Origin of the sequence: Candidatus Chloroploca mongolica (assembly GCF_004762035.2) — a bacterium.
Taxonomy (GTDB): Bacteria; Chloroflexota; Chloroflexia; order Chloroflexales; family Chloroflexaceae; genus Chloroploca; species Chloroploca mongolica.
Genome location: NZ_SIJK02000024.1, coordinates 1 through 57671 on the forward strand (window position 1 = coordinate 1; position 57671 = coordinate 57671).

Genomic DNA, 57671 nt, shown 5'->3' on the forward strand with positions numbered 1-57671 from the left:
ACCCGCAAGGGGTGCCCCTACACCGGGCCCGGTGTAGGGGCACCCCTTGCGGGTGCCCTGGCGGGGTGGATGCTTCGCATGCCGTCGCCGAGGCGTTGACGCCGACAGGGTGGGCGTATGCATCATAATATGTCAAAGGTAATTGGTATAAATCCCGATCAGGAGGATCACCATGAGCGATGAACTCTCGCCACCTCTTCCGTCTCTCGCGACGATCATGACGGCTGCAGATGATCTGATGGTTCCCAGTGAGCAGGACGCGCCTTTGCTTCCGTTTCACTGGCCTGGTGACGAACCCCTGACACCGGCATCGCTCGCTGCGTTGTTGGGGCTTGCCCCTGAGACCCCGGTGGAGCAGCGTGAGCTTGAGGCGTTCTTTGGCCCGTTAACCCGTACGCGCTCCTGGCATAGCCTGGCTGACCATGCACTGGTCGAGCGTTTCGCCCACCTCCACGCGACGTTGCTGGCGACCTTGACCGACCCAGTCGTCTATCGACTTGGCACGATCGAGATTCAGGTGGTGATTGTTGGGCGTGATGCGTCCGGCGCGCTCGTTGGGTTGCATACGACGGTGGTTGAAACGTAGGAGTCTCGTCCCTATGAACGTCTTTGTGCTTGCTCTGCCTCGTCTCACCATTTTCCTGTTGCTGCTCACCCTGCTCGCTGGCTGTGTTTCAGGATCAGCGCAGGTCACCGATGCGAGTCGCCACCTTGCCCTGGGCAATCCGAGTGGGGCGGTGGTTGATGTCAGGCAGCCTACCAATTATCTGTTGCTGCGCAATCAGTATGTGGTTGGCTACCATCGGGATCGTGGTATCCCCAACTGGGTCAGTTGGCACCTGCAAATGAGCGATTTCGGTCCTGCTGAACGCTATAGCGGTTCCTTCATTACCGATCAGAGTCTGCCGGAGGGTTGGTATCAGGTGACCCACGCTGACTATACGAGTTCGGGGTATGACCGCGGCCATATGACGCCTTCGGCTGATCGGACGGCGACGGAAGAAGATAATATCGCCACGTTCATCCTGACCAATATTTTGCCCCAGGCCCCCGACAATAACCGTGGCGTCTGGGCACAACTCGAAGAGTATGCCCGTGCCGTGGTGCGTGAGGGCAACGAGGCCTATATCATCGCCGGTAGTGCCGGAAGTTTGGGCACCCTGGCGCAGGGGCGGCTGACCATCCCCGAACATGTCTGGAAGGTCTTGCTCTTCCTGCCTGAAGCCGAAGGCGACGACGCCGCACGGGTGACCGCCGACACGATGGTGCTGGCCGTCTGGATGCCCAACGATAACAGTGTCGCGAACGCTTCGTGGCAAGATTATCAGACGACGATTCGTTGCCTCGAAGATCTCACGGGCTATGATTTTTTCTCTACCATCGAACCGACGCTCCAGGATCTGATCGAAGGCCAGGGTTGTCCTGACGGCAAGCCCTACCGCGCTATGCTCCCGCTCGTCGTTGATGATGAACCTGCCCCGCCGCCGCCGGTCTTCGCTGGCTGCAACGTCGATCCTGGCCCCGGCGTCGCCCCTGAGCGCCCCGTGCGCATTGTCACCGTTGATAAAATTGCCGAAACCGTGACCCTCGAAAATGTGAGTGCGACTCCGATCAATCTGGATGGCTGGCGTATGTGCAGCATCCGGGGTGGACAGGATCATCCAATCAGTGGTATGCTCGAATCAGGGACGACGCGGGTTTTCCCTGGTCCAGACGCCAATATTTGGAGCAATAGCTCTTCTGATCCCGGGGCACTCTATGATGCCGAAGGCTATCTGATCAGCTATTGGCCCGATTGAGAGGAATAGATGCAATTCACCGGTCTTCACCATGTGACGGCCATTTCGGCCCGCATTCAGGCCAATTATCAGTTTTATACCCAGACGCTCGGGATGCGTCTGGTCAAGCGTAGTGTGAATCAGGACGATGTGAGTGCCTATCACCTCTTTTATGCCGATGCGAAGGGGTCGCCAGGCACTGACCTGACCTTTTTTGATTGGCCGGTACCACCCGAGCAGCGTGGTGGCCGTTCGATTACGCGTACCTCGTTGCGTGTCGCCGGTGCCGAGGCGATCACCTGGTGGTGGCAACATCTGCGTCATTTGGGCGTCAAGGTTGGCGAACCCGCCGAAAGCGATAGCCGCCTGACCCTCGCTTTTGAGGATGGCGAAGGCCAGCGCTTGGCTCTCGTTGACGATGGCGAAGTCGGTTCGGCCTATCCATGGGAACGTAGCCCTGTGCCAGCGGCCTATCAGATCCGCGGCCTGGGGCCGGTCATGCTCAGCGTCCCCGACCTCGCTCCGACCGATGCCGTGCTCACCAATGCGCTCAATATGCGCCTCGTGCGTGACTATGCCCATCCCGATGATGCCCGTTCGACGGTACACGTCTATGCAATGGGTGACGGAGGCCCCGCAGCCGAGTTGCATCTCGCCGTGCAACCTCATCTTCCTCCTGCGCACCAGGGTGCTGGCGGGGTGCATCATCTTGCCCTGCGTACCCCTGATGATGCCTACGACGCCTGGGCGCAGCGGCTACGAGCGCTCCGCATTCCCAACAGTGGCAAAGTCGACCGCTACTGGTTCCGCAGCCTCTATTTCCATATCCCAGGGGGCATCTTGTTCGAGATTGCCTCGGATGGCCCTGGTTTTGCCGTGGACGAAGACGAGGCGACCCTGGGCGAGAAGATTGTGCTCGCGCCCTTCCTGGAACCGCAGCGCGAAGCCATTGTGGCAAAACTCAAGCCGCTAAACGATGCCTAGAACCAATAAGGCGGTTGGTTTGACGCAAAGACGCCAAGGCGCAAAGGTTTTCGTGGAGGTGCGCAACCCTTCGCGGCTTCGCGTGAGTTTCTTTGCGCTGGGTCACACCCTCCAGGGCTACGCTGAAAATGGGGAACTTGGTTCCCCCATTTTCAGCGTAGCCCTATCGCGCCCTCAAGGCAAGTGTAAGCGTTTCGCTAGAACATGCTATCATAGCATTGACTCCGATCTGAACCAGTTCCATAATAGTTATAACAAGAAAAAATGACGTTTCTGGTTCAGTGAGGAGATATCCATGAGTGAGTACACCGACGCTGCCCAGCTTTCGATAGAAAATGTATTGCCCCTGCTTGTCCTTGAAGGGGCCGTTGTCTTTCCCCATACGGTCATTAGCATTACGCTGGATGATGGTAATCTGCACGCCGCCGAGGCGGCGCTCAAGGGCGATCGCCACATTTTGCTGGCTGTCAAACGCCCCGATGCCGATGCGTCAGCCGAGCTCGCCGCACAACTCTTTCCGATTGCGGTGATCGGGCGGATTGAACAGTCGGGTGTGTTGCCCGGTGGTGCCAGCGGCATCATTGTGCGCGGTCTCGTCCGGGCCGAGTTGCAGGATCAGGTTGCGAGCGAGCCGGCACCTTCTTTTCGCTTTGTCCGCCGCCCTGATGTGGTTGAACTGACCCCCGCCCTCGATCAGTTGATGGTTGAAGTGCGTGCGGTCATTGATGCGGTGCTTGCCTTGCGCCCTGGCATGACCCAGGAGATTCGTAATTTTGTGCGCTCCATTGAAGATCCGGGCCATCTCGCTGATAATACCGGCTATTCCCCTGATTATACGCTCGAAGAACGCCTCGAGCTGCTCGCAACCTTTGATGTCACTGCGCGCCTGATCAAGGTGCGCGAGGCCTATCGCCAGCAACTTGCCCTGCTCGAAGTGCAGCATCGTCTCCGCCAGGAGGTGCAGGATAGTTCGACCCGTCAGCAGCGCGAGTTCTATCTCCGCCAGCAGTTGCGGGCGATCCAGAAGGAGCTTGGTGAGGACGATGCCGAGGCCACCGAGCTTGACGATCTCCGTGAGAAACTCGCCGCTGCGCAGTTGCCCGAGGCAACGCGCAAAGAGGCCGACCGCGAACTGAGTCGCCTGAGCCGGATTAATGGCAGTTCGCCTGAGTATCAGATGGTGCGTACCTACCTTGAATGGCTCGCCGAGTTGCCCTGGGGGGTCTATACCGGCAAACCGATTGATATGGCCTTTGCCCGCGAGGTGCTCGATGCCGATCACTATGGCCTTGAGCGCGTCAAGGAGCGTCTGCTCGAGTATCTGGCGGTCAAGCAACGCCGCGCTGCGCTCGGTGAGGATACTGGGCGCGCCGGACGCGAGCCGATCCTCGCGTTTGTTGGCCCGCCCGGCGTCGGCAAGACGAGCCTCGGGCAGAGCATTGCGCGTGCCCTTGGCCGTACGTTTGTCAGGATGAGCCTCGGTGGCGTGCGCGACGAGGCCGAGTTGCGCGGTTTCCGCCGTACTTACATCGGTTCACAGCCCGGCCGCATTATCCAGGAACTGCGCCGCGCTGGCACGGCTGATCCGGTGATCCTGCTCGATGAGATCGATAAGATCGGCAGCGATTATCGCGGCGATCCTGCTGCTGCGCTGCTTGAGGTGCTTGACCCTGAGCAGAATTACACTTTTACCGATCACTATCTCAATCTGCCTTTTGATCTTTCCAAGGTGCTGTTTTTGGCAACGGCTAATAATTGGGATACCGTGCCACCCGCCCTCCGCGACCGCATGGAGGTGATTGAACTTGCCGGCTATGTCGAGAGCGAGAAGTTGCGCATTGCCGAAACCCACCTGGTGCCCCGGCAGATCCAGGCCAATGGCCTGCGAAACGAAGAGGTTCTGGTGGAGGAGCAAGCCCTCCGCGCCATCATCAATGGCTACACCCGTGAGGCGGGCGTGCGTAACCTCGAACGCAACATCGGCGGAGTCTTGCGCAAAGTCGTGCGTCAGATCACCGACACCAACCACGTTGCCCCGCCCCCGGTGATCGTCGACGGAGCCTTCGTCCGGCGTTCGCTTGGTCGCCAGCGTTTCTATAACGAGGCGCAAGAGCGCATTGATCAGCCAGGTGTCGCGACTGGTCTGGTCTGGACACCCGTGGGCGGCGATATCATTTTTGTCGAGGCTGTCGCTGTCGAAGGCAATCGTGAATTGAAGATTACCGGTCAGCTCGGTGATGTGATGCGCGAAAGTGCCGAAGCTGCGCTGACCTATGTGCGTTCGCGGGCCCAGACGCTGGGCATCGATCCACGCTTCTTTGAGACCCACGCGATCCATATCCACGTCCCTGCCGGCGCCGTCCCTAAAGATGGCCCCTCGGCAGGCATCACGATTGCCACCGCGCTCGCTTCGGCGGCGACCGGCCACCTGGTGCGCGAGGATATCGCGATGACCGGCGAGATCGCCTTGCGTGGACGAGTTCTGCCCATCGGTGGCATCAAAGAGAAGGCGCTTGGAGCGCACCGCGCAGGCATTCGTACGATCATCCTACCCCGTCGCAACATGGCCGAACTCGATGAAATGCCCGACGAGATCCGTGCTGAAATGACCTTTATCCCGGTGGATACGCTTGACGAGGTGCTCAGCGTCGCGTTGCGTCCCGATGAACGTGCCACCCTTGGGGCGATCCTCGCCGCCCCCAGGAGTGAGGAGTTGCTGCCTTCCGTTTGATGAGCGTTTGCCGCACGCAAAACTGCCAGCAAAGCTGGCAGTTTTGCGTGCGGCAGAGCTGTCTTACCCTCGCCGGCGCAACCAGAGGGCCGCCCCAGCACTGAGCAGCGCAACCGCAGTTGCGACCCATGCCGCCGGGCCGACCAGCGGCGTTTCGGCCTGTTTCCTCGCGATCCCGGAAAAAGCCCAGGCCAGCACCAGCGGAAACGCAACATCCTGCTCGCGTACTCCCATTGCTGCGCCTACACCTGCGCCAACCCCCAGCATCCCCGTCGTCCAGACCTCGGGACTCAAGCCCATGCCGTCCCATTCGGCATCATAGAGCACGACGGCGGCATTGACAATCGTGGCGACGCTGGCCCAGCCGAGATAGATGCTGAAGGGCAACCGGGCTAGTAGCCGGTCTGCCAGCGGCATCTCGGTGGCCTTGCCGAGGCGGCGATCAATCGTGATCAGCGCCAGCAACAATCCAATGATGACCCCCAGGCTGATCCCCAACTGGTTGTAGTGCCAGAGCACAATCCAACTTGCATTGGCAGCGCAGCTAAGAATGAACGGCCACGCGATCCGCTTGAGCCGTTCATTGTCGCGGTTCGATGGCAACGCCTGGTAGACCGCGTAGCTTAACAGGCCTGTGTAGATCACCCCCCAGATGCCAAAAACATAGCCAGGTGGGGTGATTAAAATAGGAAACTTGTCCGAAATTTCACCCGTGGTTTGTCCGTTAATTGGAAGCGTATTCGCTAGCACATTCACCGTTAATGTCCCGGCGAGCGCAGCCAAGACCGCCCCCTGGCGCGTCAGATGAACGTACGTTGGTTGCGCACCAGCAGTCGCAGCATTTGTCATGAGTCTCTCCTCCGAGTATACTGTTTCTATCCACAATGTTAGACCTGTCCAAGGTACGAGGAGCCACCATGTCTTCCTGGGAGTCCTATCTTGAGGCCCACCAGCCTCGTTTTGTTGACGAACTGCTCTCCTTCTTACGCATTCCAAGCATTTCGGCTATTCCGTCCCATGCCGCCGACGTGCAACGCGCCGCCGAGTGGGTCGCCGCACGGGTCGCTGCCGCCGGACTTGAGCATGTCGAAATTTTGCCGACGGGCGGGCATCCGGTGGTCTATGCCGACTGGCTGCATGCCCCGGGCAAGCCAACCGTGCTAATCTATGGTCACTTTGACGTTCAGCCGGTGGATCCAGTTGATCTCTGGACGCATCCCCCCTTTGAGCCGCACATTATTGATGGCAAAGTCTACGCCCGTGGGGCCAGCGATGATAAAGGCAATATGCTGGTGCCAATCCTTGCGCTCGAGGCGCTTCTTCAGAGCATAGGGCACTTGCCGGTGAACGTCAAGGTCTTTTTTGAAGGCCAGGAGGAGATCGGCAGCCCGCAGATCGGGGCGTTCTTGCCGCAACACAAAGACCGCTTTGCCTGCGATCTTGTGCTCAACGCCGATGGCGGCCAGTATAGCGAGACCGAACCCGCGATCCTCGTGGCGCTACGGGGTGGCTGCGGGGTGCAGATCGATGTCAAAGCGGCCAAGATGGATCTGCACAGCGGCCTCTATGGTGGCGTCGTGATGAATCCCATCCATGCGCTGGTGATGATCCTCGACTCGATGCGCTCGCGTGATGGACAGATCACCATCGAAGGCTTTTACGACCAGATTCGTCCACTCACTGACCTTGACCGCGATCGGATTGCCGCCGTGCCCTTTGATCCCGAAGCGATCATGGCCGATCTCGATGTGCCTGATCTCTTTGGTGAAGCTGGTTATACGCCGCAAGAGCGTGCCTGGGCCCGACCGACCCTTGAAGTCAACGGGGCCTGGGGGGGCTTCCAGGATCCAGGCATCAAGACCGTGCTGCCAAGCATGGCTCACGCCAAAATTACCTGTCGCCTCGTCGCCGACCAGGACCCCGAACGGATCGTCCAGTTGCTCCAGGCGCATGTCGCCCACCATACGCCGCCCGGCGTCACCGCGACCGTCACGCCACTTCCCTTCCGGGCGTCCCCCTATCTGACCGAAGGCAATGACCATGGCAACCAGGTTGTCCGCGAGGTGCTTGTTGAGCTGTATGGACGCGAACCCTACTATGTACGCAGTGGCGGCTCGATCCCGGTATGTAGCCTCTTCCAGCAGCATCTCGGCGTCTACAGCGCCAGTCTCGGCTTTGGCCTCGACGATGAACGCCAGCACTCACCCGACGAATTCTTCCGCCTCGCCAGCTTCCGCCGCGGCCAGACCGCTTACTGCATGACGCTCGAACGCCTCGGTCGCTAACTTTTTCGCTTCTGGTGGCGCAAACGGCCAGCGAAGATGGCCGTTTGTGCCAGCATAAGCATAGGTTTTGAGGGCGCGAGCCCTCAAAAGGAATGAAAGATGATCAACCTCCTCCCTGTCTTCACCGGCCAGCAAACGATGGCCGATCTTGTTGCCCCAATGACGATCGCGGATCTTCGCAACGAAACCAACGAACTGACCACGCACATCCTGGCCTTGCTTGCCGACTGTGACGATGACGATGTCACCTTTCAGCCCGTTGACCCCGAGGCCAATGACCCCGTCGCCAGTTCTGCCGAAGAGGTCGGCATCGCCTGGACCCTCGGCCATGTCATTGTTCACCTGACCGCAGGTAACGAAGAGATGGCCGCGCTCGCCGCCGAACAGGCTCGTGGCGTGCCTTTCCACGGACGTTCGCGCTACGAGGTTCCTTGGGAAACAATGACGACCGTGGCGCAACTCCGCGATCGCCTCGAAGAGAGCCGGCGCATGTGCCTTGGCTCACTTGACATGTGGCCTGATCAGCCCGATCTTGACCTCACTGGCGAAGCCTGGCCCGGCGGCCCGGTGGTTGATGCCCGTGGTCGCTACCTCATTGGCATCGGCCATGCCGTGAGTCACCTCGACCAGATCAAAGAGATCATTCGCCAGAGCCACGCAGCAAAAAAATGAGTAAGGCATAGGTATGGAGGGCTTTGCCCTCTATACCTATGCGTTGCAGTGGTTCTGAACCTAGAAGGGCGAAGCATCCTATGCCTGACGACTCGCAGTTTCACTCGGCTCTGCGCAAGCTTGATGAAGCCTTGCAGTCCCTTCCCGACGAGCCTTCCGAGGCCGATCGGGCGAGGATTCCGCTCACCGAGATGCTCACGCGTCTCGTCGTTGGCATCGTACTGCTTGGCCTCGATGCCCTCGCAGCACGCTCGGTGGCATGGGAAAACGAGGCTGGCCTTGTTCGCGATGCTTCCCCACCTGTGCCTGCCGCTGGTGAGCCGGGTTCGGCTCGTTTCCGCCAGGCGCTGATCGGCTGGATCTTTGAGAGCGAGCAGCGGCTGCGTCCACAGGGCAGTCCAGTTGCCTGGTTGCGTTCGGTGATCACGTATCTGTTTGGGACGCTGTTTGCGGTGCTGATCGAGTTGTTGCCCTTGCCTCGCCCCGGTTTTCGTCGCACCAAACAGCCCCTCGCCGAGCCAACTGATGAAGAGACCCGCCGCTGGATCAGTCGTGGCCGTGACGAGGAAGTACAGAGTCGCCGCCTCGCCGCAGTCGCCCTGGAAGATGGGGTCAATCAGGCCATCATCTATCTCGCCCGTCGCCCTGCGGTCGCTCAGGCGCTTGGCGAAATTGTGCGCTCACCGGCGATGGACGATGCGGCTCGCCACCTTGTCGCCGGCCCGGTTGTTGATGAGGCGATCAAGCGGGTCATCGCCAGCCCGGCCCTCGATGATGTGATTGTCCGGGTCGGCCAGAGTCCGGCACTCGATCAGGTGATCACGCAGGTGGCACAGAGTCCGGCGCTGGATGCGGTGATGCTGCAGGTTGCCAACAGCCCGGCACTTGATCAGGTGATCACGCAGGTGGCGCAGAGTCCGGCGCTGGATGCGGTGATGCTGCAGGTTGCGAGCAGCCCGGCACTTGATCAGGTGATCACGCAGGTGGCGCAGAGTCCGGCCCTGGATGCGGTGATGCTGCAGGTTGCCAGCAGTCCTGCGCTTGATCAGGTGATCGATCAGATTGCGCAGCGTCCCGCACTTGAGCAAGCAGTCAGCCGCATTGTGCATAGCCCGGTCATCGAAGAGGCCGTCAGCCACATTGTGCGCACCCCGGCGATGGAGGATGCCGTCAAACATCTGGTTAGTACGCAGGCCATGAATGAAGCAATTGACACCCTGGCCCAATCGCCTGCCTTGGTCTCCCTTGTTACTACCCAGGGTTCATCGCTTGCCAACGAGGTGCTTGGGCAGGTGCGTTCGCACGCGATCAAGACTGACGATGGACTCGAAGGCTTGCTGCGCCGTCTGTTGCGCCGTCGCCCGCGGGCAGAGCTGCCCGATGCCGCGCAAGGGTTGCTCGTCGATAGCGAGGCTCTCTCTGCGCGACGGCTCCGCTCACGGTGGAAAGGAGGCGCTGATGGACGTTAAACCAGATGCCGCACCGGTGCCCGTCGCGCCGGGCTATTACCTGTACGAAGGGCCGTACTTTGCCCGGTATGCTGGTTTTGCCTCGCGCTTGCTTGCCATGATGATCGATCTCTTGATCGTTGCCATCATCTGGATCTTCTGGGGCCTCACCTTCAGTTTCCTGGGACGCACCTCGGGGATCAACGAGTTACTGAATCTGGTGGGCAACTTCTTTCTCTGGATTACGCCCTACCGCAGCATTGTCAGCATCGCCCTCGAAGTCTCGGCACTCTTGCTGGTCGCCCAGATCTACTTTACCTTCTTTTACGGCTTTGGTGGGGCCACCATTGGCAAATACCTGATGGGGCTGCGCGTTATTCGTCGCAATGGACAACCACTCTCGTTGGCTCGTGCTGCGTTGCGCACCCTCGCCTATACGGTCTCATCGCTCGTCATCTATGCGGGCTTCTTCAACATTCTGCTTGATGAACGCCGCCGTGCCTGGCATGATATCCTGATCGGGACGGTGGTCGTACATACCTGGCAGGGTAGTCCCGATGAAGCAGAGCTGTAAGCCTGCCGTTCCCAAGACACTGGTTCTGCTGGCGCACGATGCCAGCTTTGTTGGCATCGTGCGCCAGCAGAACCATGCTTATTTACTCCGCAAGACTTCTTGCACGACAATATCGAGGCTGACGGCCCGCCCGAGTTGCTGCTCTATATCCTGACGCCCCTGCGCGACCTGCTCTGCGGTCAACGGTGCGTCGCTTGTCTGCCGCATCGTCGCAATAATGCTCAGTGGGTCACTTCGGCGTAGTTCGACGCCAACTAGTTCCGCATTGGGAAAAGCTGCCCGTAGTTCACGCTCGATCCGTGCGTTCGACAGGGGATTGACGGCAAAGCCGACGATCAGGCTGAGGATGAGACCAAACATCGCAATACTGATCAGTGAGCCGATGCGCCGGACGCGGGCGGCTTCGGCGGGGGGTGGGCGCAGGCCAAGGTAGACAAACGTGGTCGCGGCGGCAAACATGATGGCGCTGATGTTGGTGAGAAAGAGGAGGAGACTACCCTGGTAGAGTGGGCTGTCGCCGATCGCGACTGCAATGCCGACCGTACAAATAGGCGGCATCAAAGCGGCGGCGATCGCGACGCCAGCCAGGGCGGCCGGGATATCTTTGCGGGCCTGCGCGTAGGCGGCAATGACGCCAGCGGCCAGCGCGACGCCGAGATCAACTAGGCTTGGATTACCCCGCGCCGCCATTTCGCTCGTCACGATCAACCCCGGGCTCAGCAAGCCAATCATCCATGCCACCCCAAAAGCGACCAGAAAGCCTTCAACGAGCGTCAACACGGCTTGCCGGATGATGCTGGTGCGCCCCCCGGCGATGCCGGACGCAAAGGCGATCAAGGGCGACATCAAGGGGGCCACGAGCATGGCCCCGATGATCACCGCATTGCTGTTCGATAAGAGACCCAATGAGGCGAGGATGGCGGCAATCACGACCAGTACGTTGTAATCGAGACTCGTGCGGCTCATCTGGTCGGCACGACTCATCAATTCACGTTGCTCGACTGGGGTCACGGTTGGGCGCAGCCAGCGTTTGATCCAGGTGAACAAAGAGGGGTTTGGGCTTGCCTGGGTCGCGCCTCGCTCGCGAATCACCAGCACGACAGGCCCTTCAGCGCCACGCAATAACGCTTTGGCTACCCGGTTGTAGAACCAGTCCTCTTCATCGGCATGGGCGTAGTCATAGCCCGTCACAAGCATTGTCTGCTCATCGGTACGTTTGAAGATGCCCCGTATCGGATCATCATCGTTGATATGGGTGCGCGCGAGATTCGGATCAAGTCCCAGTTCCTCGAGCCTCCGCCGCAGATAACGCCGCGTTGCACCTCCGGTCTGGGCTTCGCCTACCGTCACCATCTGCATTGGACGCCCCAGGTGTTCGGACAGCTGGCTACCAACCCGTAAGGCTTCCTTCGACAGATCAGTTACATCGCAGGCTACCGTAATCTGCCTGATATCGGCAGGGCCTGGACGATAGATGACCACCGGGCACGGCGAAGTCGCCGCGATATTCTCGGCGATCGAACCGATGCCCGAACGCTGGGCAGGATCGCGACTGAGGCCAAGCAGAATCAGGTTGCTCCCATATTCACGCGCAACATCAAGCACGCCCCGTGCCACACTCGAGGCATTGACGCTCAGCGTCTTGACTGGCGTGCCTTGCTCGTTCAGCCGCTTCACGACCTGCTCGATGGCACCGACATTCTCGGCTTCATCTTCCACCGAACCAAGCGAAACGGTTAAGACGATGATGCGCGCCTGATCGCCTTCCGAGAGCAGCTCGGCAAGCCGAACCATCTCTTCAACTGGCTCGGGCTCATCAGCCGCGACAATGACGGTGCTTTTGCGTGAACGAAGATTTCGTGCCACGTATGATCCTCATCTACATATCTGGGCGATAGACAAAAAAGAGCGGCTCACCGTTCATTGGCGATGGCACAACTTCAAGGGTACCATCAGGGAACCGGGGCGTGATGAACGCAAGCTCATCGCGGCGCTCTGGTAGCAAGATAAAGACCAGGGGTTTCGCGAGATTGGCAAGTTCGCCTTCGATGGGGGCCGTCAGTGGCTCGGTCACGTCTAGCCCTCGGCTCTCGCCCGTCAGATACAGAATCGTCCCGAACCCGTAATACATCCGTGGCGCTCCAAGAAAGACAACGAGCGCTTCCGGGTCAACCCGTTCAAGCACATAATCGGCCATGCTCGTCGCGACGAGGCTATTGGTGTGCCCATAGATCCGCCTCGGTGTGTAATCAACGACATAATAGCGCACGCTGAGCAGGCTTAAAACAAGCGCGATTGTGCCAATGATGAGCCAGAAACTGCGTGCGACTGGCACCGCCATCGCTGCCCAGATCCCCCGCAGAAAGAGTGCAAGGCCAAGGATGACAAAGAAGACTGCCGGTTGCGCCGTGGTGATCAAACGCTGCAATGAGGGTGGATTTTCGGTCAAGACGCCACCAATGATGACCGCCCCGCCCCACCAGGCGACGAGTGGAAAGAGCCGCCGGTTCCCCAGATGCAGGATCGCATAGCCCAGGCCGAGAATGAAAAAGGCCCCTTCGACCAACCCAAAGAGCGGATCAGGCGCACCGTACCAGAACGTTGGATCAGAGATTGCATTATAGAGCAGGATGGCCTTCCAGAACTGGGTGGTCATGATCTCCAACGCACTTTGACCCAGAATGACCTGCTCGCGCTCGAGCCACCCGCTCTGAAAGACGCCAACGGCATTGACGCGGGCGTTGAAATCGTCAGGAAACCGGAAGGCGTACTGGATCATTGGTGCCGCTGTCACCAGGCCCACGCTGAACAGGGCGACGATCCCGCTCTGCTGCTCACGCCACAGCCTCTTCCCGTCACGGATCAGCAGGAGGAGCAGCACCGCGATCATCAGGACAACTGTCAGGCGCGCGCCGGCGTAAAAGTAGTGCGCCAGCCCGATCACCATGCCGCTCAACCCCCACGCCAGCGGCTCGCGCCGATCGTATCCCCGATAGAGCAACAGCAGCATCAGGGCCACAAACAGGCCGTCGGCAATCTGATTCGAGCCGAGCCGCGAGAAGTGCAGATGGTAGTGAAACCCGGTCAGCAAGATCGCCGTGCCCAGCGCAAGACCGGGGCTGGTCAGGCGGGCCACCAACAGATAGGTGACCGGGATCGTCAGCGTGCCAATCAGCGCCCAGGGCAGTCGCAACCCGACAAAGGTATGCCCAAAGAGCGCGATGGTCGGCGCGTTGAAGTAGAAACTCATCGTCGGGACGCCAAGCCACCCTGTACTAAAGGGATTGTTGATCTCGCCCCGCAAGACTTTCATTGCTTCGAGACCCTGTGACCCCTCGTCGCCGCCGAGGGTTGCCGGCATTGCGTCGAGTTGCCAGACCCGCAACACCAGCGCTACCAGCGTCAACCCCGCCAGTGGCATCCAGGGCCGTGCTTCGGCAAGGGTGGGCCAGCGCAGACGAGGCCACGTGCTCGGCGCTGGCGCAAAGGCTGCTAGGCTGCACCCGATGGCGATGATCCACAAGAGGGCATACCAGTTGTACCCACTCGCCGGAGCTGGCAGCGCCAGACCCGCCAGCAAGATGAGCGTTGCAACGACTGCGGCCATCAGCAACCCGATCCGCCAGCGCTCGCCTGTCAACGTCACTGCTGTCACCGATGGCTGCGTCTCGATTGGCGCGGGCCGCAACAGCATCTCGCGACTCACCCCTCTGAGGGCCAGCATCAGCATTGGCACCGATAGTAAGGCAGCCGCTAGCGCCCAGCCATCAAAAGCGCGCTGGCTCAGCCAGCGCATCTGCGCAAAGAGGGCCAGACCAAAGGCGACGAGCAGCAACACCGGAATCAGAACCGTTTCACGATACGAGCTCTTGGCATCCGATGTAGCCTTGGAGGGGAGGGGTATCTGACTTGAATCCATGCACATCTACTCAGTTTTTTGCAAGACCGCGATCGGCTGACCTTTGCGCGTCCCAAAGATATAGGTCCAGGCAAACGAGATCTCGCCGCCGATCAAGATTACCTGGGCCGACAAAAAGATCCAGAGCAACAGCGTCATCATGCCACCAACCGCCCCATAGGAAGCATAATTGATGTTGGCAAAGATCAGGCTTGCCACCGATTGCAGCAGCGCAAAGCCAATTGAGGCGATAAAGGCAGCCGGAAAGACATCGCGCCAGTAGATCCGCTGGCTCGGCAGCAGCTTAAACATCGCCGCAAAGACGAGCGTCAAGAGCACGAGCGTCACCCCAACTTGACCAAGCAGATAAAAGAGATCTTGCCCCGGCAACCAGTCGGTATAGCTACTCACAACGCTCATCGCCACATTCGCCATCATCGCCAGCAGGATCACGGCTGCACTGATCAGCAGCATACTAAAGGCTGCTAGGCGATTCAAGAGCATTGCGACTGCTGCCGCTACCAACCCGGTTTTTTTGCCGTTCATCCCCGGTCGGTTCTCCCAGATCACATCGAAAGAGCGACTGAGCGCGGCAAAGATGCCCGAAGCGGTCATAAAGAGCGTCGCAAAACCGAGCAAGCCGGCATTGAGCCGATTATCGCGAAAATTCGCGAGCGTTTGGGTAATCAATGCCCGTATTTCGTCCGAGCCAACCAGCACCAGCAGTTGCTCTTGCACCTCGACACTATCAACATCAATCAAAAAGCCGACCAGACTGACGACGACGAGAATCATGGGAAAAAAAGAAAAGACCGCAAAATAGGCAATCGCAGCCGCCAGATTATTCACCAGATCTTTCTGGTATTTTGCCAACGTAACCTGTCCCAGCCGCACCACGGGATGCGCCCGTACGCGATCAAGCATCGTTTCACCCCTTTCTCCTAAGCTTCGGGTTGTCACACTCCAAACCCATGCGTGCGCTGGCGCAATGCCTGGGGCCATAAGGTAGCCTAAATGCTGCTACCTTGGCGTGGCGCGAAGCCAGCTTAGCTTGGCTTCGCGCCACGCAAGAAATCCTTGCATACGATACCACAGATAGCACTGTGTGGTACAATTCAAAGCGCTTGGCACGCCGGTATAGCAGGAGTAGATGTGAGCACCAAAAAAATTGGCGTCATTGTGGGCCGCGAATGGTCATGGCCCCCCGCCTTTATCGAAGAAGTTAATCGCCGCGATCAGGGTGTGACCGCTGAGTTTGTGAAACTCGGGGGTACGATCATGGCTGAACCATGCGAATACGACGTGATCATCGATCGGATTAGCCATGAAATTCCGTATTACCGAACGTATCTCAAAAATGCGGTGCTCTCGGGAACCCATGTTATCAACAATCCCTTCTGGTGGAGCGCCGATGATAAGTTTTTTGGCGCAAGTATCTGTACGCGGCTTGGCATTCCGCATCCACGAACGGTCGCGCTGCCTTCCCACTCGTATGTTGAGGGTGTGGTCGATGAGTCGCTGCGCAATCTGAAATATCCCATTCCCTGGAGCGACCATGTCGAGTATGTCGGCGGCTTCCCCGTTATTCTCAAGCCCGCCTGGGGCGGCGGCTTCAAGCAGGTCTACCGGGTCAATAATTTTGAGGATCTCTGGCGTGCCTATAACGAGACGACAACCGAGTGTATGATGCTCCAGGAGTATATCGCCTGGGAGAAGTACGTTCGCTGTATCGTGATTGGCCGCACAGAGATCATGACGATCAAGTTTGATGCCAATGCTCCATGGCCGCATCGCTATTTCCGCGATGACCAGTACCTGACCTCTGAAGAGGGCCAGATCGTGACGGCGAATGCGCTCAAGATCAACGAGGCGCTCGGGTATGATATGAATACTGTCGAGTTTGCGTTGAAAGACGGCGTGCCTTATGCGATCGATTTTACAAACCCGGCCCCTGATTTTGATGTCAACTCGTTGACCCCGCACTATTTTGACTGGGTCGTCAAGAAGATGGCTGACTTTACGATTGATCTGGCGCTCAAGGGTCGTGCTATGCCGAGCGACTATGCCTGGGGCCGACTCATCGCAGCGGCAACCCCGGCCACCCCGCTGGCATCGCCCCAGGGTGAGTGAGGTACTATGAGTCTCGCGGCTGCAATTGACGCATACCATAGCCTGCTTACCCCCGAGCTGGCAACCGCTTCGTGGGCGCATCTCACCAGTGCCATGCGTGAGCGCCAGCTCTATTTCGGCGACCGTCCGTTGACGACCGTGCTGCGCCCGCGCCTCATCAGCGAAACGCAGTATGCCTGGTTGCAACAGGGCGTCAACCTCGTTGCCGAGGCTTCCCGTCGGGTGGTGGCCCCCGCTCGTGAGGGCGGGGTCGCTGGTCAGGCGGTGCGCGACATCCTTCTGTTGACGCCCCAGGAAGAGGCACTCATTGCGATGCATCCCGGCTACCTTGAGCCGAGCGCCCATTCACGCATGGATACCTTTCTGACCGTTGATGGCACGTCGCTGCAGTTTGTCGAGTATAACGCTGAGAGTCCTGCGGCGATTGCGTATGAAGACCTGTTGAGCGAGGTCTTTCTGGCGACGCCGGTGATGCAAGAGTTTATGCGTCACTATGCACTCCGTGCGTTGCCCGCCCGCCACCGTTTGCTCGAGACGTTGCTTGCCTCATGGCGCGAGGCCGGTTCGCCCGGGGGCGAGCCGACGGTCGCGATTGTTGATTGGTACGGCTTGCCCACCGCAACCGAATTTGCCCTCTTTGCCGCCTTTTTTGCCGCCCATGGCCTCACAGCGGTGATCTGTTCACCTGATGAGTTGCAGTTCCGCGATGGGCAACTCCTCGCCGAGGTCGCGGGCAAGACGACGCCTGTTACCATCGTCTTCAAGCGCGTGCTCACGACGGAGTTTTTGGTACACTACGGTGATGCGGCGCTTGATCATCCGCTGGTGCAAGCCTATGCCGCCGGGGCGTGTGTCATCGTCAACTCCTTCCAGGCCAAACTGCTCCACAAAAAATCGCTCTTTGCCCTGCTCTCGGATGCGCAGTTTACCAGCACGCTCAGTCAACCGCAGCAAGCCGCGCTCGCCGCCCATATTCCCTGGACCCGCGTTGTTCGCCCAGGTGCAACAACTTATCAAGATGAGCACATCGAGCTGCTCCCCTTTATTCGCACCAACCGCGATCGTCTGTTGCTCAAGCCCAATGACGAATACGGGGGCAAGGGCATTACGATTGGTTGGGAAGCCAGTCGCGATGAGTGGGAAGCCGCCCTCACGGCGGCGCTACGTGAACCATTTGTCGTGCAAGAGCGTGTCCAGATTGCCTACGAACCCTACCCGACGCTTGTTGAGGGCAAGGTCGAAATTAGTCAGCGTCTCGTCGATACCGACCCCTTCCTCTTTGGCTCGCACGTCGAGGGGAGCCTCTGTCGCTTGTCAACCGTCACGCTGCTCAACGTCACCGCTGGTGGCGGGAGTACTGTTCCCGTCTTTGCTATTGAAGCCTGATCTGATCCGTTGGGGCGCGGTGTGCCGCCTCTGACCGGGGGGGGCGCGGCACGCCGCGCCCTGACTGGAAGACGGCTATCTATCCTGCCCTCATCTCAGGGTCGAGGTTTTTATCTGCTATGAGCGCAATTACCCTTTTTATTGGTGGCACCCGCAGTGGCAAAAGCCTTTGCGCCGAACGTTATGCGGCCCAATTCGAACTCCCGGTACTCTACATCGCAACTGCCGAACTTGATGATGATGATATGGAACTGACCATTCGGATCATGGATCACCAGATCCGTCGTCCTCTCTCTTGGACAACCTTTGAGCAGCCGACGAACCTGGTGATGGCGATGGAACATGCCCCACCTGGCACGGTTGTTTTGCTCGATTGCTTCTCACTCCTGGCTCACAACCTGCTGGAAGCTCATCGAGACGATCATGCCCTGGCTTCCGCAATCCTTGCCGGGGAACTGGATGCCATTCTTGCGATGACCAGTGAGCGGAACCTGACCCTGATCATCGTCACCAAAGAGCTTGGGATGGGGCTTGTCACCGATAGATCCGAAGATTGTGCCTATCACAACCTGCTTGGGCTTGTCAACCAACGGATCAGCGCCGCTGCCGATGAAGTCTACCTGGTCATTGCCGGGCTTCCCATTGAGTTGAAACACCTCGCACCGGCCTGGCATCGTGCGTAGCAGGAAGGTGCCTATGCTTCTTCGTCTGCTTGTTCTCTGCCTGTTGCTCTATCTGCTCGTCTGCGTCGTCATCTTTCTCTGGCAAGAGCAGTTGATCTTCTTTCCTGAGCGTAATCAGCCGGGAACCCGGTATGTCTTTGGCCATCCTGCTGAGGAGGTCTGGTTGAACGCCGAAGGCGCTCAACTCCATGCCCTCTGGTTTCGTGTCCCAGACCCGCAGGGGGTTATTCTCTATCTCCATGGGAACGCCGGGAGTCTGCGGACATGGGGGGCGGTCGCGCCAGAGCTCGTGGCGTATCAGTATGATCTGCTCATCATTGATTATCGCGGATATGGTCAGAGTAGCGGTCAGATCCGCCGTGAAGCGGATGTGTATGCCGATGCTGAAGCTGCCTATGCCTGGATCCTTGAACGCTATCGCGAGGATCAGGTGGTGCTGTATGGCCGCTCCCTCGGGAGTGCCCCGGCCACGCGCCTAGCGGCTGAGCATCAACCCCGTATGCTGATCCTCGAGACCCCTTTTTATAGCCTGGAGGCTCTTGCCCGCCGTCAGTTTCCCTGGTTGCCCCCATTCTTGCTCAAGTATCCGCTGAATGTCTCGGCCTCGCTTGGTCAGGTGAGTTGCCCGGTGGTCATCATCCACGGCACAGAAGACGAAATCGTACCTTTTGCTGATGGTGAACGTCTGTCCGACAGGGTAACTGCCCCACTTCGCTTTTATCCTATCGCTGGCGGTCGGCACAATAATCTAGCAACCTTTCCTGCCTATTGGGACGCGATCACTGCGGCACTCGTTCAGTGACAGCGCGACCGGTAAACGTTGTTGCCAGGCTCCGCTCCCAATGCATCGAAGCCATGCCGCATTGTCACCCCGAGTGCAGCGAGGGGTCTTCCGACGCATCACCATGGAAGATTTCTCGCTGCGCTCGAAATGACAATGCTTGCCAACGACGTTTACCCAATTAAAATCTGCTCTTCTGGATACCGGATCATCTGCGCCTGACTCTGCCGGCGGGCAATGGCGATGACGATGGTCAGGGCGCCGAGTCTTCCCCAGAACATGACGACCATGATGACAAATTGCCCAAAGAGATTCAATTCGGTGGTGAGTCCCAGCGAAAGACCACAGGTGGCAAACGCCGAGACAACTTCAAAGGAGGCGCGATCTAACGAGACATCATGGGTGATCAGAATCAGCCAGATGGCCGTGATGACGACGAGCAACGAGACTGTTAGCACCGCTCCTGCTTTCCGCATCGTGCCCAGGGCAAGTGTCCGCCCGCCAAATTGCGCCTCACTCAGCCCACGGGCATAGCTCCAGAGGGAAATCATCAGCGCGGCAAACGTTCCGGTCGTAATGCCACCCCCCATTGAGGCCGGCGCACATCCGATGAACATCAGCACAATCAAGAGCAGCTCGCTCGCATCGGTAATATGAGCAATGTCGGGTATGCCGGCAAAGCCTGCCGTCCGTGCCGAGACCGACTGAAAGAAGCAGATCAGGAGGCGGCGCAGGGGAGGTTCATCAACCAGGGTTCCCCCAGGCTGGCCTTCGGCAAAGAAGAAACCGAGGGTTCCAACGACCACGAGAAAGCTGACCACCGTGAGCGTGATGCGGGTATGCAGGGTAAAGCGACGCTGGCGCCAGAAGAGCAGGAGATCGCCCATGACGGGAATGCCGAGGCCGCCAATGAAGATAAGCCAGCCCATAATCGCCAGGCTGAAATTGTCACGCGGAATGCCCTCGGGGTAGCCGGGGGTTCCGGTAAACAGGTCAAAGCCCGCATTGCAAAACGCCGAGACTGCGTGAAAAACTGCATAGAGCAGGGCCTGTCCTTCGCTGAGCCGCGGATCGGTGCGCCAGTGCAGGTAGAGCAAGATCGCCCCAAGTGTTTCGATCAGCAAGACCATCGCGAGCACATTGCGGGTCAGGGTGACAATCGCCCTTGGGGAAAGCAGCCCCAGCGAGTCTTGCAGGGCGATCCGATCAGTCAAGCTGATCCGCCGCCCAATCAGGCGCATGACCACCACGGCAATCACCATAAAACCGACCCCGCCACTCTGAATGAGGATCAAGAGCGTCCACACCCCAAAGAGCGATAGGTCGGTGATGGGGGTAATCGTCGAAAGACCGGTCACGGTGAGCGCCGAGGTTGCCGTAAAGAGCGCCTCGTTCCATGTTAGCCCGCCGTCCTGCCCTGAAATAGGCAGCCAGAGGAGAAAAGCCCCGATGAACATCAGGGCAACCAGCCCCAATACCAGCCTTAGTGGTGGTGGTAGAGGCCGCAATTGGTTTGCCAATGGCATAAAACTTATCCGATGAGAATCTGTTCTTCAGGAAAGCGTACCATCTGCAGGTTATTCTGCTGGCGTGTGATCGCGACGATCAACGTCAATGCCCCGAGACGGCCCCAGAACATCATAAAAACAATCACCAGTTCACCAAAGAGATTGAGATCGCCTGTCATCCCGAGCGAGAGCCCGCAGGTCGCAAAGGCTGAGACGACCTCAAAGGCAGCGACGTCGAGCGCGACATCGTGGGTCAGCACAAGTAACCAGATGCTCGTGAACACAACCAGGAGCGAGACTGTCAGGACGGCGGCTGCTTTGCGCACCGTACCGACGGCGAGCGTGCGCCCTCCAAACTGGGCTTCAGTCAGCCCTCGTGCATAACTCCAGACGGAAATCGTCAGCACGGCAAATGTCCCGGTGGTAATGCCACCCCCCATCGAGGCTGGTGCGCAGCCAATGAACATCAGCATGATCAGCAATAAACGGGTTGCAATGCTAATCTCACCAAAATCGGGAATCCCTGCCAACCCACCCGCACGTGCCGAGACCGATTGGAAGAGACTCATCACGAGGCGGCGATAGACTGGTTCTTCGGCAAGTGTGCCACCTGCGCGCCCTTCCGCAATAAAAACCCCCACCATGCCCACGAAGACCAGGAAGGCAACCACCGTAAAGGTGATGCGGGTATGCAGTGAAAACCGACGCTGCCGCCAGTAGAGCAAAAGATCGCCGATCACCGGAATGCCTAGCCCCCCGAGGAAAATGAGCCACCCCATGATCGTCAGGCTCAGCGTATCGCGGGGAATGCCGTCAGGATACCCCGGGGTACCGCTGAAGAGTTCGAAGCCGGCATTGCAAAACGCCGAGACCGCGTGAAAAATAGCATAGAGGATCACTTGGCCCTCGCTCAGCCGTGGATCGCCGCGCCAGTGAAAATAGAGCAGGAGCGCTCCGACCGCTTCAATCAAGAGCACTGTTGCCAGCACATTGCGGGTCAGCGTAACAATTGCCGCCGGTGAGAGCAAACCAAGTGAATTGCTCAGGGTGAGTCGGTCGGCCAGGCTAATGCGTCGCCCGAGCAAACGCAGAATGACGACCGCAATCACCATAAAGCCGACGCCACCGATCTGGATCAGGGTCAGCAAGATCAGCATGCCAATGATCGACAGATCACTGGTTGGGGTGATAATGGTCAATCCGGTCACCGTCAGTGCCGAGGTTGCGGTAAAGAGCGCCTCATTCCAGGTGAGGCTGCCATCACGTCCCGAGAAGGGCATGCGTAGCAGGAAGGCCCCAAGGAACATAAAGCCGATGAGCCCACCCGCCAGGCGGACAGGCGGCGGGAGGGGGCGCCGTTGTGTCGAAATGGTCATGCTATTGTGTCTGATGACAGAAGCTGCTGATCGAATTATCGGCCCCGATAATAAGCATCATATCACCACGCGCAAAGAGCATATCTGCTGGCGGGGTGACAAGCATCTGGCCGTCCCGTTTAATGGCAAGTAGGTTGATATTGTAGCGTTTGCGGAGCCCGCTCATCATCAGCGATTGCCCTACGAGCCACTCGGGGACATGGATTTCAGCAACACTGAAACCCGAACCAAGATCAAGATGTTCCAGCACCCGTGGTTCGGCCAGCCGCCAGGCGAGGCGCGCCCCGGCTTCGTGTTCAGGTAGCACCACCTGATCAGCCCCGATCCGCAAGAGGATCTGTTGCTGGCGTTCACTGATCGCCTTGCAGACGACACGACGTACCCCCAGGCCCTTCAGGGTGACGGTGGTCATCAGATTATTCTCGAAATGGGTTCCAATCGCGACCACTACCGTATCAAACGACGTAATATCAACGGCGCGTAGGGCATCTTCATTCGTTGAGTCAAGGGCCACTATCTGCGAAATACGATCCGAGAGCGTCTGCACAATCTCGGGGCTACGGTCAACGCCAAGTACCGTATAGCCCCGCTCGATCAAATTCAAAGCGACAGAACTGCCAAAGCGCCCTAGCCCAATCACAGCAAATTCTTCTTGCCGACTTGCGCGTGCCATAGTCTATCCTTAACATATGGTGTCACGTTGGCAGAGGTGCCAGCGTAGCTGGCACCTCTGCCAACAATAACTCATATTGTACCGCAGCTATGCTACAATGCCTATATGAGTGACGGTTCTATTACCTTTATTGACACCCACGCGCATGTTGCGCTTGCGCAATTTGATGCCGACCGTGAGCCGGTGCTCACCCGCGCTGCCGCTGATGGCGTGACGCGGATCATCGAGATTGGCTACGATCTGCCCTCTTCGCGTGATGCTCTGGCCCTCGCTGAGGCGTACCCGCAGATCTTTGCGGTCGTCGGTGTGCAACCTAATCATGTCGCCGATCTGCCCCCTGATTGGCTCGACCAGGTGCGCGATCTCGCTCGTCACCCCAAGGTGGTTGCCGTTGGCGAGATTGGCCTTGACTACCATTGGATGCGGGCCTCACCTGAGGCTCAGGCGCTCGTCTTTCGCCAGCAACTCGATCTCGCACGGAGCCTCGATCTTCCGGTGGTGATCCATAGCCGCGATGCCCACGACGATACGGCGCAGGTGCTTGCCGAGGCTGCCAGGGGTGTGTCAGGGGTGATGCATTCTTTTTCGGGTGACTGGGCGTATGCCCAGATCTGCCTTGAATTGAACTTCTTGCTCTCGTTTTCGGGGCCGCTTACCTTTCCCAAAGCAACGATCCTGCACGAGGTGGCACGTCGTGCGCCCCTGACGATGCTACTTACCGAGACTGATAGCCCCTATCTTAGCCCGCATCCCTACCGGGGCAAACGCAACGAGCCCGCCCGCGTGCGGCTCGTGACCGAACAACTTGCCGCCCTGCGTGAGCAACCGCTCGCCGAGGTGGCGACAACCGTATACGCAAATGCCCGGCGTATCTTTCCACGGATGCGCTGATCGATATAAAGTTATGACAACACTGACCACATCGGCCAACCGGCCTGCTCCCCGTGAGTGGAGCCGTGAACTGGCTGAGGTTTTACCCGGGTTTCTGCTGATCCTGTTGATGACCGGCGCGGTCGTCTGGTCACTTTCGGTCTCCAACTGGGCAGTGGGCCTCGAGGTGCTGCGCCCGATGGCCCTGCTCGGTCTGGTGCTTGGGGCGATCTTTGCGCGTTTGCCCTGGCTTAATCCCGGCTTGGCTCATCTGCTCAGCGGGATGCTCGGGTTTACCTGGGCGATCCATCTGCTCGGCGATGTGATGGATGCACGCCTGATCACATGGCGTGATCAGGCGACTGATCTCTTGATCCGCGGCCTGATCTGGGCCCGGGTGATCGGGGCCGGTGGGCGCGGTGAGGATATCCTGCTCTTTGTCTTTGTCCTCTGCCTGCTGGTCTGGTTGCTTGCCTATAGTACGGCATGGATGGTTTTGCGCCGTGGCTGGACCTGGCGGCCCATTTTGCTCAATGCGCTTGTGGCGTTGATCAACTATACCTATGTTTTGCCCAAGCCGACCATGCCTTTTTTTGTCTTTCTCTGTGCGGCGCTGCTCCTGCTTGTCTATCAAAATGTTATCCAGCGCCAGACGCTCTGGGATGCCCGCCAGATCGAGTATCCTGATCTGCTCCCGCTGCGCTTTCTCTGGTCGGCGACGTTTGTCTGCGGCCTGTTGATCATCCTGACAGCCTTTCTGCCCGGTGAGGTCTCGATTGATCGGGCCACCCGTACCTGGACGATGCTCAGCAGCCCGTTTAAGGCCGCCCGTGAGCAGTGGGAGGATATGTTCAGTACGATTACTGCTCCTCCCGGTGCCGGTAGCGGGGCCTTTACGTCACGTGGCGCAGCCCTTGGTGGCTCCCGTCAGTTGACGGCTGATGCGGTGATGGAGGTGCGCTCGCTTGAGTATGATTACTGGCGGGCGGTCGCGTTTGATAAGTATACCGGCCAGGGTTGGCAAAATACCGTTGGTGAACAGGCCCGCGCTGCGCTCGGTGTCGGTGCCCCCGAGCAGGCGCGTACCCCCCGCGACGCCGATGAACCGATCCCGGTCTCGCCTGGGCAGGGCCGTCGTGAAGTTGTGCAGACGTTTACAATGAAGTCGGATCGGCTTGATGATCTGGTGATGGTGGGCGGTACGCCGTATCAGATCAGCCTGCCTACCCTGGTTGAACACAACTACGCTCTGAGTGGCGGCGTAAGCGTGCCCAATTTTGATGAACTCGCGCTTGTCGTGGCGCAGGAACGCCTCCGGGCCGAGCAGGTCTATACCGTGACGGCGCTGATGTCGTTTGCCGATGTCGCCAGCCTGCGCGCCTCGGGTAACGATTATCCGCAATGGGTGCGCGAGCGTTATCTTGCGCTTCCCGAGACGGTCACACCGCGTACCTATGAACTCGCAGCCCGCCTCATCGCCGAAAATGGGGCGTTGACCCCATATGACCAGGCGCTCGTAATCCAGGATTACCTCCGCACTATTCCGTATAGCGAGTCGATTGCGACGCCTCCACCGGATGCCGATCTGGTTGATTGGTTCATCTTTGAAGAGCGAACCGGCTACTGTGATTATTTCGCTTCGGCGATGGTCGTGATGCTCCGTTCACAGGGCATTCCCGCACGCTGGGTACGCGGGTACGCCGGCGGCGAGTTTGATACCGAGCGCGGTGTCTATGTTGTCCGTGAAAATGTTGCCCATAGCTGGCCCGAGGTCTATTTCCCTGGTTTTGGCTGGGAGCGTTTTGAGCCAACGGCGGCGAGCTATACGGTTGTGCCGTCGCGCCGCCTTACCGCCAACCTCGGCTCGGATGGCAGTGATGCCGGTGGCCCGCTTGCCCCGCTCAACCCCGATCCTGGCCGTTTTGATGAGCTCGATGAGGGCCTCGATCAGATTCCCGTTCCTGGTGTCCTGCAGACCGGTGAAACGTCTGGAACCTTCGGGAACGTCTGGTCGCTTGGTCCCTTTGGGATGATCCTGGCATCACTTGGCCTACTGGCGCTCGCTTTGTATGCCCGCTGGCGGTACGAGTTGCATGGGCTGAGTCAGGTCGGGGCAGCTTATGCCGGGATGGCGCTGCTCGCCCGGTGGAGTGGTCTCGGCCAGGCTGAACAAGTGACTCCGGCGGAATACGGGGCGCTGCTGGCCGCCGCCCTGCCCGAACATCAAGCGACGATCGTGCAGATTGCCAGGGCGTATGCCCGTGAACAGTACGGTGGGCCAGCCCAGGCTACCGGGCAACTCTTCCGTGGGGCACGCGTTGATCTCCCGTCTGATGAAGCGCGCAAGGCCTTGCATCGGGCCCTTGTCCGGCGCATTTTTACGGCTCTGCCCGACCGGATGAGCCAATTCCAACGCTCGTAGCACCATGCATGCTATACTTGCTCATTGTGTAGCCCAAAAGGAGCAGTGGTGCAGATGCTCGCGCAACTTAGATCTCTTCTGCTTGCCTGGCTGATGGCGGTGCTGCTCGTTGCCTGTTCAACGAGCAGCACGTCGCCGCCACCGACGCCTCCTGCGGTTGCCCCGAGCGAGCGTACCGTCTTGATCCTCTGGCATGCCTGGCCTCGTGCTGAGGCCCAGGTGCTTGCGGTGCTGATCGAGCGCTTTAATCGTACGACCCCAGGGGTGCAAATCGTCTTGCAGACCCGCCCTGCCGCGACGCTGCGCAGCGATCTCGCGCTTGCCGTCGCCGAAGGCGGTGGCCCCCATATAGCAATTGTGCCGAGTCATACGCTCGGTGGGTTGCGTGACGAGGCGGTCTTGCTCCCCGCTGAGGATCTGATCCCCGCACGAACGGTGGCCCAACTCTTGCCGGTTGCGGTTGGCGCGGCACGCACCGCAACCGCTGATGGCCCCGTCCTCTATGGTGTGCCGCTAACCTTTGATACGCTGGCACTCTACTATAATCGAGCGAATTTCACGGGAGCGCCGCCCTCTGATCTCGATCCGCTGCTCGCGACGGCGCGTGGCCTGACCGTCACCAGTAGCAATCCGCCGATCTGGGGGCTTGCCTATAATCTCAACCTCGACCGTACGATTGGCTATCTCTATGCCTTTGGTGGGCGGGTCTTTGATGACGAGGGCGCGATCGTCCTTGGCCTCGATGGGCGTGAAGGCACCGAAGCCTGGCTCAATTGGCTGCTACAACTCCGCGAAGATCCGCGGTTGCTCGCCCGCCTCGATGGGGTGCGCGTAGACAATGCGGTGATGGCACAGCAGGCCGTGATGACGATTGATTGGGCGCATGCCTTGCCGGTCTATCAGACGATCTGGCCCGGTAATCTGGGGGTGATGCCTTTGCCGCATCTGTCGGGCAGCAATCAACAGCCGCAACCCCTGGTGCAGAGTGATGTGCTGGTCTTCAATGCCCGCCTCGGCGAACAAGCCGAGCGGACGGCGGCGAGGGCCCTTGCCACCTATCTGGTGGACGAGGTCGCCCAGCGTGAATTGTTGCGCGCTGGCCGCCAACCGGTCTTGATGAGCCTCGATCTTGCCGCTGAAGATACCGAACTTGATCCAGCGTTGCGTGATGCGGCCATTGCTTTTCGCGCTCAGGCTCAGGTCGGCTTGCCGATGCCCAATAGCCGGATTGCCAACGAGGTCGTCTGGAATATTTTGCTCGACATGCATAGTAGTGTGTTGCGCCGCCTTCTTACGCCTGATCAGGCGGTTGAACAGGCCGACGGAATGTTGCGTAGCCGTCTCGAAACAAGGCCCTGATAATGGTATAATTACGACAAGCGCTAGTCATTACACCTGCACCCGTAGATGCACACGTTTTATCCCATTGGCACGAAGCAAATGAGTTGCCGGTAGTCTCAAGATGTAGTAGAATAGGCCAGGATGGTCATCGCGCTATGGCCCGTGTGCTTTGCCGGTAGCAACTGGCACATTCTCGCTTTTACCCCACAACTGGTTGATGGCCCAAGGAGGATATAAATGGCAAGCAGAACCGAAGAGATGGTGCGGCATCTGAAGGCCCTGTCAATGAATACGCCTGACATCGAGGCATCGGCTGTCGTCAGTGTTGATGGTCTCATCATGGCTTCGGCGCTGCCCGCTGATGTTGAGGAGGATCGGGTCTCGGCGATGAGCGCAGCAATGCTTTCGCTTGGTGAGCGCATTGCCAATGAGTTGCGGCGTGGTCAACTCGATCAAGTCTTCGTCCGGGGTGAAGAAGGATATGTGATCTTGATGGCTATCGGCGATGAGGCAGTTCTGACTGCCCTGGCGCAGAGTCGTGCCAAGCTTGGCCTGGTCTTCCTCGATATGCGCCGCACCGCCAATGAGTTGATCAATCTCGTCTAGGGTGTCTCCCAGGCTCTGTGTTACACGCGGGCAACGAGTTACGTAGATACTCGTTGCCCGTTTTGTTGTGGGCAAACCCTGCCTTTTTTCAATGCGGCGGTGGTCGGGGCACGGCGGTGGTCGGGGCACGGCACCGCCGTGCCCGTACGGGGCACGGCGGTCGGGGCACGGCGCGGTAGGGGCACGGCGCCGCCGTGCCCCTACGCGACCGGCAGGGTAAACCAGAAACACGCTCCTTGCCCTGGTTCGCTGCGTACCCCAATCATACCATTGTGCAACTTGATCAGTTGTTGCGTAATGGCAAGTCCGAGCCCGCTTCCCCCTCGATCACGGCTGCGTGACCGATCGGCCCGGTAAAAACGCTCAAAGATGTGTGGCAGATCGTCTGCTGCAATCCCTGTGCCATTGTCTTCAACGACGATTTGTACCAGCGATCCTTCTGCTGTTGCCCGCAAGGTGATCGTGCCGCCTGCCGGCGTGTGGTGCAGGGCATTGCTCACCAGGTTGCGTAACACTTGCGTCAGACGTTCAGCATCACCTGTCACCATCGGCAGTTCGGGTGCATATGTCGCGGATAGCGTGATCTCCTGACTCGCCGCAAGCTCCTCAAAGAGGGTGACAGTGCGCTCAAGGAGGGGGCCAATTGCTGTGGGGCTGAGGTGCAGTTCGAGCTGACCGGCCTCGGCAAGCGAGAGTTCCCGCAGGTCGTCCACGAGCCGTCGCAAGCTCAGCGTGGTATCGTAAATGGTCGCTACTTCGCTTTTGCTGAGCGGGTAGACATCGTCGAGCATGGCGCGCAAATTCCCCTGCACGACGGTGAGGGGGGTGCGTAGTTCGTGGGCAATGTCGGCGACCATATGACGACGCTCGGTCTCGCCGGCTTGCAAACTGGCGGCCATTGCGTTGAAGGCCTCGGCAACCTGGCTTACTTCGATGGGTCCGCCAGGCGGTACCCGCTCGTCAAGCTTGCCTTGCGCAATGCGCCGCGCCCCATGCGCTAATCGATTGAGTGGTGCCGTCAGGCTCCGCGCCAGCAGCAAGCCGAGGACGAGCCCGATGCTGGCGGCAAGGAGCGCCGACCACCAGAAAATATCGTTCAGATCCTCCAAAAAACGCTCGGCTGCCCCGGGCAGGCTGCCGCCACGTGGTTCGCTGACCAGCAGATAGCCCACGGTCTCGTTGGCGACAGTGATCGGAAGGGCGTTGTTACGCTCACGGACGTCCAGGCTGTTGCCCGTCGCGATTTCGTTGGGATCGGCGATCAGTTGCCCCTGGGCATCGGCTAGCGCGACACTACTCCGGGGTGCCCCCGACCCTTGCGCACCTCGCCCCTGTCCAGGGCCATACTGGGCCGCCAGGATTGTCTCAACCCCCTCCCACGAACCTTGCTCGCTGTAAAAACGCTCAAGGCGCCCGATCAGCCCCGAGTCGGTGACCTGACTACGCACGACATAGCCCCGAAAGGTTGTCGCTGCCCGTGTATTCGCCAGCAAGGCCACGGTCACGATGGCCGTCAGGGCCACTAAGCCGAAGCTCAGGGTCAGTTGGATCCAGAGGCGTTTCATAGGTTTCGCAAACGGTACCCGATGCCATAGACCGTCTCGATCAAGGGGCCTGCATCGCCATCACGTTCGATCTTCTTGCGTAAATTTTTGATATGGCTATCCACGGTACGCTCCAAACCGGCATAGCTATAACCGAGTCCCTGCTCGATTAATTCCGTACGGGTAAAAGCGTGGCCCGGGTTGCGCATCAAGAGTGCTAGCAACTCGAATTCTGTCGGTGTGAGTTCGAGCACAACCCCCCCCACCGTCACCCGATGGGCATCAAGATCGAGTACGAGATCCCCAGAAGTCAGGCGTTGCGTGGCTACAGGTGCGCCTGTGGTACGACGTAAGACCGCTCGTACACGCGCGACAAGTTCACGCGGATTGAATGGCTTGCTGACATAATCATCGGCTCCTAGTTCAAGCCCGACAATGCGGTCAGTATCGTCAACACGTGCAGTTAACATAATAATAGGAAGTTGTGCATGAGCCGGATCGCTGCGCACCGCACGGGCAATCTCGAAGCCATCGCGGTCAGGCAGCATGAGATCAAGCACGATGAGATCAGGCCGTTCAGTGCGGATTGCACGCAGGGCTGCTTCCCCATTATACACACCAGACGCACGAAAGCCTGCCTGCTCGAGATATGCGCAGACAAGCCGGACTATTTCGCGATCATCATCAACGACAAGGACTGTTTCTGGCATAGACGTTCTTCCTCAGCCTTCAGCCTTCCTTCGCTGCGCTGTGGGCAAAGCAAGGTGCTTGTTTGCCCACAGCGCAAACGGAGCTATCGATTGCCTCCACGACGCTGTTGCCCGCCACTCTGGTCACACGTTCCCGTACCATCGCAGGTGCCATCATTGCTCTGCTGACGCGTCCCCTGATTGGCCCGATCCCGGTTGCCCTGGTTGCCCTGGTTGCCCTGGTTGCCCTTGCCAAGCATGCTCAACGGCTGATTGATCCGCTCGGTGAGCTGCGCCTCGATTGTTGCCAGACGGGCGTCGGCTTCGGCCTGGGTCATATGGCCTGCTGCGACCGCAGCCTCAAGACGTTCGGTACGCGAGGCGATCATTGTCTGCACGAACGCGGACGGATCGACGCCCCCAGACTGGAGCGCGGCAGCGATGGTGCCGTCTGTCCCCAGTTGTGCAACCAATTCGGCACGAGTGAGGCCAAGCGCATTGGCGGCCTGGGCCACAAGCGATTGATCCGCCCGGCCCATGCGTCCGTTGCTGCCCTGACTGCGGTCACGACTACTCGCTCCCTGCTGTGCCGCACTAGTGGGAGGCCCGCCCTGGGCTGAGGCTGCAGGCGCAAAGCTCAAGGCCACAAGGGCAAGAAGCGCGAGGCCAATGCCAGTTGCAAAAAGTGAAAAGATGCGTTTCATGATGGTTCTCCATATTGTTGATCGAAGATTGTCTGGCCATTCCAGTGATCACGTTCTCTCGATGTTTCTACTATAGCAAGTCTTTATGGAGAACCTATGGAGATAGGGGGTAGCTGTTGTGGATATACGCATATAGAAGGTGGCGCTGCGCATCGCAGCGCCACCTTCTATATGCTACAATATCTCCTATGCCAATCATGATGAACCTGACCACCGCCGAGCACGGCGGCACCCAGCCTTCCTGCGGGACGGGCGATCATAGTAGTTGTGGCCCCAACTGCTCGTGTGGCTGCCCCTATACGGGCATGCACGAGCGCGGTCTTGTTGAGCCCATTGCGCTCGTCGAGCCGCGCTATCCCAACGAGTGGTTGGCCTTTGTCATTCCCCCTGGTGAAGATGAGTATCACCCCGAATATGGCATGCTTGTTGTCCATAGCCCCGACGATAATGAAGTTTGGGACGCCGTCAGCCGCATTACCTTCAACCAGGTGGTGCATGTCTATTTTAATGGCTGTTTAGAAGCCTACTTCAACTCAGTTGCACTCGACGCAAACGCAGCGAATTTGTTACCACAAAGACCGAACTAAACGCCATCGCCACTGCGGCAAGCATCGGGTTGAGTTGCACCTCCGTGAACGGGTAGAGAATGCCGGCGGCGACCGGGATCAGCATGACGTTGTAGATAAAGGCCCAGAAGAGGTTCCAGCGAATCGTGCGCATCGTCGCCCGGCTGAGCGTAATTGCCTGGCTGACCCCAGCGAGATCACCGCGCATCAGCGTGATCGCTGCGGCTTCTATCGCGACATCGGTGCCCGTGCCAATGGCAATGCCAACGTCGGCCTGCGCAAGCGCCGGCGCATCATTGATGCCATCGCCGACCATTGCCACGACCCGGCCTTCGCTCTGGATGCGTTTGACTTCATTGGCCTTATCTTCGGGCCGCACCTCGGCGAGCACGCGGTCAACGCCAACGTCGTGGGCAATGGCGGCGGCGGTACGCTGGTTGTCGCCGGTCAGCATTGCGACTTCGATGCCGCGGCTGCGCAGCATTGCAATCGCCGCCGCTGAGGTTGGCCGCACCGTGTCGGCGACCCCAATGACCCCCAACGGGACGTCGTCTGCTGCGACGATCATCGCGGTCTTGCCTTTGCTCTGCATTGCGCTAATGGCGCTTTCGAGTTGCTCTGTCCCAATACCGCGCTCGTCCATCAGCCGTGTTGTCCCGATCAAGACGGTTGCGCCCTCGATCTCAGCCTCGACCCCGGCTCCGACGATGGCGGTAAAGCGCGTTGGGCGCGTCAGCGTCAGGCCACGCTCGTGGGCCGCCTGGACAATTGCTTCGCCAAGGGGGTGCTCGCTCCGACTCTCGGCGCTAGCCGCTAGTTGCAAGAGGTGCCGTTCGGCCTCCTCTGCGCTTCCGTTCACGGTAACGCCATGTTCCGCCTGAAGGGTCGCCTTGCCAACCCCATCCCCCGGGTCTTTCTCGCCTGCTGCGGCTGCCGCAACTGAGGTAGGCAGGACAGGCTGCACGCCCTGTGCGAGGACGATGATATCCGTCACCGAAGGTTTGCCTGCGGTGATCGTGCCCGTTTTGTCGAGCACGACGGTCTGAATCTTGGCAGCACGTTCGAGGCTTTCGGCATTCTTGATCAGAATGCCCCGCCGCGCCCCGACGCCTGTGCCCACCATGATTGCGGTTGGCGTCGCAAGCCCTAGCGCACACGGGCACGCAATGACAAGCACCGAGACCGCAAAGATCATGCTGCGGGTAAAGCCGACATCCCCGATGAAATACCAGACGCCAAAGGTTGCGAGGGCGATGGTGATGACAACCGGGACAAAGACCGAGGCGACCTGGTCGACGAGGCGTTGCACCGGCGCCCGACTCCCCTGGGCCTCCTGAACTAGCCGGATGATCTGCGCCAGAGCGGTTGCCTTGCCCACGCGGGTGGCCCGCATCTGGAAACTGCCACTTCGGTTGATCGTCGCGCCAACGACCGGGTCGCCAACATGTTTCTCAACCGGCAGGCTTTCACCCGTCAGCATGCTCTCATCAACACTCGAAGCGCCTTCAAGCACCACCCCATCAACTGGGATCTTCTCGCCCGGGCGCACGATGACCACCTCACCTACGCGTACATCACCCACCGGGATGTCGATCTCTTGCCCACCGCGTAGCACGCGGGCGGTGCGTGGTTGCAACCCGATCAGACTCTTGATGGCCGCGCTTGTCTGACTCTTCGCCCGCGACTCGAGATATTTGCCCACCAGTACGAGCGTGATGATGACGGCGGCGGTCTCAAAATAGACATGCCCTGGTGCCCCGCTAACGAGCAGGGCAATGCTATAGAGATAGGCCGTGGTCGTCCCCATCACAATCAGGGTGTCCATATTGGCCGTACGCGCTTTGAGTGCCGTCCATGCGTGGCGATAAAAGTCGGCCCCGCTATAGAACTGCACCGGCGTCGCCAACAACAGAAAGAGCCAGTTGAGTAGGTCGTCGCGGGCGGCGATCTGGTGCATCATTGCCGCCATCGAAGCCCCGTGATCCTGGCGCATCATCTCGGCCCCGGCCCCGATCAACCAGGGATTGATGAGCCCGACATCGCGGGCCATCGCGATGAGCAAGAGGGGCAGACTAAAGATGATGCCCACGGTCAACTGCCGTCGCTTGCGGGCAAGTTCTGCGGCGCGGGCGACGGCCTCGGCATCCTCGCTTTCACCCTCTTGCTCGCTCGTCTCGATCACCCCGTAACCGGCTTGTTCGACCGCCGCCTTCAGTTCGCTGAAACCAGTCGCCGCCGGTGAAAAGACCACGGTTGCGCGCTCGGTTGCCAGATTCACGTCGGCAGTCAGTACTCCGGGCACCTTGCGCAACGCCTTCTCGACGCGACTGGAACACGAGGCGCAGGTCATCCCCGTGACTGGTAATTCAACGCGATCAGTCACAATGCCGTAGCCGGCCTGCTCGACGGCTGCCTGGATCTGCTGGGGCGCAAGTTGGGCCGGGTCAAACCGGATGCTCGCCTGCTCGGTAGCAAGATTCACGCTGGCGCTCGCCACGCCAGGGAGTTTCTTGACCACCTTTTCGACTCGCATCACACACGAGGCGCAGGTCATTCCGGTCACCGGTACAATAAGTTCTTGTTCTGCCATAGGTCTTTAGGAGCATCGCTTAGCTGCAAGCCATGCTCATAGAACTGGAGCAACCTCTTCGTACCCTGCCTCACGAATCGCGGCCACAATCGTTTCCGCTGCGAGCGTGTTCTCCGACGCAACGGTCACGACCTTGCCTGGCAAATCGACCGTGACACTGGCAACACCAGTGAGTTTGCCAACTTCGTCGGTGACCGCACGGACACAGTGCTGACACGAAATTCCCGGGACGTGAAATTGTTCGGTTTTCATTCTTACTTTTCCTTCCTCTTAGCTCTGACGCGCTTCAAAGACCTCCAACAACTCGCGCACGACCCGTTCCCGTTCATCAAGGCTCTCACTCTGGATGGCCGTGGTGACACAGGTGCGCAGATGTTCATCGAGAATACGCTGGTCAAGACTCGTCAGGGCCTGCCGGATCGCTCGCGTCTGGGTGAGCAAATTGATACAATAGGTGTCTGCTTCGACCATGCGCTGCACCCCGCGCACATGCCCCTCGATCGTCTTGAGCCGCTTGAGCAGATCTGCTTTGTGTTCGCTGTTCATTGCCTCCTCCACCCCCTCCCCCCTGGGGGGGGTACAGTCAGTATACCACTTCTTTCTTGGAAAAAAAGCCAGCGTCGCTGGCTTTTTTTCCAAGAAAGATTTATATTGGTCGCCCGTTTAGCTCCGCGGAAACTGTTTGCTTGCTTGCTTGGCCGAAGAACTGGCCGGGGCCTCGGCGCGGTAGAGGCTTCCTTCGAGGATGCGTAGGAACGCACGCCGGTCAGCGCTGCGCACGACGGCCTGTTCATGGGCGCGGGCCAGCGCTACCGGGTAGCCGTCGCCACGCACCGATTGGTCATAGACGAGGGTATGCACCTGGTCAACCAGGTCTGGTTCGCGTGCGACCCATTGCGGGATCTCGATCCGACAGAGCTCACGGGCGACCCGTAGGTAGAAGAAATGAATCAGATGGTGCCCGTACCGCTCCAGGTTGATCCGGCTCATCGAGCAGAAGATTGGCCCGCGTTGCCCTTCGGCCAACCCTGCCCCGAGAATGTCGGCATCAACAAGCCCCTGACAGACCATACACGAGGCCTCGCGCCCGGCACCAATGTCGCTACACTCGGCACAGACCGCACCTTGCCCTGCGGCTACATCGACATCAGGACACAACATCAAGCGGATCATGCCAACGACCTCGGGTGAGCGTGGACGACTGATATACGAGGCGACCGGGATCGCCCGCCGTCGCAATTGTTCCAGATACCCAAGATAGGGTTCAAGAAAGAAGTCCTGCACAAACCGCTCGGCCCCGGCCAGCGCCCAGCGTATCAGCGTTCCATCCTGCAACGCAAGCGCTGGCAAGTCGTCGGTCAGGTACTCATCGGCCAGTTCGGCCAGCGCGACGCCTTCTTCCACATCGCGCCGCGCACTCAGATAGCCCCCTTCAATTGCAACCCGCCGCGAACCTTCTCGCAGATAGAGATCCTCTTCACGATAGTAGAGCGTTGGCTGCGAGGTGAGGCGCGCCGTCGGCTGATGCCCATACCGCAGAAAGACCTGCCCGATGTTGAGCAGATAACAGCTCACACTCCCGTGGCGATCAAGGTCGATCTGCGATCCGTCGGTGGCGACGAGCGCATACGCGGCTGGGGGAGGGGGAAGATCGCGCACGGTTCCGAGCGGCTCAATCGGGCGGGCCAGCAACCACTGGGCGGTCGGGCGGCTGAGATCAACCGCCTGCGCCCAGTGCGCCTCGTTGCCATCGGCCTCAAGATAGTGCGCTCGTAGCGCTGCAGCCCGCGAGGCGGTCGCAGCGGCAGCACCAGCCGCCGCATGGCTCATTTCGCGGATCTGCTTGCTGAGGGTTGAGAGATCCAGTCCCATAGGCGTGGCTTACCGTGCTTTCAACCGCTGGGCCAACTCGACAAAGAAGGGCAGCAACTCAGGATTCTTGAGCGAGTCGGGATTCGCGGCACGTTCGACGGGCGCACCCATCAGGATCTTCTTGACCGGCACTTCAAGTTTTTTGCCGCTGAGCGTGCGCGGTACATCGGGGATCGCAAAGATCTCATCGGGCACATGGCGCGGCGAAAGCGCTGTCTTGATCGCCGTTTTGATGCGCTGTTCCAGCGCCTTATCGAGGCTCACCCCGTCGCGCAGCACCACAAAGAGCGGCATATACGATGCCCCACCTAGTCCTTCCAGGTCAATCACCAGGCTATCGAGTACCTCGGGGATCGCCTCGACGGCCCGGTAGATCTCGCTGGTACCCATGCGAACGCCCTGGCGATTGATCGTACTATCCGAGCGTCCGTAGATCACAACCCCGCCATGCTCATTCAACACAATCCAGTCGCCGTGGCGCCACAGGCCAGGATAGACCTCAAAATAGCTTTCGCGGTAGCGGCGGCCATCAGGATCATTCCAGAAATAGATCGGCATCGAAGGCATTGGCTCGGTAATCACCAGTTCGCCCATCACCCCCGTCACACTATTGCCATCGGTGTCAAAGGCCTGCGCATTGACGCCCAGCATGCGCCCCTGAATTTCCCCGCTATACACCGGCAACAGAGGCGTGCCGCCCACAAAACAGCCACACACATCGGTGCCTCCGCTGATCGAGGCCAGCCAGAGATCCGCCTTGACGTTGGCATAGACCCATTCAAAGCCCTCGGGTGGCAACGGCGACCCGGTTGAACCCATGCCCACAAGCATATGCAGATCGTACTCGGCACCTGGATGCACATCAGATTTCATTAGGGCTGTAATGTAACCTGCGCTTGTCCCAAAAAAGGTTATGCCCGCCTCTTCGACATACTTCCAGAGCACCCCCATATCAGGATAGCCAGGGCTGCCATCGTAGAGCGCAATCGTACTGCCCGTCAACAGCCCACCCACCAGCAAATTCCACATCATCCAGCCGGTCGTCGTAAACCAGAAAAACCGATCACCGGGCTTGAGATCCAGGTGCAGGGTCAACTCTTTCAGATGCTGGATCAGAATGCCTCCCTGGCTCTGCACAATGGGCTTGGGGAGACCGGTGGTGCCTGAGGAATAGAGCACCCAGAGGGGATGGTCGAATGCGACGTGCTCGAACTGCAACGTCCCGGGGGCTGCGCTTGCTGTTGCCCAGGGCAATACTCGTCCTTCGAGATCGTCGCCAGTCGCCGCTGGATCAAGATAAGGCACCAGGATCGTCGCTTCAAGCGTCGGCAGAGCCGCGTGAATCTCGCGCACCGCCCCGAGGCGTTCGTGGGCCTTGCCGCCGTACCGATACCCATCGACAGCAATTAGCACCTTGGGCTCGATCTGCTGAAAGCGATCAATCACACTTGGGCTGCCAAAATCGGGCGAGCAACTCGACCAAACCGCCCCGAGACTCGCCGCCGCGAGAAAGGCCACTAGCGCCTGCGGAATATTCGGGATATAGCCAACCACCCGATCACCGGCACGCACCCCAAGTTCACGGAGCGTTGCCGCAACACCGGTTACCTGGGCCTCCAATTCAGCCCAACTCACCTCGGTAAGTGGCCTGCCCTCAGCTTGAAAGATCGCCGCAGGATGGCTCGTCGTCGCTCGGCGAAAGATATGCTCGGCATAATTGAGCTTTGCCCCCGCAAACCAGCGTGCCCCAGGCATCGTATGGCTCGACAGCACCGCCGTGTAGGGTGTCGACGACAGAATCGCGGTATATTCCCAGATCGACGCCCAGAACGCCTCGATCTCATCAACTGACCAGCGCCAGAGCTCATCATACGTCGTGAAATGCAACCCACGCGTCTCGGCAAGCCAGGTCATATAGTGCTGCATATTGCTCTGCTGCTTTAGTTCAACAGAAGGTGACCAGAGCAACATCGGGGCAGGCTCGTTCGGCATCGAACACCTCCAGAGAGTATTGCATCACGAGAAGCGCCTCTTATTGTACCCTATCTTGCTAGGGCAATCACAAGATGGCAAGACCTCACAGATCTTCAATACCTGTGAGGTCTAGTCTAGCGGATTCATTCGAAGCTTTGCGTCTTTGCGCCTTTGCGTCACACAATCTGTCTTATGCGCTAAGGCATTGGTCTTAGCTAGACGGCGTCTCTTCCGAGGGCTTGATCGCCTCAGGCCGTTTCCGCTCGATTCGCTCGGCCCCCGAGTTCATCCGTTCAACGAGACGGCTCATATCATCAGCAAAGCGTTCGGTGTCCTGGATCGGGAAGGCAAAGCGCACTGGCCCGAGTTCGTTGAGGCGGCTCAGGATGTTACGGGGGAAGAGGGCCAGTTGATCGGCAAAGTCGGTCAGCAGATTCTTAACCAGGGGCTCAAGATTTTGCACCGTATTCGTGCTCGGAGGCGGGTCAATCAGGGTTAAGACGAGTTGCCGGATATACTCGGCGTAGCTTTGGATCTTGACTTCGCCCTGTTCACGGACGATCAGTTGACACGCGAGCCGCTGGCCTTCGGCGAGTTTCGCCTCGGGAATCCAGGCTTTTTCGGCCTCACTCGGCGGACTCAAATACTCGGCCCCTTCCACCACCTGGCAGCGGCAGAGTTGGCAGGTACCCGCGTTATCGCACAGGAAACCGATATGCGCCGCATTGCGTCGGGCGACATTCAAAACCCGCTCGCCGACCTTCGCTTCCATCGCGACATCGTTCATGATGATGGTAGACATGTCTGATCTCCTCTGGCTGGAGCTTGGGGGGGACACAGGTATCCAGGTCGGTCTTCACAATAACATAGGCGATAGATCGCGTCAAGCAACGTGACGAGGGTGCTAAGCTTGCGCTCACTCCAGCACATCAAACCCAAGGGCAAAGCTTATCGCCTCGCGGAACTCGCGGAGCCTTTCTGGTGCAAGATGTGTAATATAACCGGCGAGCTTGGCTTTGGCGATCTGATTCATTGCTCACCCCACGCTTGCTCAGCGTCCCAAACATCAAACTCACCTGGCGCAACGGGATGTTGCGCATAGCCTCTGGCATGCTGCTGCTCTTTTTCAAGGATGGCGTGATGGCGTAATGCGAGTTGGAGGGCTGAGCGAATAAATGCCGAGCGGGTGGTTTGCAGCGCTGCCGTCAGATGATCCACTTCAGCCAGCAACTCGTCATCAATGGTCATTTGGATCGTTTTCACAATGCACCTCGTACGCTCGGTCGCATCAGCTTCTGGTGCTGGCACCGGCCAGCGTAGCTGGCCGGGGCCAGCACCATCCTTACACCCCCCCAATGCCGAGGCGCGTGGCGTTGCTGCGCAGTGCGGCAATGACTTCGGCGATGAGGTCGTCGAGCGGCATTGCAATTACGTCGGCCCCGTGGCGGATGCCGTCACGACTCACTTTGGCAGCAAAGGCTTTGTCTTTCATCTTTTTCTTGACCGATGAGACTTCGACGCTGGCGATGTTTTTGTCGGGGCGCACCAGCGCTACCGCGGTGACGAACCCACTCAATTCGTCAACCGCATACAGTGTCCGTTCCAGCGGCGAGACTGGCTCGATGCCGCTGTAGTCGGCATGACTCAAGACGGCCCGCAAGACTTCCTGACTCCATCCCGTCTCCCGCAGATGCGCGACCCCGTAAAAGGGGTGCCCTGGCAGGGTCGTTGGCAGAGGCTCGCCAGCAAGCATGGCCTCGGCTAGCGCGGTCGTGGCTGGCCCTGCCTCGGGCATGCTCGGATATTGCTCGAAGTCCATGTCATGGATCAGGCCCACCGCTTCCCAGAGATCGGCATCTTCCCCGGTCTTGTGGGCAAAATGAACCATACACGTCGCGACGGCCTCGCAATGTTTGCGCAGGCTCTCCGCCTTGACCCACTCGTACAGGGTCGCTCGGGCACGCTCACTCAACATACATGATCCTCTTTCTTCTTGATCCCACATGCGTTGTGCAGGCTCCATAATAGCAAAAAAGTGACGAGCTCGTGCCATGCCATGGTGGCACAGAGCAAGAAGCCCACTGGCCCATCACGCCATCCTCCGAGTTGTCCATAGCGCCGCCAAAATTCGCGTGCCGGTGCCCCGAGCAGGTTGCGCCAGCGCATGATGCGCCCCTGTCGGTAGAGGGTCTGCGCTTCGGCGAGCGCGTAGCGGCTCTGTTTGTGCCACAATTCGTCGAGGCGCTCGATATTTTCGTGCCAGAGATGCTCGTGCGTTGAAGTGATGGCTCCGTCCAGGCTCGCCGCTTCATGCACCAGGCGGCTTTCGTCAAAGTGTGCCGCACTCCGCCGGAGCAAGCGGAGTTGGTGGTCGGGATACCAGCCGCCGCCTTGCAGGATCTGACCGAAGAAGCGATTGTAGCGCGGCAGGCGGAACCCCGCTGCCGTTGGCTTGTTCTGCAGGGTCGCCACCAGTTCGTCGGCGAGCGCGGGTGTGACCAGTTCGTCGGCATCAAGGAAGAGCACCCAGGGGGCACTGGCGAGTTCCAGGCCCCGGTTGCGTTGCGCTGGAAAGCCACGCCAGGCTTCGCAGACGACCCGTGCCCCGTGCCGCTGCGCTCGTTCCGCTGTACGGTCAGTGGTGCGGTCGTCGAGCAGCACGATCAACTCGTCGGCCAGGCCGCTCACACTGCTCAGGCACGTCTCGATATACGCTTCTTCGTCGCGGGCAATGATCACCACGGCCAGCATGGCTGCTCCTTTTCAGCGCTGCAATTGGATCGACGCAAGCACAATGCTCCCGCCGTCACCGACGCCAACGGGATCAAGCCGCAGGCCGGTAATGATCCCCTGCCATCCAGGCGCAGCGGCAAGATCGAGCCGATAGGTGGCGAACTCTTCGCTCTCGATCAGTGTCCAGCGCATTGAACGGTCCTCGTCGGTCTGCCCGTTCTCGTCAAGCCAGAAGAGTTGCGCGTCGCGGGCGGCAGTTGTGGCGGCCATCGTGATCTCGATGTTTGCAAATGCTGCCGTGTCGAGGCGCATAGGCGGGCTGATCAGCGCTGGGTCAAGACCTGGCTCAAGCTGCCAGCCCGGTGAGTCGCGCCCGATTGTGGTTGCATTGTGTACCTGCCAGCCCCACTCTAGGCGGGAGAAAGCCCAGCCCGGCCCCTCCGCGAGGGTCTGGGCTGCATCCAGCACCCCGTACCTCGGCAGGGGTGCGGCAAGTTCAAGGGGGCGCAGGGCCTCGCGGTAGGGCGCATAACAGGCTGCTACCTCTTCGGGGGCCAACCCGAGCCGTTCGCTGGGTGTCGGTGGCTCATCGGGGGGCGCTGGGGGCGGATGAATTGCATCGTCGGCAATGAAGACGGCGTAGCCGCTGGCGAGCGCAGTCTCAATGCGTTCCTGGATCAGCGCACACGCGGCAGGCCAGTCATTGCTGGTCAGCGCAACCGCCTGATTCAGCGAGATTACGTTGGGGTGCTGTTCGTAAAAGGGAAGATAGAGTTCGGCGATGCCATCAGGTACGACCAGCAGATCGCCCGTGGCCGCAAGGTTCCCCAGGGTGGTTGCGGCAAGGCGTTGCAGATCACGCTGCGCATCGCCACGTTGCTGGATGGTTGCCCAGTTGAGGCCAAGCATCGTCACCCCGATCCCGAGGAGGAGCAGTTGGGTGAGTTGATGCCTCCAGCGTAACGGTTGACCCCTCTCCTGGGAGCGAGGGCGTCCCGCCCTCGGAATGTTTTCGAGGGCGGGACGCCCTCGCTCCCAGGCTTGCCTGTTCCCCCACATGCGAACCTGTACTCGCCCGTCTGGAGCCTGCGAGCTTCGCTGGTTGCGGGCAGGATGCGTTGCCAGCACGAGCAGCAAATAAAACGGTGGCAAGCTCGCGATCCAGAATTCGATATTGTCCGGCTCCCACCAGAGAAAAAAGGCCCCATAGACCAGCAACCAGCTCGTGGCGATCACCAGGCTCCCCGGCGGTGCGGTGCGGAGCAGCGGGCGCAGGTGGAGGATCAGCAGGCCAAGGAGGAGCAGGCCCAGGATCGCCCCGCCTGGCTGGGCAATCGTGTCGGCCAGACCCTGCCCCAGCAAGCTGAGTTTCGTCTGATCGACGGGCCCCCCCCAGAAGCCGGTGGTGGTATAACCAGCGGCCCAGGTAAAGAGATCGGCTGCGTTGCGAAACCCGCTGACCCCCAGACCAACCCACAGATAGGCCCCACCAACCACCAGCGCCAGAGGCAGCCCATAACTGACCAGGGTGACAAGAAGGCCGCGCCAGTTGGGCGGCCCGGCCTGTTTTTGCTTGACATAACCGTAGATTAAAGCAAGACCAGCGGGCACACTCAGCAGCACATTCGTCTGATGAAAGAGCACCGCCATCCCCTGGACGAGGCCAAGGCCAGCGGCAAGGGTTGGCGAGGCAGGCGTACGGGCTGCGCGGAGCATCAATGCGAGCGCAACGATCAGGAAGACCGCCGCAATCGTATAGACTTCGACCTCAATCGCATAGTACCAATAGGCAAAACTGCTCGCGAGCAGCAACGCCCCGAGCAGTGCTGGTTGCCATGCCCACGTTTGCGACTGACCGCGACCGATGAGGCGACCTATCAGCACCCCAAAGAGCGTCACCCCAATTGCCCCTGCCAGCGCATTGGTCAACTGTAACAAACGTTCGGCCCCACCGCTCCACCCCAGGCCCCCGGCAACGGCGTGGATCAATGCCCCGAGGGGGCCATAGGCGAGGTGATGCGGATGGAACAACTCTTGCCAGGGCTTGCGTTCGACATCGAGGATATACGAGAGCGCATCGTAGGTATGCACATTGGTGAGGGTCAGCACATAGAGTGCCGCGCAACAACAGAACGTCAGGAGGGCAAAACTTCGCATTAAGGCACGGCATCCTGTCGTTCAAGGCGCACCTGATCGCCAAGGGCGGTACCGGTAGCAGCGATCATGCCAGCGGGCAGTTCAAGCACATAATGCGACCTCCAGGCACCAGCAAAGGGGCGATTAGGGGGCAGCGCACTGCTCAGACCCACTACACGGTCGTGGCGATTGACAAAGACGACATCAATCGGAAAGCGCATAAAAAAGCTATGCACACTCGAACAAGGCACAATCAGCAACCCCTCACCGGGCGCAAGGCCGGGGTGCCCAATCAGGCCTTTGCCACGCGCCAAAAAGCTACGGGCCTCGGTACAGACCAACGCAAGCGGCAGACCCCGCGTTTGATTATAGACGGCTACGGTCACGCTTCACCCACCAAAGGACTGCAACAGGCGTGGCACGGCAGGCCCGAGGATCACCACAAAGAGGGCCGGGAAGATCAAAAAGACCATCGGGAAGAGCATCTTGATCGGAGCCTGTTGAGCCAGAGCCTCGGCGCGTTGGCGCCGTTTCACGCGCATCTGATCGGCCTGGATGCGCAGAATCTTCGACATCGACACACCGAGTTGATCGGCTTGAATGATCGCCGAGGTAAAAGTCTGGACATCTTCGACACCGGTGCGGTCAGCGAGATCCTTCAGCGCCTCGCGGCGTGTACGACCGAGGCGAACATCGGACAGCACCCGTTTGAACTCGCGGCTCAGTTCATCGTCCCATTTTTGCGTAACGCGTTGGAGGGCAAGATCAAAAGCGAGGCCAGCTTCAACGCTAATACAGAGCAGATCAAGTGCATCGGGCATTGCCTTCTGGATAGCCTTTTTGCGGTCAGTAATTTTGCGGCCCAGCCACATCACTGGCAACATATAGCCCAGGACAAAGCCAATGACACTATAGAGCATCGCCTGGCCCGTCTCCATCGTACTGAATGAGACGACCATGATAATCAAGCCGAGCACGAGCGTCAGAGCGACACGCAGGCCGATAAACATCGCCGGGGTAATATTGCCTGGATTGCCGGCCAGTTGCAAATTCAACTTGAGCCGATCCATGCTCTGTTTTGGCCCATACTTGCCCAGCGTGGTCAAGAGACCGCGGGTAGCCGGCAGAATCACCCGCTGGCTAAAGGGTTGCTCGAGCTCCATCTCTTCGAGGGTCATCGCCCGTTCAGTAAACTGATTGAGGCGTGCCTCAATCGCATCTGAGCGGCGGGAACCTATCAGTACAAACACCATGAGCCCGATCCCGCCGAGGATAAGCACCCCAAACAAGAGTATCATAGGACTCATCATCACACCTCAATATCCATAATCTTCATAATTGCAAAGAAGCCGATCACAATCATCACCATTGATGTCACAGGCAAGCAGCACCAGTTTTCGGGCGGAAGGCCAAAGGTAAAGATCGGGGCCATATATTCGGGGTTGACCGTAGAAATAAAGATCGCCAGACCAACGGGCAACCCGGTAATCACCCAGGCCGAGATGCGGCCCTGGGCTGTCAGCGTATTAATCTCACCTTTGATCCGTACCCGTTCACGGATGGTATGACCGATCGTATCGAGGATCTGAGCCAGATTACCGCCCACTTCCATCTGAATATTCACCGCCGTGATCAACAAATCGAGGTCTTCAGAGGGAACCCGGCGTTGCAGATTGGTCAGCGCCTCTTCGGTTGAGCGTCCGAGCCCGACCTCCTGGACAACCCGATGAAACTCATCATTCACGGGATAGGGGGCCTCTTTCGAGACCATATCAAGGGTTTGCAAAAAGCTATAACCACCGCGGAGGGCATTTGCCATCATGGTGATCGTATCACCGAGGCGATCATTAAAGGCCTTGAGGCGTCGCTTCATCCGCATCCCGAGATAGAGATTGGGCAGGAAGGAAAACAGCACGGCCCCGACGAGCCCCGACGCGAGCATTGCCATCGGGTTTGCACGACCAACAAAAGCGCCGATCCCTGCACCAAGGAGCGCGGTACCGATTTTGGTGATATAGAACTCGGCCACCGTTAACTTTACGTCAGCACGGGCGAGGTCACGTGCCGTATTGCTCCCCTGTTTGCTTTTGGCAACAACCTTATCAATGCGTTCAAGGGCCTGACGCGGATTTGCCTCATCGGTTGATTGATCGCCACGCCCGGCAAACTCATCGAGGCGTGAACTGACGCTATCGCCCTGGCCGCTGCGCAGCATCACCACAACTCCAGCAACGATCAATACCAGCAGCAAGCCCAGGCCACCGAGGGTAATTGGCATCATCTCAGGCGAAAGTAGTCGCTCCATACCATGTTCCTCAGGATAGCAGAACCACACACCTGGTCTTGCCCGGAGGCACCCATCTGCCAGATACCGGGTTCTCGATCCTTAAAAACTAAGTCGATCACTCGAGCCAAAGATTGTTGGCGAGAGATAGATATTCATCGACTCAAACTTCTCAATAAATTTGGGACGTACCCCGGTGGGACGCAAGATGCCCACGATCTTGCCTTTTTCATCGACGCCCGTCTGTTCAAAGACAAAAATATCTTGCATCACGACCACATCACCCTCCATGCCAGAAAGTTCGGTGATCTGCGTGACCTTACGTGAGCCGTCCTGGAGGCGGGATTGCTGGACAATCAACTGAACAGCCGAGACAATCTGTTCACGGATGGCGCGGGCGGGGAGATCCATCCCGGCCATCAGGCACATCGTCTCGATACGAGCCATCGAGTCTTTGGGTGTATTGGCGTGCAGCGTCGTCATCGAGCCATCGTGACCGGTATTCATCGCCTGCAGCATATCCAGGGTCTCGCCGCCGCGACACTCACCGACAATAATGCGTTCAGGCCGCATCCGGAGGCAGTTAATCACGAGGTCACGGATCGTCACCTCGCCGCGTCCCTCAACATTTGGTGGGCGTGACTCAAGGCTAATCACGTGATCCTGACGAAGTTGCAACTCAGCCGCATTTTCGACGGTAATAATGCGCTCATCATTGGGAATAAACGACGAGAGCACATTCAGAAGGGTCGTCTTGCCTGAGCCAGTACCACCCGAAACGACAATATTGGTACGCGACTTGACGCAGGCAGCCAGGAACTCACCCATCTCCTGGCTCATCGAGCCAAAGCGGACGAGGTCACTGATCGTCAGATTATCTTTGCGAAACTTCCGGATCGTCACGGTCGGGCCATTGAGGGCGAGGGGGCGAATAATTGCATTGACGCGTGACCCATCGGGCAAACGCGCATCGACCATTGGTGACGACTCATCCACGCGGCGTCCAAGGGGGGCGACAATGCGGTCAATAATGCGCATCACGTGGGCATCATTACTAAACGCAATATCAGTATGGATAAGCTTACCGGCTTTTTCTACATAAATCTGTTTCGGGCCATTGATCATAATTTCACTGATGGCCGGATCAGCGAGCAACGGTTCAATCGGGCCCAGTCCAATAATATCAGCCTCGATAGCCTCAAACATACGCTGGCGTTCCGACTTGGTCAGTACAATGCTTTCGCCATCGAGGATCGCCTGAAACGCCTCTTCGACCTGTTTGCGCACGCGAGCTTTATTGCTCAGATCCATGCGCGGATCGAGTTCACTAATCAAGCGGGTTTGCACCCGTGTTTTCAACTCATTAAAACTAGCATCAACCGTCGCCTGATGCGGGCGAAGGGTATTGGTGAGTGGTTGGGCCGGGCGGGCGGCAGGTGGGGCTGCGCCAGCCCCGAGTTCACTGGTTGGAGGAGCGCCCCCTAGTCGTTTGAGTAGTGACATCTAGCGCCTCCTAGCGCTTAAAAAACCGAAAGAACCCACCCTGAGCGGGTTTCTCAGCCGCTTTGCCAGCTTTCTCGGGTAGCGCCTTGCTGGGCAGCGTACCTTTTGAACCAGTGGCGCGTGTGGCGGCAGTCAGATCACGGGCGAGACTCAGGATATCACGCGAAAACTGGTGATTGGGCTTGCTAATGATCAGGGGCACCCCCTGGTTGATCCAGAAGGTCACGTCATGCCCGGCGTCACCAATTTGATGACTCACCTTGCGCTGGAGACTCTTCTCGATATCTTCGGCCTTGATGCCGGTGCGATTCGTTGCTTTATTGAGCACGAGCATCGTCTTTTCTTGTGGATACCCCAGCAAATCGGCGACTTCAAGGAAGAGGGTAAGATCGCGGATGCAGTGCATTTCGAGGGTGATCAGCGTCACAATCCGTGTCGCCAGATCGAGTGAGGCCAGGGATCGATCCTGAAAGGACGCGGGGGTATCAACGATCACAAAATCAAACGAACGCCGGAGGGCTTCAAGAATCGCACGCACATGCTCGGCATTGACCAGTTCACCGCGTTGGGGATCAGGTGGGGCAAGTAACACCTTGATCTGGGAGGTATGCGTAGCGAGCACATCTTCGAGCAGTTCTTCATCAAGCTCATCCGTCCGTTGGGCAAGATCGATGATCGTTTTATCCGAACGCAGATTGAGGATGACTGCCAGATCACCAAAGATGGCATTGGCATCAACCAGGGCCACCTTTTTACTGGTAAGCTGGCGGATCGCAATGGCAAGATTGGCGGCGACGACCGAGGTGCCCACGCCGCCTTTGGGGCTAAAGACCGCGATGATTTGCCCAAGTTCGACCCCACGCTGGGGCGTATTCACGGCCCCGCTCTCGGCCAGATTGACTGTCTTGGGGCGGGTGGCGGCCAGTTTATGGACGTGGCGAATGGACTTATAGAGGTCATCGGCACTGATGGGCTTGGTCAGGAACTCTCGTGCCCCGGCGAGCATCGCCCGGCGCAGATAATCTGTTTCGCCCTGCACACTCATGATGATGACCTGGATCGCCGGATCTTTATTCATGATCGCTTCAGTGGCGGCGATCCCGTCCATATCGGGCATATTGATATCCATGAGGATGACGTTGGGGTGCAGTTGACCCGCCATCGCAATGGCCTCACGGCCGCTACTTGCTTTACCAACAACCTCAATATCTTTTTCGAAGAAGAGCAACTTCTCGAGTTGTTCGCGTGTGTCAACAATATCGTCGACAATCAGCACGCGGATCTTTTCACCCTCGGCCATTGGTCTCTCCTCACTGGTTATCAGGCGTTCACAGCGCACTCCTCAACTGGAGGTGCAGAGCTTATGGGACGCGTACAGGTGCTGGCGTCCGCGTCGGATCGGGCGTTTCGAGTTCTTCCTGGCTATAGACGCGTGGCGGCAGTGACTCGGGCAAGGGCACCCCAAACTCAGCCGTTAGCAGATCCAGGGTCGCCCCGATCGTCTGTTCGACGGCATCATCGCCAGCCCCACGGAGGACAAGCACCAGGCGCGCCTGCGTTGAAATCGCCAGTTCCATCAACTCAGCTTCTTGATTATTCAGCGCCAGCACGAGGGTCCAGAACCCTGGGGTAAGCGTGCCTGCGGCAGCACTTTCTGGCGGAACGACCGGATTGTTGATATCCTCGACCGCAACAATCTCTTGATCAGTTTCGCCTTCGGGGGCCGGGGTACCATCAGCTGGTGGGGGTGCAGGACGGACAATGCGCAGCACCTGAGCGCGTTGAATAATCGTCTTGGTGCTCGGGAGTTGCTGCTGGTTATCCTGGAAGACCAGTTGTGGCGCTCCGCCAGGTTCTGTGGGGGGGATCAGGACTGGCTCACGTTCACGGCGGGTAATCGTGAACGTTGCCACCACATCGACAAAATCGCCGGGTTTGATCTGATCAGCGACCCCCGAGAGGTTATTGACCAGGAAGGGATAGGCTTTATCGGCGGGGCGATCGGGTTCGGCGGTTGGAATTTGTTGGGAGAGCCCTGGTTCCGTCAGCGCACTGCGCGGAATGCGCTCGCCAGCGCGAAACGCCCGCATCGTCAGTTGGCCGATGACTTCACCGGGGGTCGAAATATCCTGGCGTTCCACAAATTCGGTCTGCGGGATCGCGATGACCTCGAGGGCGGCCAGATCGTTAATGACCGTATTGGCGGGAATATCAACCCGAGCTCGTACCACATCAACTTCGGGGATGGCCGTTGGCTCGGCGATGATCGTCGGCACCTCGGGGCCAACGCCAAGCAGGCTACTTCCTCCTGGTTGCAGAAAGAAAAATGCGGCTGCCCCACCAACGATTAAGATCAAGGCAATGAGTAAGATGAGCACGCCACCACGCTTCATAGCGGGGTATCCTTCCTATTCAGGAGCGGTCGCGCAGATGCACTGACCGCATGCCTGTCTATCATTATAGCATATGCCTTTAACCATTACCTTACCACTGTGGGCAGGTAGAGCCTGTTGGTTGACAGGATTGTGAACCGACGGATCAACGGCGTCGTGTCGCCCTCGGTCAGGTTTTCGCCGCGATTATTGGTCTTGCCGAGGCCGCCTTCGGCAACCAGATTGAAGGGGTCAATCAGGGCGGCCACGGCATAGTGGCCTGGCGTCGCGAAGAGGGTGCGAAGATCGGCGAGTGGTTGATCCTGGCCAAGCTCGGGCAAGAGCGGGTGGGCATTGTAGTTTGAGTACCAGCCTGTATTCAAGGCCAGCGTGACATCGGGTGTTGTCTGGAGTCGGTTAACCCAGCGGTAGACAGGTGCGCAATCAACGCGGTTATCGTCATCATTTTCAATGGGGAGAGTTGGCACCTCAAGCTCGGGCTCGGGCTGTTCAAGTTCGCTATAGGCCACACAGAGCACCACGGGGAAGAGGTCGGCCCCGACGAGCGCGGTTTCGCTTCGTCCGTCAGGATGCAGGTTCTTCATCGCGAGGTCGAAGCCGTCGAAACGACCACGTTCGGTGACGGTGACGTCAAAGCGCTCGATCCAGAGATCGGGTTCACCGGGGATAGTCTTCTCAACGCTGATATTGAGCAGTTTTGGCGTTTCAGTGATATCAATCGGCGGGATCAAGCCACCTTCGGCATTGCGTCCATTCTGGGTCAAGAGGGCGCGATACTGGAAGCAGGTTGCATTGAATTTTTCTTCGCCAAACACCTCCTTTAATTCAACGCGGTTGTTGCCAGACTGCGAGAAGAAAGACGAACTGCGATCACTATCGAGTTGTACCCAGGGGGTATTGGCTGGGAACGCGCCTTCATCACAGCGTGCATCAGCGCGCCGTACCCGGCGAAACTCGATGATCAGATCGGCGGTGGGGTTGCGCGACCGGTCGATCTCAGTGGTCCAGTTGAGGGCGAGCACGCGGGCGGCACCATCGGCTGCGGTTGACTCGTCACTATCGATGCGGATATCAAAAAAGCGCGAATAGTATGACCCCTCGACGCTGCGGCGGGTTGCATTTGCTTCAGCGAGCCCCCCGATTGAACCACGCCAGAGCACCCCACTGGTATTGCCACTGCGATCACGGCCCCCGAGTGAAATGGCCCAAGCCGTGCCGGCCCCGGCGGGGGCTTGCACGTCCTCGGGGTAGCGGGCGGGCACAAGCACAATGCCAGCATTGGCAAGCGGATCGAGCAGCGGATTAGCGGGATTGTTATTGCCGATGAAATACTCGGTACTCTCTTCGGTGATCGTCTGGAGATCAAAGAGATCATCGTGGATCGCCGAGGTGATCGAGTCGAGAGCTGAAGTGGTGGCGCTGGTGGTTGTCCCGCCAACGACATAGAGGCGGTTGTTATAGGCAAAGCCCGAAAGCCCTGTGCGCGCAACACCCTCGGTATTGACCAGGCGATTAGCGAGATTGGGCCGCTGACTCCAGGTCAATGCACCGGTGTCGGGATCAACGAGGGCGCGGTAGACATACTCATTGCGGAAAGTGCGGGCGGGATTGACATAGCCACCTGCAATGAAGATGGCATCACGTGTCACCGTTACCCCATCCTCAACGACGGTGATCCGCGAGGTCATCGCGCTATGATCAAAGAGGCCTGGCGTGCCGGCAAAGCCACTTGGTGGCACAACGGGCATATTGCCGGTGCGTACCCATGGGTTATCGGTGGCGTTCGTCTCGGGATGCCTGAGCCTGCCCGTGGTCGGATCAATTTTGGCATAGAAGACGGCTGCCGTGGTGAGGTCGGGAAGATTGGTGGCGACCATCAAGCCGCCGGTGACATACAAAAACGCATTATCACTCGATGTCCGCACGATCACTGCGGCGGCATCGGCAACCCCGAGTTGCCGGTCGCCAAGGGCGGGCGGGCCTTCGTCGACAATCGGTGGACTCGGCAGCATAAAGCCGACTCCCGCGTCGTTGGCGGTCCAGGTAACATTGCCATCAGCGGTCACCGTGCCAATCTGCACCAGCGGGGTGGTCAGATTGCTCTGCGAACACTGGGTAGCCCGGATAAAGCCGCCAATCGCATAGAGATACCCGGTGTTGCTGCCCGCTGGCACCTCGAGCGCGGCTGCGGTAGCATCGCTGCGTGGGGCAAGGGTCTGCACTCGCCCACCACATTCATCAGCGGTGAGCACCACGGCCGGGGGCAAAGGGTCATCGAGGAAAAAATCGTTGGCACTGGTCGCCCCTGCTGGCAGGGTCTCGTCAGTATAGCCGTGCGCAACGACAAAGCCGTTGGCTTGATCGATGGTTGCCCAGAAGACGGAATTGATGGTTGTACTGGCCTGGAGTGAGCCCTGGCTGCCAGCAAGCGTATAGATCCGGTTGCCGAGGGCTGCCACGCCGTGGCCCTGGACACCCGGGGTGGGCAGCGTTTGCGAGTCGCGGCTCCACTTATTGAGCAACCCAATGGGCGTCAGCAAGACGGCCCCTTCTTTATCGGTGCCAGGAGGTGACTGCACATCGGCGCTGATCGAGGTACGCTGAACGGTGCCTCGGGCGAAATCGCCCTGACTATTGTCAAGCATTTCGGTAAAGATTGTGACAGCGGCTCCGGCCTGGCCGCCAGGAATCAGCACGATCAGCAAGACAGTGAGCAAGAGAGTGATCCATGCGAGTGAAGGGCCAGGCCGGACACGGGATCGGTGAGGCATGAGGGGACTCCTATGGACTACGGATTAAGCGGGAGATACGTGAGAGTTGTCTGTGAGGAGAAGGGGGGAGGGGAGGAATAACCCTCCCCATCAACATCGCAGGTACCCACCCGACCAGGCCGGGCTTGCTTGCTCACATTTATGGCTGCCACGAACGTGGGTTATTATCCTGGCAGACATTGACCTCGGTGGTGGATGGGAAGCGCATATGGAGGTCAAACTGGGTTGCCGGTTTGAAACTGCCCACCTGGGTGCGCGCCGAGACTTGCAGGGTTGTATTTGGTTGGGCCGTCACACCATCCCAGAGCACATCATAGCGACGGGGCAACGGATTGGGATCTTGATCGCTGGGATCGCGATACAAGAGCCATGCATTCAAGGTATAGGTACCGGGACGCACGCGATCAGTAAAGCGATAGTAGAGCTGGTTGGTGGCCTCGTTCACCTTGATTTCGGTCACCAGTGCGCCACCGCTGCCGCCCTCGGTCGGGGTGAGCGTGACAAAGCCCACCGTCGGCCACCCGAACTCCCGACCGCCCGAGAGGGTAAAGCGCAGATCCGGCGAGAGATTCGCCTGGGTCATATCGGTACGCACATCGCCTTCACGGGGAACACAGGCAAGATCCTGCACCTGACGGCCAATTGACTCGAAGAGGATATCGAGGTTGTTCTTGCCCGTCACCGGATCGGTTTCAAGGGTTGAGACCACATAGCCAGTCTCGAAGCCATTGATCGGATCCGAAGCAATCTGCCCACTGCTTAAGCCACCGTACACCTGGTTGAGGGGCGAAATGCCCACAGCGTAGACAATCGTTCGTGCTTTGCGATCATCAGGGATATTGCGCGTATCGGTCACGGTACCTTTGAGCTCGGCATTGCTGACCGAGATTGACTGATTGATCGGACGATTATGGAGTGTCGTCCCATCAAAGTAGGTACCTCCGCCGCTATTCGTATGGCAGATCGCCGTATCAATGAGTTGTTTTGTCGCGAGACCCCGGCAGAATGCCCGGTGGCTGCCTTCCACTGCGCCTGGACGCCCCTGGCCCCATGTATCGGCTCCATATGTGCCCGGCGAACTGAAGGCGTGATAGTTGCTCGCGTTTTGATTAAAGAATTGATTCGATACACCGTCGGTGATAAAGAGCACCACGCGCAGATAGGTGAATTCTTTGCCCTGCCAGGTCACGGTTGGATCAGACGCACGTAGCACGCGCGAGGCCCGGAAGAGGCCCGCAGTGCCGTTGGTGCCGCCATTGCTGACATAACGCTTGAGGATCTTGTCAGGGCCAAAGATCGGATGGGTCGTATCGCGCTCTGGTACGTCAATGGTACCGGTGGAGTGCCCGTCAATCTCCTTTTTCAGCACGTTCTTATTGCTGCTGAAGTAGGCCTGCGAGCCATTTGGGGTGCCACTCTTGCCAACATAGGTTCCATCACTACGCTTGAAGATGAAGGCATTGCCATCGCGACTAACCTCGCCTGTATACCAGACGTAGGCAAACTGATCGGGCGGACGGGCGGGATCGTCCGTGTCAAAGTAGGCCGTATTAATGAGTTGCTGGATGGCCTGTTTGGCAATAAACATCCGGCGTTGGGTATATTCTCGCCAGTAGCGTGATGCGCCGGTACCATCAGTCTCAGCATTACCATCAATGGTTGATCCATTAGGGCGGGTATAGACCGGCCCGTTGGTACACTGGGTAAAGACCGAGGGTTGGGGCACGCCATCCACCGTCAGTGGCCCCTGGTTGGAATAGATATTGCCGCCACCGCCAATATCGCACTGCCCATTGAAATTGGCACTCATCGAGCCAGACTGGTCGAGCACAATCACCCACTGGATCGGATTGTAGTCGGTGGGCCGGTTCTGATAGGCCGGCGTCAGCGCCACATCGCCCCATACCTCACAGCAATCCTCCTCGTTGGGTGGTACCGGGCTAAACGAACATGCCCCGAGCAACGCATCTTCCTGCCCAAGGTAGACGAGGTCGAAATAGGTATTATTCTTACCTTTGTTGTCTGAGGCGAGGATCACAAAGACCCCGAAGCCGGTCACGTTATAGCGGGAATTAGCCCCATTGTCAGCGGCCGGAGGATTATAAAGTGGCAGGATCATCCTGGTGCCAAGGGCCTGATGTTCCTGCATTGCGTCCCAGGCTTTGCCAACCATCATCCCGGTCGAGCCCCAGACCCAGTCACCAGGGCTGAGGATACCAGGGAGTGCGGGATAGTTGACATCCACCACCCCTGAAGGCAAGGGAGCCTCTTCAAAACCATTGCTAAGATTGCCAAATCCACGGAGACTGTTTTCGGCGTCGACGGCGCTCTTATTGGCTTCCTTCCAGCGCAAGAAGCCGAAGTTGCCAGGGCTATCATTATCTTTTGGATAGATGCGCCGTGCTGTATAGGTGGCAAAAGGCCCACTGGGAATGACGCGCCAGTTTACATCATCCACTTGCCTGAACTGGCCCAAGTCATCGGTCAAGGTCATACGGTCAATCGCAAATGGGTAGACGCCCTGGCCTATTGGGCACTTGCCGGCATAGGCACTGGCCCCGATAGGCAGATCGTTGCGCCCAACGACGCGGGCAAAGTAGGTATCAACCTGACCTTCGAGGCGCACCTGGATAAAGGCAACATCATTTGTCGGGATCGCATTGGCATTATCAGGCGTGATCGACGAAGCCCCGGCAATGGCCCGCCCATCTTTATCGAGATAGACAGCCGCCAATTGCACCTGATTGCTGTCTGGTGTTTGCCCATAGGGTGCCACGTCAATGCCATTGGCAGTCAGCACCTGAAGGATCTCGTTATAGACCATTGCGCTGGTATCACCGGCGCGACTATTGAAGACAAAATTCATGCCTGCGATCGACGAGGCATTGGCTGCCGCGACAACCCGGCGCTCTTGCGAAAAGGTATTGCCAACATCCACCGAGAGCCCGACCATGGCTACAAGCACCACGATCATGAGGGCGATCAGCGGGATGCTTTGGCCTAACGTTCGCCTACGATACATTTGGATTCTTGTTTCCATGATCCTGATCCTCCATCTACCATCATCTTGATTTTTGCTTTGAACTGCCTTAGCCAGAGCTTTCGGTGCAGGGGCAAGGCTAGGGTGTTGTATAGTACTGGCTGCGTATCGGCATCAAGTGTGACGCCTGCAAGCGCACAGTATTGCCAAAGACCGGGGCAAAGGGGAAGAAAAAGCTGTATTCGTACCGTACGGTGACGCGGATCCAGCACCCGCGCCCGCCGGCCTGCAGATCACGGCCACGCACATTGCCCACACAGGAAGGCCGCAGATCGTTCGTGTCAAAGCCGGACAGGTTTTCGACATAAATGTAGCCGTTTGCGTTGGTAGCAACATTGGCATGCAAATTCTGCGTCAAATCATCAACCCCATTGCCATCGAGGTCGCGCAGATTAGCAAAGCCGTTCCCCTGATCCCCTGCGGCCCCGTAGACGCGTCGCGCAATTTCGGTATAGGGGAAGACAAGCTGGGTAATATTGCCATTGCCATCTTTGACCGCGTGCGGATAACTGCCATAGACGGCACCCTCCTGGGCGGCGACGCGCAGGGCTTGCATGGTAAAGTAGATCAAGCCCAGGTCAACGACGGCGGCCAGCAGAAAGAAGATCATCGTTGAGGCAAGGGCAAACTCGACGACGGCCTGGCCCCATTGCTTTGGGTGGTGTCTGGGCAATGTCGGGTGAGTAGGCGCAACCCTGGTCTCACCTTGTGGCCTTGCCTTCAGCATGAAGGATGTGATCAACTTTTTCATAGCACTTGCTCACAACATTATTTATGGCGTAGGATCAGGATTGATCCGCACCCACTCGGTCTGATCGGCGGCACAGGCGACCCCAATCTGACGCGTGGGATCACGCCCAAGATTTTCGAGCGAGCGACGCTGGGTCACTCGCATCGTCACCCCATCGTTCATGCCGAGCAAGCCAAAGAGAGGGGTCAAGCTATTGACCGGGTAGGTGATCGAGATCTCAATTGGCCCACGCGAAGCCAGGTTACGGGTAGTGCCGCCATTGGGATAACGAATGGTCACATACTGAGCCTGGGCGACAGCGTCTTGTTCGTTGACCCCCATGCCAAGCAGGGTTAGCTGTGACTCAATCGCCACATAGACAGCATTGACACAGTTATCCGAGCGAATGCTGCGCGGTGCCCAGACATCCGGGTCTTGATTGAAGCCATCAGGATTCTGGTTCAACCATGCCTCGTGCGGAGGCAGCTGGGCGGCCACTTCGGCACCATTGCGGGCAGCCTGCGAGATGGTCGAATAGGCAAAGATCAGCCAGCCAAACTCGATGATGCCAAAGATGACGATCAAGAGGATCGGAAGCATCAAGGCCATCTCGACGATGGATTGCCCTTCTTTGTTCTGCGTATGCTCCATGATCGGCCTCCGTGCAGGGTCTTCTCGCCCAGCCTTATTATAGCTCTAGGGCAAGGAGATGCTCAATAGTCTAATGGTACCGTGTTGGGGCGGGGCGTCGCCGCGCCCCAACGGCGTCGCCGCGCCCCAACGGCGGCACGGGGCGGCGGGGCGGGGGCACGGCGGCGGCGTGCCCGTACGGGGGGCGGCGGGGCGGCGGGGCGGGGGCACGGCGGGGCCGTGTCCGTACGGCGGGGCGGCGAGGGCGGCGGGGCGGGGCAACGCCAGCCATGTCATTCCGAACGGAGTGAGGAATCTTCGCTGCGGTGCATCGGTGCATAGAAGACCCCTCGCTGCGCTCCTAAGAAACAAACCGTGTTGTCAGTTCCAGTGTGTCCTCTGTCATTCCGAACGCAGCGGAGCGCAGTGAGGAATCTGCACTGATCGTCATGGAAGACCCCTCACTCCGTTCGGGGTGACATGGGTGGGCCGGTGCAACACACTGGTTGCTCTCGGCACCACTGGCCCGCGGGCCACTTGGTACTCGGGGTGACAAGGACGCGCGACGGGGGCACGGCGCCGCCGTGCCTGTACGGGGCGGGCCTGTGCAAAAGGTGGACAATGCACAGATTTGGGGGTATACTGGGTGTAAGAGGATGCAAAAAGAAAAAAGATAGCGATGGAGTGGTATGATAGAGCGAACGCATTTGTTGGAAGAGTTTGTGGTTGTGCGTGCGCCGATAGAGCGGGTTGAAGCGGTGATGACTGAGCGCGACCCGATGTTGCGTTGGATGTCTGGGGCGGTGCGCTTTGAGCCGGTCGATGGGATCTGGACGTTTGACCAGGGGACACGGTGGCAGTTGACGTTGAGTGGGCTTGGACGTTTGTTGCAGGCTTCGTATGTTGTCCACGAGCGTCGGCCCGGACTGATCCTGTGGGCGTTTGATGGGTTCTGGGAAGGTTTTGATGCGTGGCACTGGATGCCGCAGCAAGACCCTGAGCATACATTGATTCAAAATCGCATTGAATATCAGCTGCGTATTCCGGTGATTGATGTCGTCTGGCCAGCGACGGTGGGGCCACTGATGGGCTGGGATGCGCGGGTACAGATGCAACGGCTCAAGCAGGTTTGCGAAGAGCAAGGAGGCTAGGATGGCACGTCCGTTTATTCCGATGACCGGCAAATGGCGCCGGGAATTCATTCAGCCCCGTGGGCCTAAAGGAGTACCGCAGGTAGGTGAACTGGCACCTGATTTCACCCTGCCGTACGCAAAGATGGTCACAGGCCCTGAGGGTGAACTGCAGATTGAGTATGGACGAACGGTCACGTTGAGTGCGCTGCGCGGTCGTCCGGTGGTACTGAACC

Annotated in this window: 49 protein-coding genes (1 of these 49 running past the window's edge); 19 read left to right on the plus strand and 30 right to left on the minus strand. The window is 58.8% G+C overall.

From position 1 onward, the window contains the following. Positions 1 to 172: 172 nt before the first annotated feature. From EYB53_RS13775 to lon, 4 genes are all read left to right on the plus strand, one after another. On the plus strand, positions 173 to 586 hold the full coding sequence (locus tag EYB53_RS13775; protein WP_135478857.1) for a nuclease A inhibitor family protein: 414 nt from the start codon (positions 173 to 175) through the stop codon (positions 584 to 586). A 13-nt stretch (positions 587 to 599) separates the two neighbouring features. Next, positions 600 to 1799 (plus strand): DNA/RNA non-specific endonuclease, encoded by a 1200-nt coding sequence (locus tag EYB53_RS13780; protein ID WP_167857404.1) that lies wholly within the window; start codon positions 600 to 602, stop codon positions 1797 to 1799. 9 nt (positions 1800 to 1808) lie between these two features. Continuing rightward, positions 1809 to 2762, plus strand: coding sequence for a ring-cleaving dioxygenase (locus EYB53_RS13785; protein WP_135478862.1), 954 nt, complete (start codon positions 1809 to 1811; stop codon positions 2760 to 2762). Positions 2763 to 3057: 295 nt separating this feature from the next. Continuing rightward, complete coding sequence (gene lon / locus EYB53_RS13790) at positions 3058 to 5493, plus strand: endopeptidase La (RefSeq protein WP_135478864.1); 2436 nt, start codon at positions 3058 to 3060, stop codon at positions 5491 to 5493. 63 nt (positions 5494 to 5556) lie between these two features. Here lon and EYB53_RS13795 read toward each other — a convergent pair whose 3' ends face one another. Further along, entirely contained in the window at positions 5557 to 6342 is a 786-nt protein-coding gene (locus EYB53_RS13795; RefSeq protein WP_135478866.1) for a TspO/MBR family protein, read from the minus strand. A 68-nt stretch (positions 6343 to 6410) separates the two neighbouring features. On the opposite strand from EYB53_RS13795, the gene EYB53_RS13800 reads away from it, so the two are divergent. From EYB53_RS13800 to EYB53_RS13815, 4 genes are all read left to right on the plus strand, one after another. Next, on the plus strand, positions 6411 to 7778 hold the full coding sequence (locus EYB53_RS13800) for a dipeptidase (protein ID WP_135478868.1): 1368 nt from the start codon (positions 6411 to 6413) through the stop codon (positions 7776 to 7778). 99 nt (positions 7779 to 7877) lie between these two features. Then, positions 7878 to 8450, plus strand: coding sequence for a DinB family protein (locus EYB53_RS13805; RefSeq protein WP_135478870.1), 573 nt, complete (start codon positions 7878 to 7880; stop codon positions 8448 to 8450). 80 nt (positions 8451 to 8530) lie between these two features. Further along, positions 8531 to 9919, plus strand: a complete 1389-nt coding sequence (locus tag EYB53_RS13810; protein WP_167857405.1) for a hypothetical protein — start codon at positions 8531 to 8533, stop codon at positions 9917 to 9919. Beyond that, complete coding sequence (locus EYB53_RS13815) at positions 9909 to 10472, plus strand: RDD family protein (protein ID WP_167857406.1); 564 nt, start codon at positions 9909 to 9911, stop codon at positions 10470 to 10472. Before EYB53_RS13810 ends, EYB53_RS13815 begins: the two co-directional genes overlap by 11 nt. A 78-nt stretch (positions 10473 to 10550) precedes the next feature. Here EYB53_RS13815 and EYB53_RS26385 read toward each other — a convergent pair whose 3' ends face one another. Genes EYB53_RS26385 through EYB53_RS13830 form a run of 3 tightly spaced genes read right to left on the minus strand, consistent with a single transcriptional unit; the run spans position 10551 to position 15294 of the window. Beyond that, positions 10551 to 12338: a DUF389 domain-containing protein gene (locus tag EYB53_RS26385; RefSeq protein ID WP_135478874.1), complete on the minus strand. Its 1788-nt coding sequence runs from the start codon at positions 12336 to 12338 to the stop codon at positions 10551 to 10553. 13 nt (positions 12339 to 12351) lie between these two features. After that, positions 12352 to 14391 (minus strand): glycosyltransferase family 39 protein, encoded by a 2040-nt coding sequence (locus tag EYB53_RS13825; protein ID WP_167857407.1) that lies wholly within the window; start codon positions 14389 to 14391, stop codon positions 12352 to 12354. A gap of 6 nt (positions 14392 to 14397) precedes the next feature. Further along, positions 14398 to 15294, minus strand: coding sequence for a YihY/virulence factor BrkB family protein (locus EYB53_RS13830; RefSeq protein ID WP_167857408.1), 897 nt, complete (start codon positions 15292 to 15294; stop codon positions 14398 to 14400). 228 nt (positions 15295 to 15522) lie between these two features. On the opposite strand from EYB53_RS13830, the gene EYB53_RS13835 reads away from it, so the two are divergent. The 4 genes from EYB53_RS13835 to EYB53_RS13850 all read left to right on the plus strand — a co-directional run bounded on the left by EYB53_RS13835 (position 15523) and on the right by EYB53_RS13850 (position 19371). Continuing rightward, positions 15523 to 16500 (plus strand): ATP-grasp domain-containing protein, encoded by a 978-nt coding sequence (locus tag EYB53_RS13835; RefSeq protein ID WP_254151072.1) that lies wholly within the window; start codon positions 15523 to 15525, stop codon positions 16498 to 16500. A 6-nt stretch (positions 16501 to 16506) separates the two neighbouring features. Next, positions 16507 to 17886 carry a circularly permuted type 2 ATP-grasp protein gene (locus EYB53_RS13840; protein WP_135478880.1) on the plus strand — a complete coding sequence of 460 codons (1380 nt, stop codon included), beginning with the start codon at positions 16507 to 16509 and terminating at the stop codon, positions 17884 to 17886. A gap of 119 nt (positions 17887 to 18005) precedes the next feature. Next, the gene (locus EYB53_RS13845; protein WP_135478883.1) at positions 18006 to 18569 is read left to right on the plus strand and encodes a bifunctional adenosylcobinamide kinase/adenosylcobinamide-phosphate guanylyltransferase; all 564 of its coding nucleotides are present in this window, start codon (positions 18006 to 18008) and stop codon (positions 18567 to 18569) included. A gap of 13 nt (positions 18570 to 18582) precedes the next feature. Further along, complete coding sequence (locus EYB53_RS13850; protein ID WP_135478885.1) at positions 18583 to 19371, plus strand: alpha/beta hydrolase; 789 nt, start codon at positions 18583 to 18585, stop codon at positions 19369 to 19371. A gap of 152 nt (positions 19372 to 19523) precedes the next feature. Here EYB53_RS13850 and EYB53_RS13855 read toward each other — a convergent pair whose 3' ends face one another. Genes EYB53_RS13855 through EYB53_RS13865 form a run of 3 tightly spaced genes read right to left on the minus strand, consistent with a single transcriptional unit; the run spans position 19524 to position 22907 of the window. Next, entirely contained in the window at positions 19524 to 20876 is a 1353-nt protein-coding gene (locus EYB53_RS13855) for a TrkH family potassium uptake protein (protein WP_135478887.1), read from the minus strand. 5 nt (positions 20877 to 20881) lie between these two features. Next, complete coding sequence (locus tag EYB53_RS13860; protein WP_135478889.1) at positions 20882 to 22234, minus strand: TrkH family potassium uptake protein; 1353 nt, start codon at positions 22232 to 22234, stop codon at positions 20882 to 20884. A 1-nt stretch (position 22235) separates the two neighbouring features. Further along, positions 22236 to 22907, minus strand: coding sequence for a potassium channel family protein (locus EYB53_RS13865; protein ID WP_135478890.1), 672 nt, complete (start codon positions 22905 to 22907; stop codon positions 22236 to 22238). A 105-nt stretch (positions 22908 to 23012) separates the two neighbouring features. Between EYB53_RS13865 and EYB53_RS13870 the strand changes: the two genes are divergently transcribed. The 4 genes from EYB53_RS13870 (at position 23013) to EYB53_RS13885 (ending at position 28146) form a co-directional block, all read left to right on the plus strand. Then, the gene (locus EYB53_RS13870) at positions 23013 to 23798 is read left to right on the plus strand and encodes a TatD family hydrolase (protein ID WP_135478892.1); all 786 of its coding nucleotides are present in this window, start codon (positions 23013 to 23015) and stop codon (positions 23796 to 23798) included. 13 nt (positions 23799 to 23811) lie between these two features. After that, positions 23812 to 26199 (plus strand): DUF4129 domain-containing transglutaminase family protein, encoded by a 2388-nt coding sequence (locus tag EYB53_RS13875; RefSeq protein WP_135478894.1) that lies wholly within the window; start codon positions 23812 to 23814, stop codon positions 26197 to 26199. A gap of 54 nt (positions 26200 to 26253) precedes the next feature. Then, complete coding sequence (locus tag EYB53_RS13880; protein WP_135478896.1) at positions 26254 to 27558, plus strand: sugar ABC transporter substrate-binding protein; 1305 nt, start codon at positions 26254 to 26256, stop codon at positions 27556 to 27558. Positions 27559 to 27777: 219 nt separating this feature from the next. Continuing rightward, a complete protein-coding gene (locus EYB53_RS13885; RefSeq protein WP_097655432.1) occupies positions 27778 to 28146 on the plus strand; it encodes a roadblock/LC7 domain-containing protein in 369 nt (122 codons plus the stop codon). Positions 28147 to 28346: 200 nt separating this feature from the next. On the opposite strand, the gene EYB53_RS13890 is transcribed toward EYB53_RS13885, so the two are convergent. From EYB53_RS13890 to EYB53_RS13900, 3 genes are all read right to left on the minus strand, one after another. After that, positions 28347 to 29711: a sensor histidine kinase gene (locus tag EYB53_RS13890; protein WP_135478898.1), complete on the minus strand. Its 1365-nt coding sequence runs from the start codon at positions 29709 to 29711 to the stop codon at positions 28347 to 28349. Beyond that, positions 29708 to 30400, minus strand: a complete 693-nt coding sequence (locus EYB53_RS13895; RefSeq protein WP_135478901.1) for a response regulator transcription factor — start codon at positions 30398 to 30400, stop codon at positions 29708 to 29710. The genes EYB53_RS13890 and EYB53_RS13895 overlap by 4 nt, the downstream gene beginning before the upstream one ends. An 83-nt stretch (positions 30401 to 30483) precedes the next feature. Continuing rightward, the gene (locus EYB53_RS13900) at positions 30484 to 31083 is read right to left on the minus strand and encodes a hypothetical protein (RefSeq protein ID WP_135478903.1); all 600 of its coding nucleotides are present in this window, start codon (positions 31081 to 31083) and stop codon (positions 30484 to 30486) included. 188 nt (positions 31084 to 31271) lie between these two features. Here EYB53_RS13900 and EYB53_RS13905 point away from each other — a divergent pair, with 188 nt between their 5' ends. Then, the gene (locus tag EYB53_RS13905; protein ID WP_135478906.1) at positions 31272 to 31670 is read left to right on the plus strand and encodes a hypothetical protein; all 399 of its coding nucleotides are present in this window, start codon (positions 31272 to 31274) and stop codon (positions 31668 to 31670) included. On the opposite strand, the gene EYB53_RS13910 is transcribed toward EYB53_RS13905, so the two are convergent. The 20 genes from EYB53_RS13910 to EYB53_RS14005 form a co-directional block, all read right to left on the minus strand. Continuing rightward, positions 31612 to 34239 (minus strand): heavy metal translocating P-type ATPase, encoded by a 2628-nt coding sequence (locus tag EYB53_RS13910; protein WP_135478908.1) that lies wholly within the window; start codon positions 34237 to 34239, stop codon positions 31612 to 31614. The genes EYB53_RS13905 and EYB53_RS13910 overlap by 59 nt on opposite strands. 36 nt (positions 34240 to 34275) lie before the next feature. Next, a complete protein-coding gene (locus EYB53_RS13915) occupies positions 34276 to 34491 on the minus strand; it encodes a heavy-metal-associated domain-containing protein (protein WP_135478910.1) in 216 nt (71 codons plus the stop codon). An 18-nt stretch (positions 34492 to 34509) separates the two neighbouring features. Further along, positions 34510 to 34785: a metal-sensitive transcriptional regulator gene (locus EYB53_RS13920; protein WP_135478912.1), complete on the minus strand. Its 276-nt coding sequence runs from the start codon at positions 34783 to 34785 to the stop codon at positions 34510 to 34512. Between the two features lie 117 nt (positions 34786 to 34902). Further along, on the minus strand, positions 34903 to 36111 hold the full coding sequence (locus tag EYB53_RS13925) for a DNA double-strand break repair nuclease NurA (protein ID WP_135478914.1): 1209 nt from the start codon (positions 36109 to 36111) through the stop codon (positions 34903 to 34905). Positions 36112 to 36120: 9 nt separating this feature from the next. Next, the gene (locus EYB53_RS13930; RefSeq protein WP_135478916.1) at positions 36121 to 38103 is read right to left on the minus strand and encodes an acetoacetate--CoA ligase; all 1983 of its coding nucleotides are present in this window, start codon (positions 38101 to 38103) and stop codon (positions 36121 to 36123) included. Between the two features lie 193 nt (positions 38104 to 38296). Further along, complete coding sequence (locus tag EYB53_RS13935) at positions 38297 to 38887, minus strand: 2Fe-2S iron-sulfur cluster-binding protein (protein WP_135478919.1); 591 nt, start codon at positions 38885 to 38887, stop codon at positions 38297 to 38299. A 227-nt stretch (positions 38888 to 39114) separates the two neighbouring features. Then, entirely contained in the window at positions 39115 to 39348 is a 234-nt protein-coding gene (locus tag EYB53_RS13940) for a ribbon-helix-helix domain-containing protein (protein ID WP_097655513.1), read from the minus strand. A 79-nt stretch (positions 39349 to 39427) separates the two neighbouring features. Then, a complete protein-coding gene (locus EYB53_RS13945) occupies positions 39428 to 40060 on the minus strand; it encodes an HDIG domain-containing metalloprotein (RefSeq protein WP_135478920.1) in 633 nt (210 codons plus the stop codon). Then, positions 40054 to 40836 (minus strand): glycosyltransferase family 2 protein, encoded by a 783-nt coding sequence (locus EYB53_RS13950; RefSeq protein ID WP_135478922.1) that lies wholly within the window; start codon positions 40834 to 40836, stop codon positions 40054 to 40056. Before EYB53_RS13950 ends, EYB53_RS13945 begins: the two co-directional genes overlap by 7 nt. Before the next feature lie 12 nt (positions 40837 to 40848). Beyond that, a complete protein-coding gene (locus EYB53_RS13955; protein ID WP_135478924.1) occupies positions 40849 to 42975 on the minus strand; it encodes a protein O-mannosyl-transferase family in 2127 nt (708 codons plus the stop codon). Continuing rightward, positions 42975 to 43340 (minus strand): DUF192 domain-containing protein, encoded by a 366-nt coding sequence (locus EYB53_RS13960; RefSeq protein ID WP_135478926.1) that lies wholly within the window; start codon positions 43338 to 43340, stop codon positions 42975 to 42977. Before EYB53_RS13960 ends, EYB53_RS13955 begins: the two co-directional genes overlap by 1 nt. 3 nt (positions 43341 to 43343) lie before the next feature. Next, positions 43344 to 44261 carry a type II secretion system F family protein gene (locus EYB53_RS13965; RefSeq protein WP_135478928.1) on the minus strand — a complete coding sequence of 306 codons (918 nt, stop codon included), beginning with the start codon at positions 44259 to 44261 and terminating at the stop codon, positions 43344 to 43346. A gap of 2 nt (positions 44262 to 44263) precedes the next feature. Next, entirely contained in the window at positions 44264 to 45259 is a 996-nt protein-coding gene (locus EYB53_RS13970) for a type II secretion system F family protein (RefSeq protein ID WP_135478930.1), read from the minus strand. Positions 45260 to 45340: 81 nt separating this feature from the next. Further along, positions 45341 to 46741, minus strand: a complete 1401-nt coding sequence (locus EYB53_RS13975) for a TadA family conjugal transfer-associated ATPase (RefSeq protein ID WP_135478933.1) — start codon at positions 46739 to 46741, stop codon at positions 45341 to 45343. Between the two features lie 10 nt (positions 46742 to 46751). Then, entirely contained in the window at positions 46752 to 48041 is a 1290-nt protein-coding gene (locus tag EYB53_RS13980; RefSeq protein WP_135478935.1) for a CpaE/TadZ family protein, read from the minus strand. A gap of 61 nt (positions 48042 to 48102) precedes the next feature. Then, positions 48103 to 49134, minus strand: a complete 1032-nt coding sequence (cpaB, locus tag EYB53_RS13985; RefSeq protein WP_135478937.1) for a Flp pilus assembly protein CpaB — start codon at positions 49132 to 49134, stop codon at positions 48103 to 48105. Between the two features lie 86 nt (positions 49135 to 49220). After that, positions 49221 to 51905: a hypothetical protein gene (locus EYB53_RS13990; RefSeq protein ID WP_135478939.1), complete on the minus strand. Its 2685-nt coding sequence runs from the start codon at positions 51903 to 51905 to the stop codon at positions 49221 to 49223. 139 nt (positions 51906 to 52044) lie between these two features. Further along, positions 52045 to 54945, minus strand: coding sequence for a Tad domain-containing protein (locus tag EYB53_RS13995; RefSeq protein ID WP_135478941.1), 2901 nt, complete (start codon positions 54943 to 54945; stop codon positions 52045 to 52047). Between the two features lie 79 nt (positions 54946 to 55024). Continuing rightward, positions 55025 to 55696: a TadE family protein gene (locus EYB53_RS14000; RefSeq protein WP_254151074.1), complete on the minus strand. Its 672-nt coding sequence runs from the start codon at positions 55694 to 55696 to the stop codon at positions 55025 to 55027. A gap of 21 nt (positions 55697 to 55717) precedes the next feature. Continuing rightward, entirely contained in the window at positions 55718 to 56326 is a 609-nt protein-coding gene (locus EYB53_RS14005) for a TadE/TadG family type IV pilus assembly protein (protein WP_135478943.1), read from the minus strand. A gap of 668 nt (positions 56327 to 56994) precedes the next feature. Here EYB53_RS14005 and EYB53_RS14010 point away from each other — a divergent pair. Beyond that, positions 56995 to 57456: an SRPBCC family protein gene (locus EYB53_RS14010; RefSeq protein ID WP_135478946.1), complete on the plus strand. Its 462-nt coding sequence runs from the start codon at positions 56995 to 56997 to the stop codon at positions 57454 to 57456. 1 nt (position 57457) lies between these two features. Beyond that, positions 57458 to 57671, plus strand: the 5' portion of a protein-coding gene (locus EYB53_RS25630; protein ID WP_254151075.1) for a peroxiredoxin family protein. The gene runs 32 nt beyond the window's last position; only the first 214 of its 246 coding nucleotides appear in the window; the start codon lies at positions 57458 to 57460; the stop codon falls past the right edge of the window.

Excerpts from the sequence above, each read along its gene's own strand:
- EYB53_RS13930 (WP_135478916.1), bottom strand. The coding sequence starts at position 38,103 with ATGCCGAACGAGCCTGCCCCGATGTTGCTCTGGTCACCTTCTGTTGAA.
- EYB53_RS13875 (WP_135478894.1), top strand. The coding sequence starts at position 23,812 with ATGACAACACTGACCACATCGGCCAACCGGCCTGCTCCCCGTGAGTGG.
- EYB53_RS14000 (WP_254151074.1), bottom strand. The coding sequence starts at position 55,696 with ATGAAAAAGTTGATCACATCCTTCATGCTGAAGGCAAGGCCACAAGGT.
- EYB53_RS14005 (WP_135478943.1), bottom strand. The coding sequence starts at position 56,326 with ATGGAGCATACGCAGAACAAAGAAGGGCAATCCATCGTCGAGATGGCC.
- EYB53_RS13915 (WP_135478910.1), bottom strand. The coding sequence starts at position 34,491 with ATGAAAACCGAACAATTTCACGTCCCGGGAATTTCGTGTCAGCACTGT.
- EYB53_RS13955 (WP_135478924.1), bottom strand. The coding sequence starts at position 42,975 with ATGCGAAGTTTTGCCCTCCTGACGTTCTGTTGTTGCGCGGCACTCTAT.
- EYB53_RS13910 (WP_135478908.1), bottom strand. The coding sequence starts at position 34,239 with ATGGCAGAACAAGAACTTATTGTACCGGTGACCGGAATGACCTGCGCC.
- EYB53_RS13870 (WP_135478892.1), top strand. The coding sequence starts at position 23,013 with ATGAGTGACGGTTCTATTACCTTTATTGACACCCACGCGCATGTTGCG.
- EYB53_RS13965 (WP_135478928.1), bottom strand. The coding sequence starts at position 44,261 with ATGAGTCCTATGATACTCTTGTTTGGGGTGCTTATCCTCGGCGGGATC.
- EYB53_RS13850 (WP_135478885.1), top strand. The coding sequence starts at position 18,583 with ATGCTTCTTCGTCTGCTTGTTCTCTGCCTGTTGCTCTATCTGCTCGTC.
- EYB53_RS13975 (WP_135478933.1), bottom strand. The coding sequence starts at position 46,741 with ATGTCACTACTCAAACGACTAGGGGGCGCTCCTCCAACCAGTGAACTC.
- EYB53_RS13865 (WP_135478890.1), bottom strand. The coding sequence starts at position 22,907 with ATGGCACGCGCAAGTCGGCAAGAAGAATTTGCTGTGATTGGGCTAGGG.
- EYB53_RS13840 (WP_135478880.1), top strand. The coding sequence starts at position 16,507 with ATGAGTCTCGCGGCTGCAATTGACGCATACCATAGCCTGCTTACCCCC.
- EYB53_RS13845 (WP_135478883.1), top strand. The coding sequence starts at position 18,006 with ATGAGCGCAATTACCCTTTTTATTGGTGGCACCCGCAGTGGCAAAAGC.
- EYB53_RS13880 (WP_135478896.1), top strand. The coding sequence starts at position 26,254 with ATGCTCGCGCAACTTAGATCTCTTCTGCTTGCCTGGCTGATGGCGGTG.
- EYB53_RS13945 (WP_135478920.1), bottom strand. The coding sequence starts at position 40,060 with ATGTTGAGTGAGCGTGCCCGAGCGACCCTGTACGAGTGGGTCAAGGCG.
- EYB53_RS13925 (WP_135478914.1), bottom strand. The coding sequence starts at position 36,111 with ATGGGACTGGATCTCTCAACCCTCAGCAAGCAGATCCGCGAAATGAGC.
- EYB53_RS13780 (WP_167857404.1), top strand. The coding sequence starts at position 600 with ATGAACGTCTTTGTGCTTGCTCTGCCTCGTCTCACCATTTTCCTGTTG.
- EYB53_RS14010 (WP_135478946.1), top strand. The coding sequence starts at position 56,995 with ATGATAGAGCGAACGCATTTGTTGGAAGAGTTTGTGGTTGTGCGTGCG.
- EYB53_RS13815 (WP_167857406.1), top strand. The coding sequence starts at position 9,909 with ATGGACGTTAAACCAGATGCCGCACCGGTGCCCGTCGCGCCGGGCTAT.
- EYB53_RS13830 (WP_167857408.1), bottom strand. The coding sequence starts at position 15,294 with ATGCTTGATCGCGTACGGGCGCATCCCGTGGTGCGGCTGGGACAGGTT.
- EYB53_RS13860 (WP_135478889.1), bottom strand. The coding sequence starts at position 22,234 with ATGACCATTTCGACACAACGGCGCCCCCTCCCGCCGCCTGTCCGCCTG.
- EYB53_RS13995 (WP_135478941.1), bottom strand. The coding sequence starts at position 54,945 with ATGGAAACAAGAATCCAAATGTATCGTAGGCGAACGTTAGGCCAAAGC.
- EYB53_RS13905 (WP_135478906.1), top strand. The coding sequence starts at position 31,272 with ATGCCAATCATGATGAACCTGACCACCGCCGAGCACGGCGGCACCCAG.
- EYB53_RS13980 (WP_135478935.1), bottom strand. The coding sequence starts at position 48,041 with ATGGCCGAGGGTGAAAAGATCCGCGTGCTGATTGTCGACGATATTGTT.
- EYB53_RS13810 (WP_167857405.1), top strand. The coding sequence starts at position 8,531 with ATGCCTGACGACTCGCAGTTTCACTCGGCTCTGCGCAAGCTTGATGAA.
- lon (WP_135478864.1), top strand. The coding sequence starts at position 3,058 with ATGAGTGAGTACACCGACGCTGCCCAGCTTTCGATAGAAAATGTATTG.
- EYB53_RS13885 (WP_097655432.1), top strand. The coding sequence starts at position 27,778 with ATGGCAAGCAGAACCGAAGAGATGGTGCGGCATCTGAAGGCCCTGTCA.
- EYB53_RS13990 (WP_135478939.1), bottom strand. The coding sequence starts at position 51,905 with ATGCCTCACCGATCCCGTGTCCGGCCTGGCCCTTCACTCGCATGGATC.
- EYB53_RS13890 (WP_135478898.1), bottom strand. The coding sequence starts at position 29,711 with ATGAAACGCCTCTGGATCCAACTGACCCTGAGCTTCGGCTTAGTGGCC.
- EYB53_RS13775 (WP_135478857.1), top strand. The coding sequence starts at position 173 with ATGAGCGATGAACTCTCGCCACCTCTTCCGTCTCTCGCGACGATCATG.
- EYB53_RS13900 (WP_135478903.1), bottom strand. The coding sequence starts at position 31,083 with ATGAAACGCATCTTTTCACTTTTTGCAACTGGCATTGGCCTCGCGCTT.
- EYB53_RS13895 (WP_135478901.1), bottom strand. The coding sequence starts at position 30,400 with ATGCCAGAAACAGTCCTTGTCGTTGATGATGATCGCGAAATAGTCCGG.
- EYB53_RS13855 (WP_135478887.1), bottom strand. The coding sequence starts at position 20,876 with ATGCCATTGGCAAACCAATTGCGGCCTCTACCACCACCACTAAGGCTG.
- cpaB (WP_135478937.1), bottom strand. The coding sequence starts at position 49,134 with ATGAAGCGTGGTGGCGTGCTCATCTTACTCATTGCCTTGATCTTAATC.
- EYB53_RS13920 (WP_135478912.1), bottom strand. The coding sequence starts at position 34,785 with ATGAACAGCGAACACAAAGCAGATCTGCTCAAGCGGCTCAAGACGATC.
- EYB53_RS13800 (WP_135478868.1), top strand. The coding sequence starts at position 6,411 with ATGTCTTCCTGGGAGTCCTATCTTGAGGCCCACCAGCCTCGTTTTGTT.
- EYB53_RS13970 (WP_135478930.1), bottom strand. The coding sequence starts at position 45,259 with ATGGAGCGACTACTTTCGCCTGAGATGATGCCAATTACCCTCGGTGGC.
- EYB53_RS13805 (WP_135478870.1), top strand. The coding sequence starts at position 7,878 with ATGATCAACCTCCTCCCTGTCTTCACCGGCCAGCAAACGATGGCCGAT.
- EYB53_RS13785 (WP_135478862.1), top strand. The coding sequence starts at position 1,809 with ATGCAATTCACCGGTCTTCACCATGTGACGGCCATTTCGGCCCGCATT.
- EYB53_RS13795 (WP_135478866.1), bottom strand. The coding sequence starts at position 6,342 with ATGACAAATGCTGCGACTGCTGGTGCGCAACCAACGTACGTTCATCTG.
- EYB53_RS13825 (WP_167857407.1), bottom strand. The coding sequence starts at position 14,391 with ATGGATTCAAGTCAGATACCCCTCCCCTCCAAGGCTACATCGGATGCC.
- EYB53_RS13935 (WP_135478919.1), bottom strand. The coding sequence starts at position 38,887 with ATGTCTACCATCATCATGAACGATGTCGCGATGGAAGCGAAGGTCGGC.
- EYB53_RS13950 (WP_135478922.1), bottom strand. The coding sequence starts at position 40,836 with ATGCTGGCCGTGGTGATCATTGCCCGCGACGAAGAAGCGTATATCGAG.